At 63.4% G+C, this 56,354-nt stretch carries 55 protein-coding genes and 1 tRNA gene (2 of these 56 only partly in view); 29 read left to right on the plus strand and 27 right to left on the minus strand.

Translation table 11 applies throughout. The annotated features are described in order from the left end of the window. From CLV78_RS12375 to CLV78_RS12420, 10 genes are all read left to right on the plus strand, one after another. Positions 1 to 313, plus strand: partial view of a tellurite resistance TerB family protein gene (locus tag CLV78_RS12375; protein WP_106205128.1) — the 3' portion only. The gene continues 128 nt to the left of window position 1, outside the view; only the last 313 of its 441 coding nucleotides appear in the window; its start codon lies off the left edge, out of view; it ends in the stop codon at positions 311 to 313. Beyond that, entirely contained in the window at positions 313 to 1,077 is a 765-nt protein-coding gene (locus CLV78_RS12380) for a phosphate/phosphite/phosphonate ABC transporter substrate-binding protein (RefSeq protein ID WP_106205129.1), read from the plus strand. The genes CLV78_RS12375 and CLV78_RS12380 overlap by 1 nt, the downstream gene beginning before the upstream one ends. Positions 1,078 to 1,170: 93 nt before the next feature. Beyond that, positions 1,171 to 1,950: an ABC transporter ATP-binding protein gene (locus CLV78_RS12385; RefSeq protein ID WP_281261145.1), complete on the plus strand. Its 780-nt coding sequence runs from the start codon at positions 1,171 to 1,173 to the stop codon at positions 1,948 to 1,950. 42 nt (positions 1,951 to 1,992) lie between these two features. Beyond that, the gene (locus CLV78_RS12390; protein ID WP_106205131.1) at positions 1,993 to 2,718 is read left to right on the plus strand and encodes a transporter substrate-binding domain-containing protein; all 726 of its coding nucleotides are present in this window, start codon (positions 1,993 to 1,995) and stop codon (positions 2,716 to 2,718) included. Positions 2,719 to 2,760: 42 nt separating this feature from the next. Beyond that, positions 2,761 to 3,642 carry an ABC transporter permease gene (locus CLV78_RS12395; protein WP_106205132.1) on the plus strand — a complete coding sequence of 294 codons (882 nt, stop codon included), beginning with the start codon at positions 2,761 to 2,763 and terminating at the stop codon, positions 3,640 to 3,642. After that, entirely contained in the window at positions 3,639 to 4,478 is an 840-nt protein-coding gene (locus CLV78_RS12400) for an ABC transporter permease (protein WP_106205133.1), read from the plus strand. The genes CLV78_RS12395 and CLV78_RS12400 overlap by 4 nt, the downstream gene beginning before the upstream one ends. After that, a complete protein-coding gene (locus CLV78_RS12405; RefSeq protein WP_106205261.1) occupies positions 4,475 to 5,806 on the plus strand; it encodes a glutamine synthetase family protein in 1,332 nt (443 codons plus the stop codon). The genes CLV78_RS12400 and CLV78_RS12405 overlap by 4 nt, the downstream gene beginning before the upstream one ends. Positions 5,807 to 5,986: 180 nt before the next feature. Next, positions 5,987 to 6,667: a type 1 glutamine amidotransferase gene (locus CLV78_RS12410; protein ID WP_106205134.1), complete on the plus strand. Its 681-nt coding sequence runs from the start codon at positions 5,987 to 5,989 to the stop codon at positions 6,665 to 6,667. A 2-nt stretch (positions 6,668 to 6,669) separates the two neighbouring features. Next, positions 6,670 to 8,028, plus strand: a complete 1,359-nt coding sequence (locus CLV78_RS12415; RefSeq protein WP_106205135.1) for a glutamine synthetase family protein — start codon at positions 6,670 to 6,672, stop codon at positions 8,026 to 8,028. An 88-nt stretch (positions 8,029 to 8,116) separates the two neighbouring features. Beyond that, positions 8,117 to 9,319: a DegT/DnrJ/EryC1/StrS family aminotransferase gene (locus CLV78_RS12420; RefSeq protein ID WP_106205136.1), complete on the plus strand. Its 1,203-nt coding sequence runs from the start codon at positions 8,117 to 8,119 to the stop codon at positions 9,317 to 9,319. Positions 9,320 to 9,322: 3 nt separating this feature from the next. Here the strand turns inward: CLV78_RS12420 and CLV78_RS12425 are convergent, their stop codons facing one another. From CLV78_RS12425 to CLV78_RS12440, 4 genes are all read right to left on the minus strand, one after another. After that, positions 9,323 to 10,285, minus strand: coding sequence for a LysR family transcriptional regulator (locus CLV78_RS12425; protein WP_106205137.1), 963 nt, complete (start codon positions 10,283 to 10,285; stop codon positions 9,323 to 9,325). Between the two features lie 48 nt (positions 10,286 to 10,333). Further along, positions 10,334 to 10,885, minus strand: a complete 552-nt coding sequence (phaR, locus tag CLV78_RS12430; RefSeq protein ID WP_106205138.1) for a polyhydroxyalkanoate synthesis repressor PhaR — start codon at positions 10,883 to 10,885, stop codon at positions 10,334 to 10,336. Between the two features lie 134 nt (positions 10,886 to 11,019). Further along, positions 11,020 to 11,466, minus strand: a complete 447-nt coding sequence (locus CLV78_RS12435; RefSeq protein WP_106205139.1) for a Phasin — start codon at positions 11,464 to 11,466, stop codon at positions 11,020 to 11,022. Between the two features lie 133 nt (positions 11,467 to 11,599). After that, a complete protein-coding gene (locus tag CLV78_RS12440) occupies positions 11,600 to 13,396 on the minus strand; it encodes a PHA/PHB synthase family protein (protein ID WP_106205140.1) in 1,797 nt (598 codons plus the stop codon). A 118-nt stretch (positions 13,397 to 13,514) separates the two neighbouring features. Here CLV78_RS12440 and phaZ point away from each other — a divergent pair, with 118 nt between their 5' ends. After that, entirely contained in the window at positions 13,515 to 14,798 is a 1,284-nt protein-coding gene (gene phaZ, locus CLV78_RS12445) for a polyhydroxyalkanoate depolymerase (RefSeq protein ID WP_106205141.1), read from the plus strand. A gap of 442 nt (positions 14,799 to 15,240) precedes the next feature. On the opposite strand, the gene CLV78_RS12450 is transcribed toward phaZ, so the two are convergent. From CLV78_RS12450 to CLV78_RS12475, 6 genes are all read right to left on the minus strand, one after another. Further along, positions 15,241 to 15,696 (minus strand): Hsp20 family protein, encoded by a 456-nt coding sequence (locus CLV78_RS12450; RefSeq protein WP_106205142.1) that lies wholly within the window; start codon positions 15,694 to 15,696, stop codon positions 15,241 to 15,243. Positions 15,697 to 15,926: 230 nt separating this feature from the next. Further along, positions 15,927 to 16,778: a trypsin-like serine peptidase gene (locus CLV78_RS12455; RefSeq protein ID WP_106205143.1), complete on the minus strand. Its 852-nt coding sequence runs from the start codon at positions 16,776 to 16,778 to the stop codon at positions 15,927 to 15,929. Continuing rightward, positions 16,775 to 17,602 carry a trypsin-like serine peptidase gene (locus CLV78_RS12460; RefSeq protein WP_245925023.1) on the minus strand — a complete coding sequence of 276 codons (828 nt, stop codon included), beginning with the start codon at positions 17,600 to 17,602 and terminating at the stop codon, positions 16,775 to 16,777. The genes CLV78_RS12455 and CLV78_RS12460 overlap by 4 nt, the downstream gene beginning before the upstream one ends. Positions 17,603 to 17,781: 179 nt before the next feature. Beyond that, the gene (gene glcF / locus CLV78_RS12465; protein WP_106205144.1) at positions 17,782 to 19,065 is read right to left on the minus strand and encodes a glycolate oxidase subunit GlcF; all 1,284 of its coding nucleotides are present in this window, start codon (positions 19,063 to 19,065) and stop codon (positions 17,782 to 17,784) included. Between the two features lie 111 nt (positions 19,066 to 19,176). Next, positions 19,177 to 20,295, minus strand: coding sequence for an FAD-binding protein (locus CLV78_RS12470; RefSeq protein ID WP_106205263.1), 1,119 nt, complete (start codon positions 20,293 to 20,295; stop codon positions 19,177 to 19,179). 79 nt (positions 20,296 to 20,374) lie between these two features. Then, positions 20,375 to 21,811, minus strand: a complete 1,437-nt coding sequence (locus CLV78_RS12475) for an FAD-linked oxidase C-terminal domain-containing protein (protein ID WP_106205145.1) — start codon at positions 21,809 to 21,811, stop codon at positions 20,375 to 20,377. An 84-nt stretch (positions 21,812 to 21,895) separates the two neighbouring features. Here CLV78_RS12475 and CLV78_RS12480 point away from each other — a divergent pair, with 84 nt between their 5' ends. Then, positions 21,896 to 22,594: a DUF599 domain-containing protein gene (locus CLV78_RS12480; RefSeq protein WP_106205146.1), complete on the plus strand. Its 699-nt coding sequence runs from the start codon at positions 21,896 to 21,898 to the stop codon at positions 22,592 to 22,594. A 46-nt stretch (positions 22,595 to 22,640) separates the two neighbouring features. Then, positions 22,641 to 22,988: a hypothetical protein gene (locus CLV78_RS12485; RefSeq protein ID WP_106205147.1), complete on the plus strand. Its 348-nt coding sequence runs from the start codon at positions 22,641 to 22,643 to the stop codon at positions 22,986 to 22,988. Positions 22,989 to 23,026: 38 nt separating this feature from the next. On the opposite strand, the gene CLV78_RS12490 is transcribed toward CLV78_RS12485, so the two are convergent. From CLV78_RS12490 to CLV78_RS12505, 4 genes are read right to left on the minus strand one after another with little or no spacing between them, the layout of a single operon-like run. Next, on the minus strand, positions 23,027 to 25,108 hold the full coding sequence (locus CLV78_RS12490) for a hypothetical protein (RefSeq protein ID WP_106205148.1): 2,082 nt from the start codon (positions 25,106 to 25,108) through the stop codon (positions 23,027 to 23,029). Then, complete coding sequence (locus CLV78_RS12495; RefSeq protein ID WP_106205149.1) at positions 25,105 to 27,879, minus strand: DUF4159 domain-containing protein; 2,775 nt, start codon at positions 27,877 to 27,879, stop codon at positions 25,105 to 25,107. Before CLV78_RS12495 ends, CLV78_RS12490 begins: the two co-directional genes overlap by 4 nt. Further along, complete coding sequence (locus CLV78_RS12500) at positions 27,879 to 28,757, minus strand: DUF58 domain-containing protein (RefSeq protein ID WP_106205150.1); 879 nt, start codon at positions 28,755 to 28,757, stop codon at positions 27,879 to 27,881. Before CLV78_RS12500 ends, CLV78_RS12495 begins: the two co-directional genes overlap by 1 nt. After that, a complete protein-coding gene (locus tag CLV78_RS12505; RefSeq protein ID WP_106205151.1) occupies positions 28,754 to 29,761 on the minus strand; it encodes an AAA family ATPase in 1,008 nt (335 codons plus the stop codon). The genes CLV78_RS12500 and CLV78_RS12505 overlap by 4 nt, the downstream gene beginning before the upstream one ends. Before the next feature lie 85 nt (positions 29,762 to 29,846). Here CLV78_RS12505 and CLV78_RS12510 point away from each other — a divergent pair, with 85 nt between their 5' ends. After that, a complete protein-coding gene (locus tag CLV78_RS12510) occupies positions 29,847 to 30,425 on the plus strand; it encodes a DUF1285 domain-containing protein (RefSeq protein ID WP_245925025.1) in 579 nt (192 codons plus the stop codon). Between the two features lie 147 nt (positions 30,426 to 30,572). Here the strand turns inward: CLV78_RS12510 and CLV78_RS12515 are convergent, their stop codons facing one another. The 3 genes from CLV78_RS12515 to polA form a co-directional block, all read right to left on the minus strand. Next, positions 30,573 to 31,376 carry a crotonase/enoyl-CoA hydratase family protein gene (locus tag CLV78_RS12515; protein ID WP_106205153.1) on the minus strand — a complete coding sequence of 268 codons (804 nt, stop codon included), beginning with the start codon at positions 31,374 to 31,376 and terminating at the stop codon, positions 30,573 to 30,575. 40 nt (positions 31,377 to 31,416) lie between these two features. After that, positions 31,417 to 32,385 carry a cation diffusion facilitator family transporter gene (locus tag CLV78_RS12520; protein WP_106205154.1) on the minus strand — a complete coding sequence of 323 codons (969 nt, stop codon included), beginning with the start codon at positions 32,383 to 32,385 and terminating at the stop codon, positions 31,417 to 31,419. 96 nt (positions 32,386 to 32,481) lie between these two features. Next, positions 32,482 to 35,277, minus strand: coding sequence for a DNA polymerase I (gene polA, locus CLV78_RS12525; protein WP_106205155.1), 2,796 nt, complete (start codon positions 35,275 to 35,277; stop codon positions 32,482 to 32,484). Positions 35,278 to 35,500: 223 nt separating this feature from the next. On the opposite strand from polA, the gene CLV78_RS12530 reads away from it, so the two are divergent. After that, positions 35,501 to 36,016 carry a YHS domain-containing (seleno)protein gene (locus tag CLV78_RS12530; RefSeq protein WP_106205156.1) on the plus strand — a complete coding sequence of 172 codons (516 nt, stop codon included), beginning with the start codon at positions 35,501 to 35,503 and terminating at the stop codon, positions 36,014 to 36,016. A 59-nt stretch (positions 36,017 to 36,075) separates the two neighbouring features. Here CLV78_RS12530 and CLV78_RS12535 read toward each other — a convergent pair whose 3' ends face one another. After that, a complete protein-coding gene (locus CLV78_RS12535; RefSeq protein ID WP_106205264.1) occupies positions 36,076 to 36,249 on the minus strand; it encodes a zinc-finger domain-containing protein in 174 nt (57 codons plus the stop codon). Between the two features lie 121 nt (positions 36,250 to 36,370). Between CLV78_RS12535 and CLV78_RS12540 the strand changes: the two genes are divergently transcribed. Both CLV78_RS12540 and CLV78_RS12545 read left to right on the plus strand, forming a co-directional pair. After that, complete coding sequence (locus CLV78_RS12540) at positions 36,371 to 37,327, plus strand: ABC transporter ATP-binding protein (protein WP_106205157.1); 957 nt, start codon at positions 36,371 to 36,373, stop codon at positions 37,325 to 37,327. Further along, positions 37,328 to 38,377 carry a hypothetical protein gene (locus CLV78_RS12545; RefSeq protein WP_106205158.1) on the plus strand — a complete coding sequence of 350 codons (1,050 nt, stop codon included), beginning with the start codon at positions 37,328 to 37,330 and terminating at the stop codon, positions 38,375 to 38,377. It abuts the gene before it with no gap. A 9-nt stretch (positions 38,378 to 38,386) separates the two neighbouring features. Here the strand turns inward: CLV78_RS12545 and CLV78_RS12550 are convergent, their stop codons facing one another. Continuing rightward, a complete protein-coding gene (locus CLV78_RS12550; RefSeq protein WP_106205159.1) occupies positions 38,387 to 38,770 on the minus strand; it encodes an HIT domain-containing protein in 384 nt (127 codons plus the stop codon). Between the two features lie 4 nt (positions 38,771 to 38,774). Then, positions 38,775 to 40,367, minus strand: coding sequence for a DUF5928 domain-containing protein (locus tag CLV78_RS12555; protein ID WP_106205160.1), 1,593 nt, complete (start codon positions 40,365 to 40,367; stop codon positions 38,775 to 38,777). Between the two features lie 138 nt (positions 40,368 to 40,505). Between CLV78_RS12555 and CLV78_RS12560 the strand changes: the two genes are divergently transcribed. Next, complete coding sequence (locus CLV78_RS12560) at positions 40,506 to 41,324, plus strand: sulfotransferase family protein (RefSeq protein ID WP_106205265.1); 819 nt, start codon at positions 40,506 to 40,508, stop codon at positions 41,322 to 41,324. Between the two features lie 4 nt (positions 41,325 to 41,328). Continuing rightward, entirely contained in the window at positions 41,329 to 41,637 is a 309-nt protein-coding gene (locus CLV78_RS12565; RefSeq protein WP_106205161.1) for a hypothetical protein, read from the plus strand. A gap of 26 nt (positions 41,638 to 41,663) precedes the next feature. On the opposite strand, the gene CLV78_RS12570 is transcribed toward CLV78_RS12565, so the two are convergent. Continuing rightward, positions 41,664 to 41,897, minus strand: a complete 234-nt coding sequence (locus CLV78_RS12570) for a helix-turn-helix domain-containing protein (RefSeq protein WP_106205162.1) — start codon at positions 41,895 to 41,897, stop codon at positions 41,664 to 41,666. A 119-nt stretch (positions 41,898 to 42,016) separates the two neighbouring features. Between CLV78_RS12570 and CLV78_RS12575 the strand changes: the two genes are divergently transcribed. After that, a complete protein-coding gene (locus tag CLV78_RS12575; protein ID WP_106205163.1) occupies positions 42,017 to 42,406 on the plus strand; it encodes a thermonuclease family protein in 390 nt (129 codons plus the stop codon). A 9-nt stretch (positions 42,407 to 42,415) separates the two neighbouring features. On the opposite strand, the gene CLV78_RS12580 is transcribed toward CLV78_RS12575, so the two are convergent. After that, on the minus strand, positions 42,416 to 43,420 hold the full coding sequence (locus CLV78_RS12580; protein WP_106205164.1) for an adenosine kinase: 1,005 nt from the start codon (positions 43,418 to 43,420) through the stop codon (positions 42,416 to 42,418). Continuing rightward, complete coding sequence (gene nth / locus CLV78_RS12585) at positions 43,417 to 44,058, minus strand: endonuclease III (protein ID WP_106205165.1); 642 nt, start codon at positions 44,056 to 44,058, stop codon at positions 43,417 to 43,419. Before nth ends, CLV78_RS12580 begins: the two co-directional genes overlap by 4 nt. A gap of 139 nt (positions 44,059 to 44,197) precedes the next feature. On the opposite strand from nth, the gene CLV78_RS12590 reads away from it, so the two are divergent. From CLV78_RS12590 to CLV78_RS12620, 7 genes are all read left to right on the plus strand, one after another. After that, positions 44,198 to 45,040, plus strand: coding sequence for a bifunctional helix-turn-helix domain-containing protein/methylated-DNA--[protein]-cysteine S-methyltransferase (locus tag CLV78_RS12590; RefSeq protein ID WP_106205166.1), 843 nt, complete (start codon positions 44,198 to 44,200; stop codon positions 45,038 to 45,040). 110 nt (positions 45,041 to 45,150) lie between these two features. Continuing rightward, positions 45,151 to 45,804 carry a YiaD family glycine zipper/OmpA-like lipoprotein gene (locus CLV78_RS12595; RefSeq protein ID WP_106205167.1) on the plus strand — a complete coding sequence of 218 codons (654 nt, stop codon included), beginning with the start codon at positions 45,151 to 45,153 and terminating at the stop codon, positions 45,802 to 45,804. A 113-nt stretch (positions 45,805 to 45,917) separates the two neighbouring features. Then, the gene (locus CLV78_RS12600) at positions 45,918 to 46,688 is read left to right on the plus strand and encodes an FCD domain-containing protein (RefSeq protein WP_106205168.1); all 771 of its coding nucleotides are present in this window, start codon (positions 45,918 to 45,920) and stop codon (positions 46,686 to 46,688) included. 146 nt (positions 46,689 to 46,834) lie between these two features. Beyond that, positions 46,835 to 48,151, plus strand: a complete 1,317-nt coding sequence (locus CLV78_RS12605; RefSeq protein WP_106205169.1) for an arylsulfotransferase family protein — start codon at positions 46,835 to 46,837, stop codon at positions 48,149 to 48,151. 14 nt (positions 48,152 to 48,165) lie between these two features. Next, complete coding sequence (locus CLV78_RS12610) at positions 48,166 to 48,378, plus strand: hypothetical protein (RefSeq protein ID WP_106205170.1); 213 nt, start codon at positions 48,166 to 48,168, stop codon at positions 48,376 to 48,378. Continuing rightward, positions 48,378 to 49,820, plus strand: coding sequence for a sulfotransferase (locus tag CLV78_RS12615; RefSeq protein ID WP_106205171.1), 1,443 nt, complete (start codon positions 48,378 to 48,380; stop codon positions 49,818 to 49,820). The genes CLV78_RS12610 and CLV78_RS12615 overlap by 1 nt, the downstream gene beginning before the upstream one ends. Positions 49,821 to 50,590: 770 nt before the next feature. Next, positions 50,591 to 51,358, plus strand: a complete 768-nt coding sequence (locus tag CLV78_RS12620) for an SDR family oxidoreductase (RefSeq protein ID WP_106205172.1) — start codon at positions 50,591 to 50,593, stop codon at positions 51,356 to 51,358. A gap of 328 nt (positions 51,359 to 51,686) precedes the next feature. Here CLV78_RS12620 and fcl read toward each other — a convergent pair whose 3' ends face one another. Continuing rightward, entirely contained in the window at positions 51,687 to 52,664 is a 978-nt protein-coding gene (gene fcl / locus CLV78_RS12625) for a GDP-L-fucose synthase (protein WP_106205173.1), read from the minus strand. 204 nt (positions 52,665 to 52,868) lie between these two features. Further along, a complete protein-coding gene (gmd, locus tag CLV78_RS12630) occupies positions 52,869 to 53,933 on the minus strand; it encodes a GDP-mannose 4,6-dehydratase (RefSeq protein WP_106205174.1) in 1,065 nt (354 codons plus the stop codon). 331 nt (positions 53,934 to 54,264) lie between these two features. On the opposite strand from gmd, the gene CLV78_RS12635 reads away from it, so the two are divergent. Then, positions 54,265 to 55,248, plus strand: a complete 984-nt coding sequence (locus tag CLV78_RS12635; RefSeq protein ID WP_158263516.1) for a phosphatase PAP2 family protein — start codon at positions 54,265 to 54,267, stop codon at positions 55,246 to 55,248. Between the two features lie 12 nt (positions 55,249 to 55,260). Here CLV78_RS12635 and CLV78_RS12640 read toward each other — a convergent pair. Further along, positions 55,261 to 55,334: transfer RNA gene (locus CLV78_RS12640), tRNA-Cys, on the minus strand. A gap of 320 nt (positions 55,335 to 55,654) precedes the next feature. Here CLV78_RS12640 and CLV78_RS12645 point away from each other — a divergent pair. Then, on the plus strand, positions 55,655 to 56,299 hold the full coding sequence (locus tag CLV78_RS12645; RefSeq protein ID WP_106205176.1) for a TetR/AcrR family transcriptional regulator: 645 nt from the start codon (positions 55,655 to 55,657) through the stop codon (positions 56,297 to 56,299). A gap of 3 nt (positions 56,300 to 56,302) precedes the next feature. Here CLV78_RS12645 and CLV78_RS12650 read toward each other — a convergent pair whose 3' ends face one another. Continuing rightward, positions 56,303 to 56,354 carry the final stretch of an ETC complex I subunit gene (locus CLV78_RS12650; RefSeq protein ID WP_106205177.1) on the minus strand. It continues 260 nt past the right edge of the window, so only the last 52 of its 312 coding nucleotides appear in the window; the start codon falls outside the window, past its right edge; it ends in the stop codon at positions 56,303 to 56,305.

Consider the following 56,354-nt stretch of genomic DNA (forward strand, 5'->3'; position numbering starts at 1 on the left):
GGAAGTGGCGCGGATCGATCGCATCATCGCCCGCCGCTATGCCCTGTCACCCTTCGAGACCGCCCACCTGCGCACCCAGGCAGAGAAATTCGAAGCCGAAGCCCCCGACACGGTCCGCTTCACCCGTGCGATCAAGGACGCCGTGCCCTACGACGACCGGACCGGCGTGATCGAGGCGCTCTGGGGCGTGGTGCTTGCCGATGGTGTCCGTGACGAGGAGGAAGACGCGCTGGTACGGCTGGTCTCCAACCTGCTCGGGGTGAATGACCGCGACAGCGCACTCTGCCGTCAGCGCGTGGAGGCGGAAGGCTGATGATCGCCGCGTTGCCGATGTATGATCACCCGGGCGTCCGGGCGGAGCGGGATGTGGTCTGGGCCTGCATCCGCGACCAGCTACGCGCCCGTGGGGTCGATGCCCCCGAAACCCTGCATCGCGCTGACGACCTCTGGGAGCAATGGCGCAGCCCGGACCTGCTGCTGGGCCAGACCTGCGGCCTCCCGTTTCGATTGGAGTTCAACCGCACGCAAACACTTGTGGGGTCGATCGACTACGGGCTGCCGGATACCCCTCCGGGGCACTATCACTCGCTTTTTGTCGTGCGACGGAGCGATCCGCGCGATCGGCTGGAAGATTTCGACGGTGCGGTGCTGGCCTACAATGAGGCGGTGTCCCAATCCGGTTGGGGCAACGCGATCACGGCGCCGGTCCGGTTCACCGTGGGGCCAATGACCGGGAGCCATCGCGACAGCACCCTTGCCGTCGCCCGCGGTGACGCCGAGATCGCCGCCATCGACGCGATCAGCTATCGCCTGATCCGTGCCCACACCGACTTCGCCGACACCCTTAAAGTCGTCGGCCGCAGCCCAAGCACCCCCGGAATGGCCCTGATCACGGCGTTCCCGGATCTCGTGCAGACCTTGCGCAACGCGATCACAGAGGGAATCGCGGCCATGCCCCAAAACGCGCGCGAGGCTCTCGGTGTGCGCGGGCTGACCGTGATTTCGGCCGCTGACTACATGTCCGTTCCAATTCCGCCTAGCCCGGAGGCATATGCCGCGGAAATGGTGCCAGGATAGGACGTCACGTAGGGGCACCATGCCTTTCCGCGTTGCATTCGCCTCATTTTTGCGCCCTACTTCGCTACCGATACCGCAGCGGAAAGGCTGGCCGTGCCCCAGAACGACGTCCCCGTCATAGAGATCAGAAACCTCCACAAGGCCTACGGCGCGCTGGAGGTTCTCAAGGGCGTGGACATGGTTGCCCGAAAGGGCGAGGTGATCTCGCTCATCGGCTCCTCCGGCTCCGGGAAATCCACCTTGCTGCGTTGCGCCAACCTGCTTGAAGACAGCCAGGCCGGAGAGATCCTGTTCGAAGGCGAGGCCGTGCACTGGAAGGGCGAGGGCATGACCCGCCGCCCCGGTGACCACGACCAGTTGATCCGCATCCGGACCAACCTTTCGATGGTCTTCCAGCAATTCAACCTCTGGGCCCACATGTCGATCCTTGAGAACGTGATGGAAGCGCCCGTCACAGTGCTCAGGCGCGACAAGGCTGAGGTCGAGACGCTGGGGCGCGACTTGCTGGCCAAGGTCGGCATCGGCGACAAGTGCGACGTCTACCCCGCCCAGCTCTCCGGCGGTCAGCAGCAGCGCGCGGCGATCGCGCGGGCGCTGGCGATGGAGCCCAAGGCCCTGCTGTTCGACGAGCCCACGTCGGCCCTCGATCCGGAGCTGGAACAGGAGGTGGTCAAAGTGATCAAGGCGCTGGCCCAGGAGGGCCGGACGATGATCATCGTGACCCATGACATGCGGCTGGCCGCCGATGTCTCCGACCACGTCGTGTTCCTGCACAAGGGAAAGATAGAAGAAGAAGGTCCGCCGGAGAGCCTGTTCGGCAATCCGCAAACGGACCGGCTGCGACAGTTCCTGTCACACAGCCAGGGGCATTGAGGCCCGAGCAAAAAAGACCACGTTCAACCGGGAGACCACTACATGAACAAGCTGATCCTGAGCACCGCGGTGCTGGCGATGACCGCCGGCGCAGCCCTCGCCCAAGATGTCGTCCGCATGGGCACCGAGGGCGCCTACCCTCCGTACAACTTCATCAACGATGCCGGCAAACCGGACGGGTTCGAGATCGAGCTGGGCAATGAGCTCTGCAAGCGCGCCGAACTGACCTGCGAATGGGTGACCAACGACTGGGATTCAATCATCCCCAACCTCACCTCCGGGAACTACGACACCATCATGGCCGGCATGTCGATCACCGACGAACGTGACGAGGTCATCGATTTCACGCAGAACTACTACCCGCCGACCGCATCGGCCTATGCCGCTCTGGACGAGGGCGCGGATCTGATGGGTGGTGTGGTCGCTGCCCAGGTGAACACCATCCAGTCCGCCTATGTCGCCGAGTCCGGCGCCACGCTTCTGGAGTTTGCCACCGGGGACGAGACCGTGGCCGCGGTGATGTCCGGCGAGGCCGACGCCGTCTTCGCCGATCTCGATTTCCTCGCCCCGCGTGTCGAGGAAAACGCCGAACTGATGTGGGCCGGCGAGCAGGTCCCGCTTGGCGGAGGCATCGGCATGGGTGTGCGCGAGAGCGACACCGAGCTGAAAGCGAAGTTCGACGCCGCCATCACCGCGATGAAGGAAGATGGCACCTTGAATGCCATGCTCAAGAAGTGGTTTGGCGACGATACCCAGACCTACGAATAAGGTCATCGGGAGAGCGCTTTCCGGCGCTCTCCCTGTCCCCTGATGTTCTCATATTGCGCTGATCCCAAGACCCTCGAAGGCCTCGCCTGGTTGTCGTGCTACCTGACCAACGGCGTGCACATGAAGTTCTACTGGAGCTTCGTGACAGTGTTGGTGTTGCTTGCAATCACCGCCCCCGTGGCCCTGTCGTTCGGCTTTGCGGGCGCGATGGCCTCGCGGTCACATTTTCCGCCGCTGGCGTGGCTGGGCCGGATCTACACGGCGATGGTTCGCGGCGTGCCCGACATCGCCTTTTTCCTCTTCTTTGTCATCGCGCTCGATCAGGGCCTCGAATGGCTGCGCCACCACGCGATGTGCCCGGACTGGAAAGAGCCGATCCGGCAGGGAGCGAATTTCCTTGTCTGCCCGGAAGCCAAGCTGCCGCAAAGCTCCGCGCCGCAGATATGGCACGAAATCTACAACGCCTCGCTTGCGATCTTCACCTTTGCGATCGTCTTCGGCGCCTTTGCCGCAAACGTGATCTACGGCGCAATGAACGCGGTGCCCAAGGAACAGCTGGAAACCGCGCATGCATACGGCATGTCCAATCGCCAGACATTCTGGCGCATTCTCGTCCCGCAGATGTGGATCTATGCGCTGCCCGGGCTGTCGAATCTCTGGATGATCCTGATCAAGGCCACGCCGCTGCTGTTCCTGCTGGGTGTCCAGGACATCGTCTACTGGGCACGCGAGCTGGGGGGATCCAAGACCTCGGTCTTTGCCTATCCGCATCCGGACTGGCGACTCTACTACTTCCTGTTCCTGCTGGTCTTCTACCTCGCCTTCACTCGGGTCAGCGAGATTGCACTGACCCGGTTGACCCGCAAGCTGTCGCGCGGGCAGGCCACCATGGCCGGTGAAGCCCAGAGAAAGGCCGCCGCATGAGCTGTTGGGAAACTGTCCAGGCCTATGCGTTCCGGTCCTTCGGTCTGGGGGAGCGGCTGCTGCCCAAGGCTGATATCACGCTCTGCGAGCAGGTCACGCTGATCGGCTCGGGGATGCTGTGGAACCTTTATTTCGGCGTGCTGGCGCTGGCGGCCGGTTTCTTCCTCGCGACCGGGTTGGCGTTGGCCAAGAACGCGCAGAACCCATGGCTGCGCAAGCCGGCGGAGTGGTTCATCTTCGTCTTCCGCGGTTCACCACTCTTCATCCAGTTTTTCCTCGCCTACGAGGCCTTCGTGCTGCTGCCGAAGGTTGGGGTCGAGTTCATGCTCTTCGGGATCGAGTTCAATGCCACCACGAAGTGGCTGACACGGGCCTGGCTTGGCGCCCTGATCGTGCTCTTCCTCAATACCTCCGCATATTCGGCCGAGATCTTCTATGGCGCGCTCCGGTCCGTTCCCAAGGGTGATCAGGAAGCCGCTGACGCCTACGGCCTGTCCGGCTGGCACAAGTTCCGCCGGATCACCTGGCCGACTATGCTGCGCCTTGCCTGGCCAGCCTACACGAACGAGGCGATCTTCCTCTTTCATGCCACCACACTGGTCTATTTCTCCGGTTTCCCGGCGTGGAAGCAGATGGGCGACGCGCTCTACTATGCCAGCTACTTCGCCGACAAGACCTTCAACCCCTTCGTCCCCTACCCGCTCGTGGCCGGGTATTTCATCGTGCTGACACTGATTGTCATCACGCTGTTCGGGATGGTGAACAGACGACTTAACCGCCACCTTCCACAGGCACAGAAAAAGCGGTTCCGGTTTCGCCCGCAATGGATCAGATGAGCTGGCTCGACGAAAATCCCGACATTCACAATATCCGCGTCGCCACGCCTGACCTGAATGGGCAGGCGCGCGGCAAACGGATCCCGGCGCGATTTGCATCCAAGGCAGAGAGCGGTGGCGTCCGGCTGCCGTTGTCGGCACTGAACCTCGACATGTGGGGTGAGGATATCGAGGCCTCCCCTCTGTTGTTCGAGAGCGGCGACCCGGACGGGGTTATGAAGCCCACGGAGCGGGGGTTCGTTGCCATGCCCTGGCTTGAGGTTTCGACAGCGATGCTACCGATCTCCGCCTACCACGAGGACGGCACGCCATTTGCCGGAGATCCCCGCCATGCGCTCGCCAACGTTGTGGGCCGGTTGAAGGCACGCGGACTGACCGCTGTCGTCGCCACGGAGCTTGAGTTCTACCTGGTCGACGATTCCGACGACGAGTTGCACGTTCCACGCTCACCGGGGTCGCGAAAGCGGCGCATCGGCTCCGAGATTCTGTCGCTTCAGGCTCTCGATGTCTGGGACGCCTTTTTCACCGAGCTCTACGATGGCTGCGAGGCCATGGACATTCCCGCCGACACGGCGATTTCCGAAGCGGGGCCGGGGCAGTTCGAGATTAACCTGATGCACCAGGACGATCCGTTGAAAGCCGCCGATGATGCCTGGTTCTTCAAGCTGCTGGTCACAGGACTTGCGCGCAAGCACGGGTTCGCGGCCTCCTTCATGGCCAAACCCTATCCGCAGGCCTCCGGCAACGGGATGCACACCCACTTTTCGCTGCTGGATGCAGAGGGAAAGAACATCTTCGACGACGGAACGGCAGCCGGAAGCGACGCGTTGCGCCATGCCGTTGCCGGCTGCCTGAAGGCCCTGCCCGGCTGCGGGCTGGTATTCGCGCCGCACGGCAACAGCTACGAACGCATGGTGCCCGGCGCGCACGCACCGACTGGTATCTGCTGGGCCTACGAGAACCGCACCGCGGCAGTGCGCGTGCCCGGCGGAAGCCCGAAGGCACGCCGGATCGAGCATCGTGTGGCCGGCGGCGACGTGAACCCGTACCTGTCGCTGGCCGCTATCCTTGGGGCGGCTTTGAACGGACTTGAGGATGCGGTTGACCCGGTGCCGCCGATCTCGGGCAATGCCTATGATCTCGACCTGCCGCAAATCCCCGCGAACTGGGGCGATGCGATTACCTGCTTCCAGAACGATCCTTGCGTGTCGCGCATCTTTCCGAAGGACCTCGTGCGCAATATGGTGCTCACGAAGCTTCAGGAAATGCGCAAACTGGAGGAACTGAGCCGGCGCGAGCAACTCGCGCTCTATCTCGACTCGGTTTGACGGAACTCTGAAAACCCCAAAGCCTGAACACGCTATCGGCTGCGATGACGCCAGAATGGGGCGGCATCTGCTGGTGCAATGCGCAAGACACCGCGCCACCTCTGAAATTTGATCAAATGAAACTTGCTCCCCGCTGGCGGCACGCGTAGCTTCGCGCGGAAAACAACCAACGGACCCCTCATGCGTATCGGCATTCTGCAATCCGGGCACTTCCCCGAAGAGCTTGTCCCCGAAACCGGCACCTACCCGGACATGTACGCCACCCTTCTGGATGGCCATGGTTTCACCTTCCAGACGTGGTCTGTCGTCGACGGCGTGTTCCCTGACGGGATCGACGCGGCCGATGGCTGGCTGGTGAGCGGCTCTCGACACGGGGCCTACGAAGATCACGACTGGATTCCACCGCTGGAGGAATTCATCCGCACCGCCCACGCGGCGCGTAAACCGATGGTGGGGATCTGCTTTGGCCACCAGATCATCGCGCAAGCGCTCGGCGGCAAGGTCATCAAGTTCCCCAGCGGCTGGTCCGTCGGCCCGACCCAGTACGATTTCGGCGGCGAAACGGTGGCACTCAATGCCTGGCATCAGGATCAGGTCGTAGAGGTACCCGAGGGCGCGAGGGTACTCGCCTCGACCGAGTTTTGCGCCAATGCTGCGCTGGCCTACGGCGATACGATCCTGACGATCCAGCCGCATCCGGAGTTCGGCAAGGCTGCGCTGGACGGGCTGTTGCGAACCCGCGGTCATCTCCTGACTGATGAGCTCCTGGACCGCGCGCGCAACGCGCTGGACACGCCCACCGCAAACCGGGAGACCGGACGGAAGATCGGAGAGTTCTTCCTGCGGGCACGCGAGGTATAGTCATGCTCCGCGACCTGATCGACCAATTGCCCGAGGCGGCGCAGACCTACCTTGAAGGCGCCCGGCTGGACGAGGTGGAATGCATCATCGGCGATCTTGCCGGGGTGGCCCGGGGCAAGGCCATGCCCGCCACGAAGTTCGCGAAACAATCGCATTTCTACATGCCGAACTCTGTGTTCTTGCAGACGATCACCGGTGACTGGACCGAGATTCCGGGCATGGCTTACACCGAGCCAGACATGATCCTGACCCCGGACCTGAGCACGGCAACGGCCGCACCCTGGACCGCCGACTGGACGCTGCAGGTGATCCACGACATCAACGACCAGCAGGGAAACCCGGTGCCGACCGCCCCGCGCAACGTGCTCAAGCGCGTGGTCGCGATGTTCGAGGCGGAAGGCCTGACACCGATCGTGGCCCCGGAGATGGAGTTCTACCTCGTCGCGCCCAACACCGACCCGGCCAAGGAAGTTGAACCACCGATGGGCCGGTCAGGACGTCGCGCGGCGGCCCGGCAGGCCTATTCCATGTCCGCCGTCGATGAATACGGTCCGGTTATCGACGACATCTACGATTTTGCCGAGGCGCAGGGCTTCGAGATTGACGGCATCATGCAGGAAGGCGGCGCCGGTCAGGTAGAGCTGAACATGCGCCATGGCGATCCGGTGCGGCTGGCCGACGAGATCTTCTTTTTCAAACGTCTGATCCGGGAAGCCGCGCTTCGGCACAATTGCCACGCCACTTTCATGGCCAAGCCGATCCAGAACGAACCCGGCAGCGCCATGCATATCCATCATTCCGTGGTGGAGACAGCGTCGGGTCGGAACATCTTCACGGACGCAGAGGGCAAAGACACGGAGGCCTTCCTTCATTTTATCGGCGGGCTTCAGCGGTATGTGCCGTCGATCATCGCCCTGATCGCACCTTACGTGAACTCCTACCGGCGGTACGTCCCCGACTTCGCGGCCCCGATCAACCTGGAATGGGGGCGCGACAACCGCACGACGGGCTTGAGGGTGCCGATATCCCGCCCCGAAGCGCGGCGGGTGGAGAACCGGCTCGCGGGTATGGACTGCAACCCCTATCTCGCGATCGCGGGCTCGCTGGCCTGCGGCTGGCTCGGAATGCAGGAAAAACACCCCCCCGCCGCGCCTTTCGAAGGCGATGCCTACAGCAGCGACGCGGGCATCCCGAGGACCTTCGGCGAAGCACTGCCGCTTTTTGCGCAAGCGCATGCCGTGCACGAGGTTCTGGGCGAGGAGTTTTGCAAGACGTACCAGGCTGTAAAGGAAACCGAATACAACGAGTTCCTTCAAGTCATCAGTCCGTGGGAAAGGGAACACCTCCTGCTCAATGTCTGAGTTGGTGCCAGGGTGGCAAAACTTTCACTTTCCGAATTCCCGAAAGTCGCATACTGATTTTCGGAACGTGAGGAGAGGATGACCCACCATGAGCACCGCACCGGCACCCAATGTCTATGATGCCGAAGCCATCCCGGAAGCCGCCCGTGCCGAAATCGATCGGCTGCTGAGTTCCGGCGATCTGTTTCGCTACACAGCCGCCAGCGATGCGCCTGTGACATTGCTGGAGCGTGAGTTCGCGGAGCTAATGGGCAGCCGCTTCGCGCTTGCCGTGTCTTCCTGCTCCGCTGCCCTGTTCCTGTCGCTGAAGGCGCTGAACCTGCCGCGCGGGGCCCGGGTTCTGATCCCGGCCTTCACCTTTGCCGCCGTACCGTCGGCCGTGGTCCATGCCGATTGCCATCCGGTGCTTGTCGAGGTCGGCGAGAACTACCGGATCGACCTTGCAGATTTCGAAGCGAAACTGACCGACGACATCAGCGCCATCCTCATCAGTCACATGCGGGGCCACACCTCCGATATGGATGCGATCATGGCGCTTGCCGACGCGCACAACATCCCGGTGATCGAGGATGCGGCGCATTCGCTGGGCACCGTCTGGTCCGGGCGCAAGATCGGCACCATCGGCAAGATCGGCTGTTTCTCGTTCCAGTCCTACAAGCTGGTGAATGCCGGCGAGGGCGGGATCATGATTACCGACGATCCGGACCTCGTGGCCCGGGCAGTCATCATGTCCGGCGCCTACGAGCACAACTGGAAGAAGCACGACGTGCTCGCAGAGTCCTTCGCGACGTGGCAGAACAAGCTGCCGCTCTACAATCTGCGGATGCAGAACCTCTCCGCCGCTGTCATCCGCCCGCAACTGGGCGAGATCGCGCGGCGTGTGGCAGACGGACGCTCCAACCACGACTACGTGGCCGAAAGACTGAATGCCTCGCCTTGGCTGCACGTCCCGCCGCCGTTGGCGCAGGAACTTCGCGCACCCGATTCGATCCAGTTCAACCTGCTGGACATGTCGGACGACGAGGTTTCGGCCTTTGCCGCAGCCGCCGCAGCGGCCGGCGTGACGGTGCAGGTCTTTGGCATGAGCACAGACAATGCCCGCGCGTTCTGGAACTGGCAGTTCATCGAGGGCGGCGTGCCGGAGCTTCCCAGGACCCGTAAAATGCTGATGCGGGCCTGCGATGCCCGGCTACCCGCGCGACTGACGAGACCCGATCTGGATTTCATCGTCGCGGCACTCACCAGTGCAGCCGAACAAGTCATGGGCGACGACCGCGCTTTCGGGACCTGAGTCTCAGAGCACGCGCAAATCACCCGCGAGCCACGGCATGGTCGTCGTGGCCTCCTCCACGATCATCTCTTGCAGGAGAGGCTTCAACCGCTCGACGAGCGTGCCGGCCATACCCTGCAAGTCCTCCTTGCGCGCAGAAAGCTGGATGCGACGGCTGAGCGGTGCCATCGGCAGCGGGGCCACCTTCGCCCGGTGCCGGAATCGCAACGCGCGCAGGTAGCCAAGCGGCGTGAGGATCGTCCAGCCTGCGCCAGAGGCCACCATCGCCATGATCGCGTGATAGCTGTCGAGTTCGAAGCGACGCTCGAACCGAACCCCCTGTCGTTCCAGGTGGCCGGAGATCTGACGCCCCATCAGGTGCCGCTGAGTGTACTGCACGAAAGGAACCGATCGCAGAGTGGCAAGCGGGTCGTCGCCCAGGTCGAGGCCGACCGGCACCGCGGCAATGAAAGGTTCCTCCAGAAGTGGATGAACCTCCATCCAGGATGCGGTCTCTCCCAGATCGGCGCAGACAACGACATCAAGGGCGCGGGTTTCAAGCAGGTCCATCAACCTGTGGCTGGCGCCGGTTTCCAGCAGGAAGCGACAGGTTCGGAGCTCCTCGGCCATCCCCGAGAGCAGACGCGGCGTGACGTCCGCATCGAAATCCTCGATCATTCCGAGACGTAGTTCGGTGAGGTTCTTCAGGTCGCCGGCCGAGAGCTCCGCACGCGCCTGCATGGCCTCGCTCCAGATCCTTTGTGCACGCGTCCGGAATATGCCACCGGCAGGGGTCAACTGCGCTGGCCGCCTGCTGCGATCGATCAGCGTGACGCCAAGGGCGGCTTCCAGATTGCTGAGTTGGGTGCTGACAGCGGAGGGGCTGGCTTCCAGTCGCCGCGCGGCAGCAGAGACGCTGCCGTCCTCGGCAACCGCGAGAAAAACCTCGATGCCCCAGAGCGTCACGCGGCCGGCATTCTCCGTCATCCCATCCCCGATGCGAAACAGCCACCGCCACGCATGTGCGGCTGGACCTTACTTGCCCATCCGCGCCAGCTTGGCCTGAAGATCGGCCAACTGGTTCTTGATCTCATCCAGATCCTCGCCACCGCCGCCTGCACTGCCTTCCTCGCCCGGGCTCGGCGGCCAGGTGCCCATTCCGCCGGTCATGGCGTTCAGGAAGGCCTTTTGCTGCGCCTGCATGGCGTCAAACCCGGGCATTGTCGACATCGGGTTCATCTTGCCCATGTTCTCCATCATCTTCGACTGCCCGTCACGGAGCATCTCGAAAGACATGGCCAGGAACTGCGGCACGACAGAATTGGCGGATGTGGTGTAGCTGCGAACCAGATCGGTCAGCACGTTGATCGGCAAGACACTCTCGCCCTTGCTCTCGTGCTCGGCAATGATCTGAAGAAGATACTGGCGGGTCAGGTCGTCACCGGACTTCAGGTCCACGATCTGGACCTCGCGTCCCTCGCGGATGAAACCCGCGATGTCCTCCAGCGTGACATAGTCGCTGGTCTCGGTGTTGTAGAGCCGCCGGCTGGCGTAGCGCTTGATCAGAAGCGGTGTATCGTCGGCCACGCAATTCCCTCCCTTTTGCGGTGCAGCAAACCCTAGACGAGGTGCAGAAAAAAGGAAAGGGCGGGCTTTTCAGCCCACCCTTAGGTCCACACGGGTCAGGGAGGAGGACACCCGTGCCGAACCTCTCACCGCGATTACTTGGCAGCGGTGGCTTTCTTGGCAGCGGCGGTCGCGTCGGCGGTGGCCTTCTTGACGACGGCGGAAGCGTCTTCGGAGAAGTCCTTGCCGGCGGCCAGCATCAGCTCGACGGTTTCCATCTGGACCTTCTTGGCGACCTCGGCGAAGGCAGCCATGGTTTCGGCAACCATTTCGGCCTGGGAGGAAGCATAGTCGGTCATGGCTTTCTGGTAGTCAGCCGGCTCTTCCTTCAGCTTGGTGACTTCACCCAGCTTGGTGAGCGTTTCCTTGGTCCACTTGGAGGAGATCTCGGTGGACTTCTCGGCGGCCTCGAGGGCAACTTTGGACATCTTCTCGCCAAGAGCGGCGGAGTTCTTGAAAGCGTCCTGAACGGAGGTTGCGTCCACGGGGAAAGCAGCCATCATTTCCTGCATCATCTTGGTCATGTCGTCGGTCTTGGTCATGGTATTGCTCCTTGAGAGTGCTACCCGGCCAACCGGGCGCCGTGTCATTCGATGACCAAGATATACGTGCTGCACCGCAGCATTTCAACTATTTTTCGCTGCAGTGCAGAAACTCTCTCTCAAGCTGCGGGAATCAGACCGATTTTTCCGCCTTTACGTAGGTGCCAGGCGCGGGCGCCAATGGCGGGTGATCCGAATCGCCGGGCTGGCGGGCAGGAACCTGCGCGCCTGAACGACGCTTGAGCCAGGCCTCCCAACGCGGCCACCACGAGCCTTGGTGGAACTCGCCTGTCTCCTGCCACTCTTCCGGTGACAGGCTCATGCCATCGTTGGTGTAGTGACCGTACTTCTTCTTGGAGGGCGGGTTGACGATACCCGCGATATGCCCGGATTCCGACAGGATGAAGGTCTTCTGCTTCGACCCCATTTTCTGCACGCCGCGATAGGAGCTCTTCCAGGCGGCGATGTGGTCGGTCTCGCAGGCGATGGCGCAGAGCGGAACGTCCACATCCTTGATCGACAGCGTCTCGCCACACAAGGTGAAACCCTCGCCCCCGGCAAACTGGTCATTCTGGCAGAGCCCACGCAGATACTCGACGGACATCCGCGCCGGAAGGTTGGTACCGTCGCCATTCCAGTACAACAGGTCGAAGGCCGGTGGCGCCTCGCCCAGCATGTAGCTGCGGATCGCGGGGGCATAGATCAGGTCGTTTGCCCGCAGGAAGGAGAAGGTCCGGGACATGTAGAAGCTGTCCAGCACGCCGGATTTCGTGACCTCTTCCTCGATCCCGTCAACGAAATCGTCCTGCAGGAACACCCCGACTTCACCCTGGTCGGAGAAGTCCGTCAGCGTGGTGAAGAACGTCGCCGAGCGAATCGACTTGTCGCCGCGCTTCTTCATCAGGGAGAGGGTCAGGGAAAGCGTGGTGCCAGCGATGCAGTAGCCGATGGCGTTGATCTTTTCCTCTCCACTGATGGCCTTCACCTCCTTGATCGCGGAGAGATATCCTTCCTCGATATACGTATCCATGCCGACATCGGCATAGGAGGGGTCCGGGTTTACCCAGGAAACGACGAAGACAGTGTAGCCCTGATCGACGATCCACTTGATCAGGGAGTTCTTCGGCTTCAGGTCGAGAATGTAGAACTTGTTGATCCAGGGCGGGAAGATCAGCAGCGGGGTACGATGCACCGTTTCGGTCGTTGGCGTGTACTGGATCAACTCGTACATGCGATTGCGGTATACGACCTGCCCTTCGGAGGCACCGATGTTCTCACCGACGTTGAAAGCGTCCTTGTCTGCAAGGGTCACGACGAGGTCGCCGTCATTGGCCTCAAGGTCACGCACGAGGTTCTCCAACCCGTCCACCAGCGACTGCCCCTCGGTTTCCACGGCCTTTTGCAGGGCATCGGGATTTGTGCCGAGGTAGTTTGCCGGGCTCATCATGTCGACGATCTGGGACGTGAAGTACTCCAGCCGCTGCTTGTCCTTCGGCTCAAGGTAGTCGAGCTCGGCCACTGCGGTGTGGATCGCCTCGCTTGTCAGCATGTACTGCTGCTTGATGTAGTTGAAATAGGGATGCGACTGCCAAAGCTCGCCCGCGAAACGGCGATCCTGCGGCGTTGTGTCCTCCGGGGCCTGAAGCTTGCCCGTGGTGATCTGCTGTTGGGCCTCGATGTAGTGTTTGAGGGTCTTTCCCCAGTAGTCCACCTGGTGCTCGAACACCTTGGCAGGGTTCTTCATCATCTCGGTCATGTAGGCCGAGGCGGCCTTCATGTAGAGGTCCTGACCGGGGCCCTGAAGCGATGGATCGATCTGGCGTTGCTGCGTCAGAGCTGCCACAAGTCGCTGCGAAAGCGACTCGATCTTGGCCAGATTCGCAGTGAGCGTGTCCTGATCCGGCGTGCCGGTCTCATGATCGGTTGTCATGGAAGGCCCTTTTACACTAGTTTCGTCGCGATCAATATCTTCGCAGGATTGTTCCGGCAAAGCGACCTTTTGTTCCGGTCCGCATCGGGGCGCGCCACCACAGGAAAGAGAGTGACGCATGAAATACATGGCAACCTATGACATGATGGAGTCGATCAGGGTCACCAATGAGTGGCTCGGCTCCACGGCCAAGGCCGCCTATTCGTACCCGGTATTCGGCTTGTCGATGAACCCGATGGTTGCGATGGCAGCCGCCTGGGGCGAAGTCACGGAGCGCAGTTTCCAGAGAATGGTCACGAAACCGGACTGGAATATCAACTCGGTGGTGGCGGAAGATGGCCGCGATCACCTCGTCGATGTGATCGTCGAAATCGAGAAGCCCTTTGGCGACCTGATTCACTTCGAGGTGCAGGGGCGCCCCGAACGGCCCCGCAAGGTGCTTCTGGTTGCGCCGATGTCGGGTCACTACGCAACGCTGCTGCGCAGCACGGTCATCTCCCTTCTGCCCGATTGCGAGGTCTACACGACCGACTGGCACAATGCGCGCGACATCCCGGTCTCGGCCGGCAAGTTCGATGTCGAGGATTATGTGCTCTACCTCGTGGAGTTCATGAAGCACCTCGGGCCGGACACCCATGTCATCGCGGTCTGTCAACCGGCACCGCTGACGCTGGCCGCGACGGCATATCTCGCGGAGGAGGACCCTCAGGCACAGCCAAACTCCCTGACGCTGATCGGCGGACCCATCGATCCGGGTGCCGCCCCGACGGAGGTGACGGATTTCGGACGCACCGTGACCATGGGCCAGTTGGAACAGCACGTTCTGCAACGTGTGGGATTCAAATATGCGGGCGCCGGCCGGATGGTCTATCCCGGCTTGCAGCAGCTTGCCTCCTTCATGGCGATGAACTCGGAGACCCACGCCACCGCGTTCTATGACCAGATCGTTCGATCCGCACGTGGCGAGGCTCACGAGCACGATCGCCACAACCGTTTCTACGACGAGTATCTCGCCGTTATGGACATGACGGCCGAGTTCTACATGTCCACCGTCGAGCGTGTTTTCAAAAACCGCGAAATCGCCAGAGACGTCTTCGAGGTGAACGGGAAACGGGTGCATATCGGTGCGATCACGGACGTGGCCGTCAAGACGGTCGAAGGGGCAAAGGACGACATTTCCGCGCCCGGTCAATGCGTTGCGGCGCTCGACTTGCTGACGGGACTCGATCCGTCCAGGAAGGCCAGCCATGTCGAACCTGGTGCCGGGCACTACGGCATCTTCGCGGGCAAGTCCTGGCGGAACAACATCCGGCCGCTGGTTCTGGAGTTCATCGACGCGAACATGACCCATGAGCGCCGCAAGCTGGAGTTCGCAAACATCAAGTCGTTGCACGCTCGGTAGAGACGCGATTCTTAACGAGATGCCCCGCGACCGGGGCTTCTCGACCATCTGTATGAAGCGGTCGAGATACTGGCCTTGCCGGCGCACGACCCCGTATCACACGCGGTCTCTGGGCCGGTGTCGAGTGGCTCACCAAACCGCATGATCGTCGCCGTTTCGGAGCGATTGCATACCCACCACGGCGCGATCGCGGAGAGCGCTCCCTTTCGGATTCTCCGCGTTCCCTACCCAAACCGCGGACGTGGCAGCCTCGGACCGCCACTGAGAACAGGTCCTTTGTCCTACCACTGAAGACGCACTCGTGCGATTCACCTACAAGCTGGGCAAGCGAATGGCCTCGCGGTGAACGGCTTTTCGCACTGGCCAGAGCCCTTCGGGGAATGCATCAAAAAAAGGGCGCGCCACCCCTGCGGTGGCGCGCCCCAGATCGGATAAGACGCGATCAGGCTTCGACAGTCTTGCCCTCGATGGCCTTGCTGCCGCCGATCTCGATCCGGCGCGGCTTCAGTGCTTCGGGCACCTCACGCACGAGGTCGATATGGAGCATCCCGTCGATGTGGCTGGCACCGGAGACACGAACGTGGTCGGCAAGCTGGAACCGGCGCTCGAAGGCCCGGGTGGCGATGCCGCGATGCAGGTAGGTGCGCTCCTTGTCGTCCTCGGCCTTCTTGGCAGACACAATCAACGCGCCTTCCTTGACCTCGACGCTCAGCTCGGACTCTGTGAACCCGGCAACGGCAATCGAGATGCGGTAGGCATCTTCATCGGTTTTTTCAATGTTGTAGGGGGGATAGGTCGGCTGCGGCGCATCGGCGGCCATGACCCGGTCCATCAGGTCAGCAACGCGGTCGAAGCCAACAGTGGCACGATACAGGGGTGCAAAATCAAGCGTACGCATGGAGTCATCCTCTCTTGAGCGATGTCAGTTATGCGCCCTCCATCCGGACGGGCGCCGTTTCGGTTTGTCCCGACCCGCTCGGCGGCGTCGGCACATTGATGAATTGGGAATAGCGCCGGGCGGTTTCAAGGGGTCACCCCGAGAATCCGGAAACCCGATTATAGTCAACACCCTGAGCAGATATCGAGCCTGCGCTGGCTGTGCGGTCTGTCCGTCACGCGAGGTCCCCGCTATGGCCGGACGAAGCGGGCACCAATGTCTTTTCGCTCTTTCGCGGCACCGCCGGTGTCAGGCACGCCCGGTTGCAGCCGCTTGGCCGTGAAGGCTTGTTTTGGCCAGACGCCCTCGCCACTGCGCAGCGCATCGCGGACCTCTGCCATGGGGCGCTCGATCTCCGCTCCGAACACCTGAATCTCCCCACCGTCGCGCGTTCCGCGAGATACGAGGGAGACAATGCGTGGCCGACCACCGGAAAGGTCGAAAACTGGCGCTCCAGAGGATCCATGGTCGGCATCGCAGGAAAACCGCATCACACGCTGCCCCATCGCAGTGACCGTGCAGGCCCTTTGCCAGCTCAACGCCCGGTCGCGACCCCGGGCGTAGGACACCAGGCTCACCTGCCCGCCCGGACGCACCCCGCCGCTGGCCCTGAAGGGCGCTGCAGTCGCTGCCGGGATCGGCGCGTCGAGCACGATCAGCGCGACGTCCGAACGCAGTTGCCGCAGCCAGTTCGCATCTTGCGGGGCATAGGTGGGATGCAGGACCGCCCGCACGCCATTCCGTTCTGCAATGGCCTTGCCGTCACGCAGGCCGGCCCGGAAGACGACCTGTCGCGGATCAATGCGCTTGTCTTCCCGGTCCAGAAGGCAGTGCGCTGCGGTCAGAACGAGGTCGGTCGCAATCAATACGCCGGTGCAGAACCCGCGATCAGCGAGATCCAGACGCCCCACGGCCTCCCACCCCAGCGCTTGATGGCGCAACGTCAGGCGCTTGAGATCGGTGTCCGCGACGGCGGGGCCAATGCCAAACCCCATGACCACCAAGGCCAGCGCGGCCGCCACGATATGTCGGGGCAAGGTCATGGACGCAGGAACTTGGCACCGGTTCGTGCTGGCTCCTGGCCATTGCTCAGGGCGGAACCGCCGTTCAGCACGCCCCTTGGGCGGGTCACCAGTTCTGCGCGCAGGGTCTCGATGGATTCGCGAAGCTCCCCGGCCAGCGCGACAGGCTCACCGCGTGCCTCGGCCTTCGAGGATACGACCGAAACAATGCGGGGCGCATCGCCCTCAAGCGAGAAGATCGGCGAGCCCGACGACCCGAAATCGACGGAACAGGAGAGCATGGCAACGCCACCGAACCGTTCCAGCACGTGACAGGTCCGTTGCAGCGACGGAGCCTCGGCCCGGTCCTCCGCATAGGAAACGATTCCCACCTCTTCGCCCTTGCGAAGCCCACGCCCGGTTTCGAAGGGGCGGATCCGGGCGCTTCGGATCGGCCGGTCAAGTTCCACCAGGGCGACATCCACCGCGACCCGGGCGATCTGCCGGTCCTCGCTAACCGAAAACTCGGGATGATGTACGGCGCGGCGCACCCCGCGATAGGCTTCCGCCCGGCCATTTCGCCACCCGGCAAGAAACTCGATCCTGTCGATCGGGACCGGTTCGCCGGTATGCGAATCGAACAGGCAATGCGCAGCCGTCAGGACCAGCGTCGGCTCGATCAGGGCGCCGGTGCAGAAACTGCCGCGGCCCATGTCGAGCCGTCCGACGCCTTCCCACCCGCGGGTTTCGTCGCCGGTCTCCAGCTCCTGTAATCGCGTGGATGCGAGGCCCTCTGCACGCAAGCGCTCACTCGTGAGGCCCATGGCCCCGAGGGCCAGCACAACCAACAATCCGAACCGAAACATCCGACCTCCAAAACGTTGGCAAAGTCTTAACGGCCGGATCGGGCGAGAATGTGGCGGCAGGGCCGTCCCTGTTACCCTATCGCGCGGCCCGAACAGGCGCCAGGCAGGCAGCCGTTCGCGGGATTTCGCCGCCGGTGCCAGGTGCGGCCTGGCGCACCGGCCGTGCGCAACGCCCAACCTCACCCCAAAGCGCGCGGCCTCGGCCCGCCTGTCGCCCAATCGAGCAATTCAACCGTGTGCACCACCGGCACCCCGGTTCCCGAGCCGATCTGCATCATGCATCCGATATTGCCCGCTGCGATCACATCGGGTGCCCTGGCTTCCAGCGTCCGGACCTTCCGCTCCTTCAGCTCCTGGCTGATCTCCGGCTGCATCAGGTTGTAGGTTCCCGCGGAACCGCAGCACAGATGCGAGTCCGCGGGTTCGACAACCTTGAAACCGGCACCTTTCAGAAGGGTCTTGGGGTATGTCTTGATCTGTTGACCATGCTGCAACGAACAGGCCGCATGGTAGGCCACGGTGAGGTCCGCCGGTGGCGACGCTTCAACGCCAAGATCCACGAGCACCTCGGAGATGTCTTTCGCGATGGCACTGACCGCCGCGGCCTCTTTGGCCAGAGGTTCGTTTCGGAACATGAAACCGTAGTCCTTCACGGTCGTGCCGCAGCCCGAGGTGTTGATGACGATTGCATCAAGTCCCTCGCCCTGCATCTCTGCCCACCAGGCCTTGATGTTGCGGGCGGCGGTTGCATGCGCTTCGGAGGACTTGCCCATATGGTGGGTGACTGCACCGCAACACCCTTGCCCGTCGGCGATGACCACTTCGCAGCCGAGGCGCCGCAGCAGGCGGATCGTCGCGTCATTGATGTCTGTGTTGAGCGCCCGCTGTGCACAACCGGTCATGAGTGCCACCCGCTTGCGCCGTTCGGCCCGGGGCGCAAAGACCTGCGGATCATCGTTGCGACTCACGGGCGGGATCTCCTTCGGCGCCATCTCCAGCATCGCGCGCAACCGGGCATCCGGCACCAGTCGCCGGAACGGTCGCCCTAGCTTTGCACCGATCAGCGCCCACCGGAACCGCATCGGATAGGGCAGGATCCGGGCCAGAACCCATCGCAGCATGCGGTCCATAATCGGCCGCTTGTAGGTCTCCTCGACATGCACCCGTGCGTGATCGATCAGGTGCATGTAGTGGACGCCCGACGGGCATGTGGACATGCAGGCGAGGCAACTGAGGCACTGATCGATGTGCCGGACGGTTTTCTCGTCGGCGGGGCGGTTGTTCTCCAGCATGTCCTTGATCAGGTAGATGCGGCCGCGCGGGCTGTCGAGTTCATCGCCCAGAACCTGGTAGGACGGGCAGGTCGCCGTGCAGAACCCGCAATGCACACAGGCGCGCAGGATCTCGTTGGCCCGCTGGATGCCCGGATCCTCAAGCTGCTCCTCGGTGAAGTTCGTCTGCATGCTAGCTTCCCACCTTGCGCCCGCGGCGCGGCCGTGTGTTCTCATCCGGTGTGCAGCCTTGACCGCACGCGAAACCACGCGCCAGCCGGCCACATCCTTGCAAAATCGATATCATCCCATCAGCCCCCGGTTCAGGATTCCGCGCGGATCGAACCTGTCGCGCAGACCGGCAGAGATCGCGGCGAGAGGTCCGGGCTCAGGGTGAAAGACGGGAGTGTCACCGTACGTGCCCACCGCGGGACGGACAAGTGTTGCATGACCCGGTATCCCGGCCATCGCCCCCCTGACATCGGTTCCCGGCGACACGCAAACCCACACGAGGCCGCCGCCCCAATCCAGAACAGCCTGGGCCCCCGTCATCCGTTCAACAACACGCGGACCGTCCGACGGCGCCACCGAGATACGCCAGAGATCGCCGGGTTTGCCGACCAACGGCTCGACGTCCCGAACGCTGCGCCACAAGGCCCGGGAGGCATCGACATCCGCAAGGTGCTCGACTTCGCCGAACCGGCCCAGAAGTGTCGTCAACTGCCCCGTCCGATAGCGCACCGAGGCGTCGAACCCTTCGACGCGCAGCAACGTGCGCGCGGGCGGGCCGGGCAGATGGGCGGCTCCGCTCACCTCGAAAGGTGAGCCGAGACCCGCCGACATCGCCTCGACTGCGGCGGGAACCGAAAGCCCGTGCAGGACGAGCGTTGCTTCGGTTTCCGATGCCGGCAGAACCTTGAAGCTGACTTCGCTCAGGATGCCAAGCGTACCGAACGAACCCGCCATCAACTTGACCAGATCATATCCGGTGACGTTCTTCATCACCCGGCCACCGTTTTTCAACACGGTCCCCGTCCCATCGACGAAACGCACACCGATCAGGCTGTCCCGGCAGGCACCGGCCTGAATGCGCCGCGGGCCGGAGACATTGGCAGCGACAACGCCACCAATCGTCGGCTCGCCCTCTGTGCCCATCAGTTGCCGATGATCCATCGGTTCAAAGGGCAATCGCTGCCCCTCGCCCGCCAACGCGGCTTCGACCTCCGCGAGCGGTGTGCCCGCCTGCGCGACGATCGTCAGCGCGCCGGGTTCATAGAGCGTCACGCCGGTCATTGCGGACACCGACAGGGCTTCGCCTGTCTCCGGACGACCGATCGGGCGGGTTCCGCCGCCGCGCACAACAAGGGGGCCGCTCGCAGCCGCCACCAGATCCGCCAGTTCCGCTTCGCTCGCCGGTGCCATCATCTGTTCTGGCCCTTCTTTCTGGAATAATCCTCGTGGGTGGCCCGAAAGTCAGCGGGCCCGGCAGGCATCAGGCCAGTCATTCCGCCGCGCGCCGCACCCGCGACGCCTCCAGCGGGAACACCTTTGCCGGATTCAGCAACCAGGACGGATCGAAGACATCCTTCACGGCCATCTGCGCCTCCAGATCCTCCGGCGCGTACTGCACATTCATCAGATCACGTTTCTCGATGCCGACACCATGTTCTCCGGTCAGGCAACCGCCGACCTCGACGCAGAGTTTGAGGATCTCGGCCCCCATCGCTTCGCATTTCTCCAGATCCCCCGGCTTGTTGGCATCAAAGAGGATCAGCGGGTGCATGTTCCCGTCGCCGGCATGAAAGACATTGCCGACCTCAAGCCCAAACTCCGCGCTCAGCTCGCCGATCCGCCGCAGGACATACGGCAGCTCGGAGACGGGAATTGTGCCATCGAGGCACATGTAGTCGTTGATCTGGCCCATGGCCCCGAATGCCGACTTCCGCCCCAGCCAGATCCGCGCCGATTCTTCCTCCGAGCCACTCTCGCGCAACTCGACCGGATTGTGGCGACGGGCGATCTCGAGGATCTTGGAAAGCTGCTCCTCGATTTCCGCCGCCGAGCCCTCGACCTCCACGATCAGCAGCGCCTCGCTGTCGGGATAGCCGGCCTTGGCAAACGCCTCCGTCGCGCGGATGCATGGGCGATCCATGAACTCGATGGCAACCGGCAGCACGCCAGCCTTGATGATGTCGGACACGCATTGCCCGGCAACCTCGTTGCTGTCAAACGCCATCAGGACGGGGCGTGCGCCTTCCGGTTTGCGCAGGATGCGCAGCGTGGCTTCGGTGACCACCCCCAGTTGACCCTCCGAACCGCAGACCAGCCCAAGCAGATCCAGACCCGGCGCGTCGAGATGCGCGCCGCCGATCTCCACGACGGTGCCATCCATCAGAACCATCCTGACACCAAGCAGGTTGTTCGTGGTCACCCCGTATTTCAGGCAATGCGCCCCGCCCGAGTTCATCGCCACGTTGCCGGCAATGGCACAGGCGAGCTGGCTGGAGGGATCCGGTGCGTAGAAGAAGTCCTCCTCCTCCACCGCGCCCGACACGCTCAGGTTCGTCCGGCCGGACTGAACGCGGATGTACCGGTCGGCATAGTTCGTCTCCAGCACGTCGTTCATGCGGGCCACACCCAGGATCACGCTGTCGGCTGTGGGCAAGGCGCCGCCGGCGAGCGAGGTGCCCGAACCGCGCGGCACAACCGGCACGCCCTCTTCATGGCAGATCCTGAGAACCGCCGAGACTTCTTCGGTGTTGCGGGGCAATACGGCGGCAAGCGGCGGGCACCGGTAGGCCGTCAGCGCATCACATTCGTAGGCCCGCGTTTCGGCCTCGTCATCGATGACCGCATCCGCAGGCAGCGCCTGCTTCAGACGTGCGACCACCTGCGACTTTCGCGACAGGATCGACGAATTCGGGACTGGCATTTCCATGGCGTGTCCTCCCCAGCAATTGGTAAGTTTTTAGAACCAATTTTTGCGGCTGTCTACCGGCGCGTTGCGCGATAGGGTCTCGCCATGACGCTCATAGACGGACTCGCCCTGCTCTCCACGCTCGACATGATCGCGCTGATCCTCCTTGTCGCCTGCTGGTATGGCATCGGCTGGCGGATCGAGCATGCCGGTTTCAAGCGCCGCTCCGTGTCCAACCTGATGCGTGCCTATCGCGAGGACTGGATGCGGGAATTCGTGACCCGCCAACCCCGCATCTTCGATGCCTCGATCCTGTCGACGCTCCGCCAGGGCACGACATTCTTTGCCTCCTCCTCGATGCTTGCCATCGGTGCCGGGCTGGCACTGATCGCCAACCCGCAGCCGCTCAGCGACGTCGCAGGCGATCTTGTCAGGGGACAGACCCCGGAAATCCTGTGGGAAATCAAACTCCTTCCGGTACTGCTTTTCCTTGTGTCCGCATTTCTGGCCTTTGTGTGGTCACACCGGCAATTCGGTTATTGCGCGGTGTTGATGGCCGCGGTCCCGAACGATGCCGATGATCCGCTGACCTATCCGCGTGCAGCGAAGGCAGCCGAGCTCAATTCGCTAGCCGCACGCAGCTTCAACCGTGGCATGCGGTCGGTCTACTTCGCGCTCGGTGCTACCGCCTGGCTGGCAGGCGCCGTTCCGCTGATACTCGGCACACTTGCCGTTCTGGCGATGATCGTCCGGCGAGAGTTCGGGTCAAAAAGCCGCAACCTTCTTCTGCACCACGACAGCTGACACAATCGTGACCGCGCGCATATCCCGGCTGTGGCAAGGTCGCGGGATGAAACACCTGATGCTCCTGCCTGTCCTTGTGCTTCCCGCCGCTGCCGATCCGGCGGTCATCGAGGATGTCACCGCCCGCCCATCGGGGAGCGGTTGGACCTTTTCGGTGACACTCCGTCACGGCGACACCGGATGGGACGACTATGCCGACGGGTGGCGCGTGCTGTCGCCAGACGGAACCGTACTGGGCACCCGTGTCCTGGCGCATCCGCATGAAAACGAGCAACCGTTCACCCGGTCACTGGGTGGTGTCGCAATCCCTGAGGGGCTCGGCGAGGTCGTGATCGAGGCAAGCACCAGCCCGGAAGGCTGGGGCGGCGAGAGGCGGGTCTTCCCCCTCCCCTGAACCGGCACTGCCCACCGGTGAGGGCCAGATCCGTCGCGTCAGCGCCGTCCCTCGCGCAGCCATGCACCAATCGAAAGGGCCATCGCCAACAGCAGGAACAGAAGTGGTGCGACGAGCGGGATCACGGTCAGGTCGGCCGTCCGATAGGCCTCGCGCGGGGTGATACCGATCCAGTTGCGACCGGCTGCCGCCCGCCCCTCGCGCACTTGTCGAACTGCCGACACGCCTTCTTCGATCCGGAGGACCCCGCCACGACGTTCTGCGACCGATGGCGCCAAAAGGGTGCCGGAGGCGATGGTCTGCTCGAATTCCTTCGGCGCCGCGGGCCCAAGCGCGATCACACGCTCAAGGTCGCTTTCCGTGAGCCGATAGAGCCCCGGGGCCTCGCCAGTGAAGCGGCCCGTGAACCGCCCCGGAGCTACCTCGGTCAACGGAACCAACAGGACGCTGCCGTCGGGGGCCGTAACCTCCACATCGCCGGGGGCTTCGCCGAGGCTGCGCCGCGTTACCACGACATCGAGCCCTTCGGCCACGGCGGTCAATGCCTCCTCTTCAAGCTCGGGCTCCTTCATCATCCAATGCGCAAGGCGGCGAAGCAATTCCATCTGCGGACCGCCGCCTTCGAAACCACGCGACCAGAGCCAGGCATGGTCCGACGCAAGGAGCGCCACCCGCCCCTCTCCGGCGCGGTCAAGCACCAGGAGCGGTCTATTGTCCGGGCCGTCCATGACCACGTGACCCGCCTCGGGCAACAGATCCACGATCCGGAACCAGCGCCCCCAGCCCGGTCCCTCGGACCCGTCTGCCGGTGGCGGCGCCAGCTGGTCCAGCCCTTCGGTGACTGGATGCTTGCGACCCGTTTCGGTGATTTGCGGCCGGTACCCTTGCTCCAGAACGCGGGCCGTCGGGGCGGCTGGAAGAACATCCGCCAGTGGCGAACGATAGAGACTGTCGGCACCGGCAAAGTCCGGCCCCGCGGCGACCAGTACCGCGCCACCGCTCTCCACGTAGTTCCGCACGTTCTCCAGGTAGATCATCGGCAGGATGCCCCGCCGTTTGTAGCGGTCGAAAATGATCAAATCAAATTCGTCGATCTTGTCGAGAAACAGCTCCCGCGTGGGGAAGGCGATCAGCGAAAGCTCCGTAACAGGCACGCCGTCCTGTTTCTCCGGCGGGCGCAAGATCGTGAAATGCACGAGGTCGACGGAACTGTCGGACTTCAGCAGATTGCGCCAGGTGCGCTCGCCCGCATGGGGTTCGCCAGAGACCAACAGGACCCGCAGTCGATCCCGGACGCCGTTGATCTGCACCACCGCGGCGTTGTTTCGGTCGGTCAACTCGCCCTCGGCCGCCGCGACTTCAAAGCGGACCACGTTCATCCCGCCATGCGGGAGCGTGAGTGGCAATTGCAGATCCTCGCCGACCGGCACATCGACAATCACGGGCGCGTCGCCGTCGATCCCGATGGACAGCGACACCGTGCCTTCCATGGTCGCCGGGACCGCGCCGCTCTCCTCGATCCGCAGGGTCAGGGTGACTTCTTCGCCCATAATGGCGAAAGTAGGCGCATTGCGTATCAGCAAACGCCGATCCCAATCGGTATCGTGGCCTGTCTGGAGCAGATGCAGCGGTGCGGGAAGCGCCGGCATGCGTTCGATATCGTGCAGTTGGCCATCGCTTACGAGGATTGCTCCCGCGATCCGGGCGCGGGGTTCCTCGGCGACAAGTTCCGCAAGCGCAGTGGCGGCGAGGGTGCCGGCATTGTCGTTGCCGTCGTAAACGGTCGCAATCCGCACCTCGGTGTTCGGGAGACGCTCGACCTCGTCCACGATCCGTTGGACGGCGGCGTCGGTCTGCGCCGCACGGTCGCTGATCTGCTGGCTGGCAGAACGGTCCACGACGAGCAGGACAATATCCGACAGCGCCGTGCGCTCCTCGATCTGGTAGGAGGGATTGGCGATCGCCACCAGCAACGCCGCAGCGGCCAGCCCGCGCAACCACCATCCGCGCAGCCCGCGCCATGCAGCCAGCGCCACCAGAGCCACGGCAAGCGCCGTGCCGATCCAGATGACGGCCCAGGACAGCAACGGATCGAAGAGGATATCCGTCGCCCGCGTCATTGGCCCAGCCTGTCGAGCAGCGCAGGCACGTGGACCTGGTCGGATTTGTAGTTTCCGGTCAGCACATGCATCACGAGGTTCACTCCGAAGCGCAGCGCCAACTCACGCTGCCGTTCCCCGGCGTAGCCACGGCCAACCGGGAACATGGTGTTTCCCAACTCGTCGATCGCCCAGGCCGCAGCCCAGTCATTGCCACCGATGACAATCGGCGTCACGCCATCGTTGAGGTTGCGAAAAGGCATGCCCTCGACCTGCTCGGCATCGGCGGGCGCGGCCTCGACCCAGACATCCCGACTGGCGAAGCGGCCCGGGAAGTCCTGCAACAGGTAAAACGTGCGGGTCAGCACGTGGTCCTGCGGCAGCGGTTCGAGTGGCGGGATGTCCAGCGGCTGCGCCAGTTGCTGCAGCTTGCGGCCGGTTGGCGTGCCGGAGCCGAAACCGCCGATATCCGCGTCGCGCGTGTCGAAGAGGATCATACCGCCGTTGCGAAGGTACTGATTGAGGCGCGCATAGGCTTCCGCAGAGGGGATCGGCTGTGTCTCGCTGACCGGCCAGTAGAGCAGCGGATAGAAGGCAAGCTCGTCTGTCTCCAGGTTCACACCCATCGGCGCGGCCGGTTCAACGGAGGTTCGGCGGTAAAGCGCATCGCCGACACCGGCCAGACCGGCGGCCGCGACCCGGTCCAAGCTGTCGTCCCCGGTGAGCACGTGGGCCAGAACGACCTCGGACGTCGCGAGGATCGCGAGCTCTTCTGCAACGTCCTCCTGAGCCTCGACGGGCGTGGCAGGCAGAAGGACCGCCAGTGCAATTGCCGCTGCCACACCGCCGCCCGCCCCGCGCAGGCGCCCAGACAGCCACAGCGAAGCGAAAATGTCGAGGGCAAGCATCAGCAGGGCCGCAGCCAGGACATGGCCCTTCAGCGGGGTCTCCCGCAGCAGGCCCATCCCCTCCACCGCGATACGCGCTGGCCATGCCGCGCGCTGCAACCGGTCCGCCGACGACAGGACATTGAGTGCGATGCTCCGCTCATCCGAACCGGTATAGAGGCCGGGCGGCATGTCGGCATCCATCTTCCGTGCCGCGAGGCGCTCGCCGGGCACACCGGGCAGCGTCCCGGCATCACTGACCGCACCAAAGCCGTCAAGCACGCGGGCCGCGGTCCAGGTTGTCCCCGCGAGATCTTCTGCCGATGGCACCGTCGGGCGGGAATACAGCGCCAGCCGTTCCAGCATCTGCACAAAGAGACCGGAGAGCGGCAGGTTGGACCACTCGGCATTGGCCGTGACGTGGAACAACACGACCTGCCCCTCGCCCAACCGCTTGCGGGTCACCAGCGGCGTACCGTCGGTCAGGGCCGCGATCACTCGTTCGCTCAGGTCCGGATCGGGTTGCGCCATGACTTGCGAGCGAACGACCACCTCCTCGGGCACGTCCAGCCCGAAGAACGGCGAGTTTTCCGAAAAGGTGCGAATGGTCTTGGGTTCGCCCCAACTCATCGCCCCACCAACACTGCGCCCCCCCACGCGCAGGCGGACCGGCATCAGCGAGTCTTCCTCCGCGCGGCTCAGGTCGGAAGCCGCAACCTGCGGTCCGGCAAATCGCACCAGAAGACCACCCTTTTCGACCCATTCGATCAGCCCGTCCTGCTCCGCCGGGGCGAGGCGGGCGACGTCGGCCAGAACGACTGCGTCCGGGTTGGCGACCAGCAGATCAACAAGTGCGCCGTCAAGAAGATCTGCAGTCGGTTCCAATGCCTGACGGAGGAAATGCAACGGCGATAGCAACTCCAGCCCTTCGCGGTCATCCCGGCTCGCAATGAGCGCCACCTCGCGCCGCTTGAGGCTGTCGTCGGTGAGCGTCACGGCACCAGCTGATCGATTGCCGACGATCTCGAACCGGGTAATCCGGTTGCGCAATTCCGGCGGTAGCGAAAGCTCTGCCTGAGCCTGCGCCTCGCCTGCATCAAAGCGCAGGGGCACTGAGGCCAGGCTGCGCTCCACGCCGGCCGGATCCAACCCGATGGCCGCGATCTCGATCTCGCTTTCCACGGAACTCGCCGATCGCACGGCGCCGACCTGGACGATCCCGTCGGCATATCCGGCGGGAAGCAGCCCGAGGGCGGCCCGGCCGCCCTCCAGCACGCGAACGGTCCCGCGTGCCTCCAACGCCTCCAGCATCTGCTCCCGGATGGGGCGATCCAGACCATCGGAGAACCAGACACTGTCGAAACGTGCATTTCCAAGCGCCGCAATCCAGAGATCCTGCGCCTCCTTCGCCGGCGCCCAAGGTTTCGGTTCCAGCCCGGAAATACGGTTTGCCCAGCGGTCTGCGGAGAGGAACTCCGGCGCGCCGGCCGGGAAATCCGTGCGCTGAACAAGCGCCACGGGACGGCCTGCACGGGAGGCGTCCTCGACCACGGCTGCGATCCTGTCCAGACGACGTCCCCAGTCGGGCGCCTCGGCCCAGGACCCGTCGATCACGATCAGGAGCGGGCCGCTGCCGGTCTCCTCCACCTGCGGGTTCAGGACCGGCCCCGCGAAGCCAATGATCACCGCGGCGGCCGCAAGCGTCCGCAGCAACAGCAACCACCAGGGGGTGCGATCCGTCTGTGTCTCGTCATCAGTCAACCCCAGAAGCAGCGCCACCCCCGGGAATCGCCGCCGGATCGGCGCAGGCGGCACGGCGCGCAGCACGATCCACAGGATCGGCAAGGCGACCAGCGCAAGCAGGATCAGCGGCGCCGTGAAGCCTATGGGGCCCAGCATCCACATCAGCGAGACCGCTCCAGCGCGGCATAAAGCCAGAGCAACGCCGATTGGGCGCTGTCGCCGGTGTGGTGGCATTCATAGAGCCACCCCGACACCCGGGACAGCTGCTCAAGCCTGTCCTTGCGCTCTGCCAACCGCTCCAGGTAGCGATCACGCAGATCGCCGGCTTTCATCGTTTCGTGGCTGAGGGTCCCGCCCATGCTCTCGAAGATCGTTCGGCCATCGAAGGGAAAGGTCTCTTCGGACGGGTCCAGGATCTGGAATAGGGTGCCATGCACACCGCGATCGGCGGCCTTTGCCAAGGCGGCTTCCACGCCATCCATGTCGCCCATGAAATCGGAAAGGAACACGGCGCGCGAATGCGCCGGAAGTCCCGGCGCCTCCGGCGTGCCATAGTCATCTTCCGACAGATCGCCGGTCAGGGCCTCCGCAAGCCGAACAAGCTGCAACGGTCCGCTGCGGGGTGGCGTGCCGAGGTTGGCCAGCCCGACACGCTCCCCTGCCCGCACCAGCAGCACCGAAATCGCCAGAGCCAGGAGCCGTGCACGATCCGATTTCGCAGGGCGGTTCCGGTCGCCGGAAAACCCCATGCTGCGCGAACCATCGACCCAGATCACGACGGATTGCGCCGCCTGCCATTCCTTCTGCCGGATAAAATGAACGTCGGACTTCGCCGACCGGCGCCAGTCAATCTCCCGTGCTTCGTCACCCTGCGAAATCGGACGATACTGCCAGAACTCGTCGCCCATGCCGGAACGCCGCCGCCCGTGGGATCCCAGCAGCACAGTGGACGCCAGATGCTCCGCCTGCGCCAACAAGGGCGGCAGGGCCGCCGCGAGCCCCTCGGCCCGGGTGCGAAGTTGTGGCCCGGCCTGGCTCACGCGGCTGCCTCGACCTGACTGACCTGCGCTGCCACGGAATGGATGATCTCACCGAGGTTTTCGCCCCGGGCCCGCGCCGCGAAGGTAAGCGCCATGCGGTGCAGCAATACCGGCTCGGCCATCTCCACCACGTCCTGCGGGGAAGGTGCGAGGCGACCATCCAGGAGCGCTCTGGCCCGCACCGTCAGCATCAGTGCCTGCGCCGCGCGAGGACCCGGCCCCCAGCTCACGTTGCGGGTCACAGCCTCGGGCGCGTCGGGTTCGCCGGGACGGAACGCGCGCACCAGATCAAGGATCAGTTCGACGACTTTCTCGCCTACCGGCATGCGCCGCAGCAGGGTCTGCGCGGCGATCAACTCGTCAGGCGTGAAAACTGCATGCGCTTCTGCCTCCTCGACGCCCGTGGTGGCGATCAGGATATCGTGTTCGGTCGCGCGATCCGGGTAGGGCACGTCAATCTGCACGAGAAAGCGATCGAGCTGGGCCTCGGGGAGCGGATAGGTCCCCTCCTGCTCGATCGGGTTCTGGGTGGCCAGAACGTGGAATGGCGCCCCGAGTGCCCGGTGCTCACCAGCGATGGTCACTTCCTTTTCCTGCATGGCCTGCAGGAGCGCCGACTGGGTCCGCGGCGAGGCGCGGTTGATCTCGTCGGCCATCAGCAACTCACAGAAGATCGGCCCCTCGATGAAGCGAAAGTCCCGCCGCCCGGCCTCGCCCGTCTCCAGCACCTCCGAGCCGAGGATATCCGCTGGCATGAGGTCGGGCGTGAACTGGATCCGGTTGGTGTTGAGCCCCATCACCGTCCCGAGAGTGTCAACGAGCCGCGTCTTGCCAAGCCCCGGAAGGCCGATCAGCAGCCCGTGGCCACCGCACAGCAAGGCTGACAGGACAAGGTCCACAACCCGCTCCTGGCCGATGAAACGTCGGGTGATGGACCCCTTCGCCTCGCCCAGCTTTTCACCCAGCGCTTCGATTTCTGAGACAAGATCTTCGGGCTCGGACATGACAGGATTTCCTCGGGCGTTATGATCGGGACCAGTAAGGCAGATATTCCGCCGGGAACAAATGACAAAAAAGGGATCGCGCGAAATGGACAGCACAGTCACCGCCGAGAGCCTGGCAAAGGCCGCGACAAAGGCCGGAAAATCGGGCGGCCTACCGCCGGTTCACCTCTGGGATCCGCCCTTTTGCGGCGATCTGGACATTGAGATCCGCCGCGACGGCACCTGGTTTTACAATGGAACACCGATCGGGCGGGCGCCGCTGGTGCGGTTATTTTCCACCATCCTGCGAAAGGATGGCGACGATTTCTTCCTTGTCACACCTGTCGAGAAGGTGGGGATTCGCGTCCAGGATGCGCCTTTCGTGGCCACGGACGCGAATGCTGCCGGCGACGGAAACACACAGGTGATCACATTCACCACAAACGTCGGCGACACTGTCACGGCGGGACCTGACAACCCGATCCGCGTGGTCCGCGATCCGGAAACGGGCGAACCCTCGCCCTACGTGCTGGTGCGGGTGAACCTAGAGGCGTTGATCGACCGCAAGACGTTCTACAGGCTGGTGGACCTCGGCGTGCACCATAATCACCTTGGCGAGGTCTGGTTCGGCCTCTGGTCGGGCGGGGTGTTCTTTCCGATTGTCCCCTCGGCAGACCTTCCTTGACAGCGCCGGGATCTGCCATTCCGGATCCGGCGACCATTCCGTCAACGCGGCGCGCAACCTGCCGCGGCGGCAGGGAGGCTGCCAGTCAATGTGCACCGGACTTGCACTGAAGGGCGCGGAGGAGAACTCTGCCAACCGCTCCGTTCGTCAGCTGTAGTTCGGGTCCCGCTTCTGGACGTTCGCCATGACCGTCTCGATCATGTTGGGCGAGCCGATGAGCGCTGCCTGCAACTCCGCTTCCAACCGCAGGTTGGCAGCCGAATCCGAGCCGTAGATGGCGTCGACAAGGGCCTTTCCGGCCCGGATCGCCTCCGGGGAGCGCCCCGCCAGCGCGTGGGCGAATGCACGCGCCTCGCTCACGGGATCATCGGACAGCCGGGTTACAAGCCCGAGTCGAAATGCCTCGGTGCCCTGAAGGATCCGCGCGGTCATGATCAGCGCCTTGGCCTGATCCGCAGGGAGGAGCCGCGGAAGGCTCTGGGAGATCCCCATGTCCGGGATCAGCCCCCATTTTCCCTCCATGATGGAGAACCGGGAGTCTGGCCGCGCGATCCGGAAGTCGGCCCCCAGCGCCAATTGCGCACCGCCGCCAAAGCAAACGCCCTCCAGTGCCGCCACGACCGGAACCGGCACCTGGCTCCAGACGACGGCCGGAAGCTGGAAACGATTGGCGATCTCGCCATCTTCCGGGCTCAGCATCTCTGCCTTGATGTCTTCGAGCTTCCCGGCCATCGCCATCAGTGCGGTGGTGTCGAGCCCGGCACTGAAATCCCCGCCCTCCCCGGCAAGAACCACGGCCCGCAACCCCGGCTTGTCCCTCAGCATCCGGCCCGCAGCCACCAACTCGTCCAGCAGTTCCAGCGTCAGGGCGTTTTTCTTGGTCGGGCGGTTCAGCCACACCTCGGCCACCGGGCCATCTGAATTGTCGATGCGTACCAACGGCTCGGACATGATTTCCTCCTCCAAATTGGCAGGGAGAAAACGCCAGCCCTTACCCGGGCGTCAAGCGTGACCCAGGGTCGCCTTCGGCACCGGGGCTCGCACTGTGACTTGAACCATGTCCAATCCGGCGCGCATCGCGGCAGCGGTCCTGAGCGGTCTCGATCTCCAGAACCGACCGTCGAACACCGAACCTGTCTGCGAGCACACGCTTGAGCGCGACCTTGACCGAAGCCGCAGGTGCACCGTCCTGCAGAACCACATGCGCCTCCAGCGAGGTTTCGTGCTCCCCCACCTGCCAGAGGTGAACCTGATGAACCTCTCCCACGCCGTCCACGGATTCCATGCCCTCCAATACCGCTTCAAGGCGCGGTGCGCCGGGGCTGCCGAGCATCAGGATCCGGATCACGGGCCGGACCTCCCGAACCGTATGCCACAGGATGTACCCGGCAATCCCGAGCGTCACCAGCGGGTCCACCAATCGCCAGTCGTAGAGAAGGATCAGTGTGCCGCCGACAATCACCGCAACCGAGCCCAGCGCATCCATGACATTGTGCAGGAAGGCAGCGCGCATGTTCACGCTGCCCTTGGACATCCGAAAGATCAGCATGGCCGTCACCAGGTCGACCACCAGCGCAACAGCCGCGACGACGACCACGATCCAGCCGCGCACGTCGGGCGGGTCCAACAGCCGGGTCACGCCTTCGGCCGCGAGGTAGACGGCAATCACGATCAGCGTTGTGTAGTTTATCAGGGCTGCCACGACCTCTGCCCGGCCATAGCCGAAGGTCATGTCTGCATCCGCAGGGCGACGCGCGATCCGACGCGCCGCAAGCGCAATGACGAGCGACAGCGCATCGCTGAGGTTGTGGATTGCGTCGGCGACCAGCGCGAGGGAACCGGAAATCACCCCTGCCACAACCTGCACGACCGTCAGGCCGAGGTTCACAGCGACGGCGGCAAGGACCCGACGGTCCCCGGATGCTATGTCCACATGGTGATGATGGTGGTCGTGCGGCATGGGCCTGCCCTACCCGTTTTGGCCAGCGATGCCCCCGGCAGGGCCAGCGCGCAATGCGCCAAATTGGCGAGCGACGGGGAGGCCCACCGTGGGGCCTTAGTGCGCCTCAGCCCAGTTGTCGCCGACCCCGGCATCCACAACCAGCGGAACATCGATCTTCACCGCCGGTTCCGCCGCACTTTCCATGACCTCGCGAACCCGGGCGATGGTGTCGTCCACGGCGCCTTCATCCACTTCGAAAATAAGCTCGTCGTGGACTTGCAGTAGCATCCTGGCCGGCAACCCTTCGATGGCGGCCTCCATCCGGATCATCGCACGCCGGATCACGTCAGCCGCAGTACCCTGAATCGGTGCGTTGATCGCAGCGCGCTTGGCAAACCCGGCACCGGGACCTTTCGCGTTGATCTCCGGCGTGTGAATCTTCCTGCCAAACAGCGTCTGTACGTGGCCATGTTCCTTCGCGAAGGCAATCGTTTCGTCCATGTAGCCGCGGATGCCGGGAAACCGCTCGAAGTAGCGGTCGATGAAGCCTTGCGCCTCACCGCGGGGAATGCGCAGGTTGCGGGCCAGGCCGAAACCCGAAATCCCGTAGATGACCCCGAAGTTGATCGCCTTTGCCTGACGGCGAATGTCGGGTGTCATCTCCTCCAGCGGCACGTCGAACATCTCCGAGGCGGTCATGGCGTGAATGTCGTGGCCATCGCGGAAAGCCTGTTTCAGCGCGTCGATTCCGGCCACATGGGCGAGGATTCGCAACTCGATCTGCGAGTAGTCGAGGCTCACCAGTTTTTTGCCCTTGTCGGCCACGAACGCCTCCCGGATGCGGCGCCCTTCCTCGCTGCGCACCGGAATGTTCTGCAGGTTCGGGTCGGTCGACGCGAGCCGCCCGGTGTTTGCCCCCGACTGGACATATGAAGTGTGCACCCGCCCAGTATCAGCGTTGATGTGGTCCTGAAGGGCATCTGTATAGGTCGATTTCAACTTGCTGAGTTGCCGCCAGTCGAGCACCCGCGCTGGCAGTTCGTGCTCGGTGGCGAGGTCCTCGAGCACCTGGGCGGGCGTCGACCATGCGCCGGTCTTGCCCTTCTTGCCGCCTTCCAGCGCCATCTTGTCGAAGAGGATTTCGCCCAGCTGTTTTGGCGAACCGACATTGAACGTCTCACCCGCCAGCTCGTGGATCTCCGCCTCCAGCCCGGCCATTTTCTGCGCGAAGGCGTTGGACATGCGCGAGAGCGTGTCGCGATCGACCTTGACCCCGGCCATCTCCATCCGCGCAAGGACCGGTGCAAGCGGGCGTTCCAGGGTTTCGTAGACCGTCGTCACCCTGGCCAGATGCAACTGAGGTTTGAAAAGCTCCCATAGGCGGAGCGTGATATCGGCATCCTCGGCGGCGTATTTTGCGGCCGTTTCGACCTCCACACGGTCGAACGTGATCGCGCTTTTCCCGCTTCCGATCAGGTCCTTGATCGGGATCGGCACATGACCAAGGTAACGCTCCGAGAGCGCATCCATCCCGTGCCCATGCAGACCTGCATGCATCGCGTATGACAACAGCATCGTGTCATCGTAGGGCGCCACATCGACGCCGTACCGGGCGAGGATCTTGGCGTCGTATTTCATGTTCTGGCCGATCTTCAGCACGGCCGCGTCCTCAAGGACCGGCTTCATCATCGCGACCGCCTCGTCGAGCGGCATCTGCCCTTCCGCAAGTGCTTCCTCCGCGAACAACCCGTCGCCGGAACCGGCCTTGTGTGCCAATGGCACATAGCAAGCACGCCCGGGGTCGACACACAGACAGATGCCGACAAGCTCGGCGACCATCTCGTCGAGCCCGGTCGTCTCCGTGTCGATGGCCACGCGGCCCATGGCGTTGATACGGTCGATCCAGACCTGCAAGGCGGCAGCATCGCGGACGATCTCGTAGCCGTCGTGATCGAAAGGTATCGCCTCCGGCCCCTCCGCCTCACCGGCCTCCGGCGCGGAGTCGGCAATCGCCGGCGCCTCGACGCCGAGCTGGTCGGCGATCCGCTTCGACAACGTGCGGAACTCCATCTCTCCCAGGAACCCGAGCAGGATCTCCGGGTCGGGTTCCCTGACCTCCAGATCGTCAAGCGTGAAGTCGAGCGGGGTGTCGCAATCGAGCGTGACAAGCCGCTTGGACAACTCGATCTGCTCGCGTTTCTCAAGCAGGGTCTGGCGCCGCTTGGGCTGTTTGATCTCCTCGGCACGGTCGAGCAGCGTTTCCAGGTCGCCGAAGTCGTTGATCAGCTGCGCGGCGGTCTTGATCCCGATCCCCGGAGCGCCCGGCACGTTGTCCACCGAGTCACCGGCCAGCGCCTGCACGTCGATCACTCGCTCCGGCTTCACACCGAACTTCTCCTCCACCTGCTCCACGCCGACACGCTTGTTCTTCATCGCGTCGAGCATCTCCACCCCGCTGCCGACAAGCTGCATCAGGTCCTTGTCGGAGGAGATGATGGTTACGCGTCCCCCGGCATCGCGGGCCTGGCAGGAAAGCGTGGCAATGATGTCGTCGGCCTCGTAGCCCTCGATCTCCTCGCAGGCTATGTTGAAGGCACGGGTGGCCTCCCGCGTGAGCGGAAATTGCGGCACGAGATCTTCCGGCGCCGGCGGCCGGTTCGCCTTGTAGAGGTCGTAGATCTCGTTGCGGAAGGACTTGCCGGAATAGTCGAAGATCACCGCCGCGTGGGTCGGCGCATCGGGACCGGTGTTTCCCTCGATATAGCGATGCAGCATGTTGCAGAAACCGGCCACTGCGCCGATGGGCAGTCCGTCCGACTTGCGCGTCAACGGCGGCAGGGCATGGTAGGCCCGGAAAATGAAGGCCGAGCCGTCGATCAGATGCAGGTGATGTCCCTTGCCGAATGCCATGCCGCGCTCCCTGTGTCCGGTTCGGCTCCTTGGTGCCACGTTCTCCGGGCAAGGGCCAGTGGGCCAAAGGCTGTTCTGCGGACGCGAGTCGGCGACGGAGCGGACGCTGCCTCCACCCGCAGCGTGCAGCCAAGAACACGGCTGTGTGATCCACGTCAACGTGAGTTCCCTGTGATGGCCCCCATGAACAGGGTCCGCCCATCGACAACCTGAAGGAAACGACATGCGCTTCATTCCCGCCATGGCCATTGGCCTCTCGTTCGCCACCTCTGCCGCCTTCGCCGGAGAGGAATACACAGCCGCCAATGGATTTGCCGTGTCGGGCTACGACGTGGTGGCCTACTTCGGCCTCGACCAGTCCGACGTAGGGACCCCGCAACCCGCAGCGGTGCCCGGCAACGCGGACATCACTGCCGAGTACGACGGCGCAACCTTTGCCTTCTCGAACGAGGCAAACCGCGACGCGTTCCTTGCGGATCCGGAAAAGTACTCACCCCAGTTCGACGGCCACTGCGCTTTCGGCGCGGCGAAGGGCGGCAAGGTGCCGGGCAATCCGAACCTATGGCGCATCGTCGACGGAAAGCTCTACCTAAATATCACCAAGAATGTCGTCGGATTCTGGGAAGAGGACATTCCGGGCAACATCGAGCTGGCGAACAGCAACTGGACAGATCTGGAAGCACAGCCTGCTTCAGGAAAGCCGATCCCGGACTTCTCCCCCATGGCGCCGGCCAAGTGACCGGACCGGCACAGAGTTGACAGGCGGGCCGGTCACCGGCCCGTCGCCTTACCTTGCGATCATCCGCTGACCTTCTCGGCCAGGACGAACTTCTTATCGCAATAGGGGCACTCGACCTCGCCGTCCTCCCCGAGGCTCAACCAGACTCGCGGATGTCCGAGGGCGCCTTCGCCACCGTCGCAGGCCACGCGCGACGCGGTCACGGCTTCGGTCTCGGGAGGTTCAGGGATCACGGACATGCACTCGGCTCCTGATGGTCATCGCGCGGGCATGCTTGTAGCGCCCCGCGGCTCGGCTTAGGTTCGCGGCATCATAGGGAACGCCCTGAAACGGGCAAGTGCCGGAGCGCCGCATATGTCAGGCAATGCCATCGAAATCGAAGGTCTGTCCAAGACCTATGCCGCCCACTCCGGAGAGCCGGCCAAGACCGCGCTCCAGGATGTGAACCTGGAGGTGCCCGCAGGCTCGATCTTCGGCCTACTGGGGCCGAACGGCGCCGGCAAGTCGACCCTGATCAACATCCTCGCGGGACTGGTGCGCAAAAGTGCCGGGAACGTCCGGATCTGGGGATTCGACCATGATGTGAACCCGCGCCAGAGCCGGGCCGCGATCGGCGTGATGCCGCAGGAGTTGAACCTCGACCCGTTCTTCACCGCACGCGCGGCGCTCGACGTTCAGGCAGGGCTTTACGGAGTGCCGAAACGCGAGCGGCGGACAGAAGAGATCCTCGACCTGATCGGGCTGACGGACAAGGCCGATGCCTATTCCCGCACCCTGTCGGGAGGCATGCGACGGCGATTGCTACTGGGCAAGGCTCTTGTCCACCGGCCCCGCGTTCTGGTGCTCGACGAGCCGACGGCAGGCGTGGATATCGAACTGCGCCAGATGCTCTGGAGTAACGTCCGCAAGTTCAACAGAGAAGGCATGACGATCATCCTGACCACGCACTACCTCGAAGAGGCGGAAGAGATGTGTGACGAGATCGCCATCATCCATCAGGGGCGCAAGATCGCCCATGAAAGCACGGACACGCTCATCGGGCAGCTTGACGCCAAGTCCCTGCTGATCCACCCGACGCAACCCTTTGACGGAGACATCCGCCTCCCCGAAGGCGTTGAGCTTGAGCATCGGCCGGACGGCGCCCTGGCCCTGTCCTACAGGCGGGGACAGACGGCAGCGGAAGACATTCTGGACGCTGTTCGCGCCGCCGGCATTCGTATCGCCGATGTCGCGACCGAGGAGCCCCACCTGGAGGATGTGTTCCTCGCTCTGACGTCCTCCCGCGGGACCGGTGGCGAAGAGGTGGCCTGAGTGCCGCTGCACCTGTCCAAGCCGGATACGGAGGCATTGGCACGGGGCACCCCGTTCCTGCGGCTGCTGGCGGAAGCGGCACAGGAGCTTGGTGGGCGGATCGAAATGGACCGCAATTTCGGATTCGTAGGCCGCTACACGCCGCCGGGCGGCGCGCCAGGACCGGTCTTTGGCAAGGCCCTTGGGCTGAACAGCGATGCAAGCGCCGCGCTGGCAGCGGACAAGGAGTACACGGCAACCTGGCTGGCGGCCGAAGGCCTGCCGACCCCACGCGGTGGCATCTTTTTCAGCCAAGCCTACCGGGATCGGATGGCGCTGCGCAACCGCAGTATCGCCAGCCGCCTTCCCGGCGCCGAGGCAGCACGTTCCATGGCCGCCATGCTGGGTTTCCCGGTCATTGCAAAGCCGAACGCCGGGTCGGAGGGAGAGGATGTGCACCGGTGCGAATCCCCCGAGGATCTGGACAGAGATCTGGCTGCCTTGCTCACCCGGCACGACCGGATCCGGATGGAGCAATGCGTGGCCGGCCGCGACTACCGTCTGCTGGTCCTGGAGGGAGATGTCGTGCTGGCCTATGAACGGCGTCCGCTTTCCGTGACGGGCGATGGCGCGCGCCCGCTTTCGTCCCTGATCGAGGCCGCGCTGGCCCGGCTGGCGGATCGGCACCGGGGGTGCAAGATCGCGGGCGATGATCCACGCATCGCCCGAACCCTTGCAACGGCCGGGCTCGCGCTCGATACCGTGATTGCACAGGGTGAACGGGTCGCACTTCTTGGCAACGCCAACCTCTCCACGGGCGGGGATCTTGTCGACCTGACAGACGTCGTTCCGAATGCCGCACGAAGGCTTGCCGTCCGCGCGGCCCGGTCGCTCGGGCTGCGGCTGGCCGGTGTCGATCTCATGGCGCCTGACCTGCTGGCACAGCCGGAGGCGGCGGTGATCCTGGAAGTGAATTCGGCGCCCGGCCTCGATTACTATGCCTCGGAAAGCCAGGAGCATTTTGACCGCGCGCGTGCCATTGTCCGGCGTATGCTGACAGGGCTCGGCTGAGCCGCGCAATCAGCCCGCAGGTTGCAGCATCCGGCCAAGCCCGCGCCCACCGAGTATGTGGACATGAAGATGCGGCACTTCCTGCACGCCATCGGCACCGGCATTGGCAATCAGACGGAACCCGTTGCCCCCATTCCCGGGTTGAACGCCAGCCATCTTGCACACTTCACCAACGGCACGGGTATAGTCGACGATCTCCGCCTCGCTCGCCTCAAGGGCGAAGTGGTCGTAGCAGACATACGGGCCCTTCGGGATCACGAGGACATGGACTGGGGCCTGCGGCTGGATATCCCGGAAGGCCAGTGAATGCTCCGTTTCCAGCACCGTGTCGTTGGGGATCTCTCCGCGGAGGATCTTCGCGAAGATGTTCTGATCGTCGTACTCGTAGGCCATGGGACTATCCCTCGTGCTTGTCCTCGCCGAACAGGTCGGCACTTTGCGCCACCTGTCGCGCTGTCTCCTCCGGTATACTCAGAAACCGCGACAGCGACAGCGCGATTTCAGCCGGGAGGCCGCCCTCCCGAATGTGCTCGTGATGTTCGAATCCGACAAGTCGCACCCTCTCGGCCTCGAAGGCGAGGTCATTGCGAAGCGCGGGCAGAACCCTGTCGCGCGTCGCGGTGCCCGGCGCCTCCCCAAGCAGCCCGATCTGCTGCGCGTGCCGTTGCAGCTCCTCATCGTTGAAGCGGCATTCGATCTCCAGCAGCCGGGTCGTCATCCGGTCGGATCGGAAATCCTCCATCAATTCCCTCATCGACGGATCGAGGCAGATGACAAGCGATCGGCTGCCGTGGAATCCGTAGAGCATGCGGATCAACACCCGGCGATGGCGCGCGCGTTTCTGAAGGCCCTTCTCAATTCCCCCCAGGTCAGGGAGCGGCGCGTGTTCGTCATTGAAGAGGAAGCCCGCCGTGGGGATGTCGGTACAGGCCTCGATCGCCGCCAACAGGCTCCGAGCCACATCCCATTTCTTGCAGACCACCAGCAGCAGGTCGTGGTCCTTGCCCACGTTGCCGTCGCTCTCCCAGAAACGCTTCCCGAACCGCTCCCCCACGCGACCCTGCCCGGTCAGGAACCGGTGAAGGCTGCGCCCCTCGCCGGAAATCGGAAACTCCTGTCCTGTTGCGGAGTAGAGCGTGCCAAGCCGCCACTTCAACTCCTGTGCCTCGGCGCTGATCTTGCGCGCAAACAGGGCATCCTGCCCAAGAAGCAGGTCGTAGTGATCGTTGTAAAAGGTCACCGGCACCCCGTAGTCGGTGAACATCAGGAACGTAAGCGTGCGCGACCGGATTTCCTCTCGCGGGATGACATGGCGAACGATGGTCTGAAAGAAGGTCTCGTCCGGGATCCAGGTGGTGGAGAAAAAACGCAGCACCTCTGGCCGGGCATGACAGAAGTCCAGGACTTTCGTCAGGGTCGACCGGCGCAGGCACCACCATTGGCTGCCGATCATCATCTTCAGGTCGTCGGGAATCCGCCGTTTCCAGCCCAGACGCTTTTGCAGCTCGTAGCTGCCATAGAACAGGCGCTTGTGTTTGCGTTCGTTGAAGTAGTGCCTGTAGATCAACCGCTCCTCCCGGAAGCCGGTCTTGATCCACCCACTCTCGAAGTAGTCGACGGACTCGATATGGTCCACGTCGTCCCCCCCAAGCAGCGCATGGGCAAACTCCGCCGACTTCACCGGCCAGCAATCGCCCGACAGCATGTAGAAATGCGTGGCCTCCGGAAACGCGTCCATCGCGGCCTCGATCGCCTGAAGCGTCGCCTCGACAAGGCTCCACTCCCCCCAGCCACACCGGACCCGGCGACGGGCGAAGGTCACGTTGGGGTCATCGCACAGAGCCTCCCTGAGCCGCGCGTCCTCTGACGCCGGGGCGCGGCCATCGAAATGGATCGAGACGCAATCGCCTGCGGCCGTCAGTCGACGCGCCTGCGCGATGATCGCGTCGGGGTCCTTGTGGCAAAGCAGCAGGTAGGCGATCTGCACCATTTCAGGAACAATCTTCGCAACTTAGGGGTGACTGTTATCGGTCATAGCTTGAACCGCGCCACAATTGACAGGGTTTGTTTGCTTTTTTGTTTCGATTGAGGAAAGCATGTTTGGATCACCTTAGGATGAGGCATGGCCATGGGATTTCCCGGCACCTGGATGACGGAAAGCGAGAGCATGGTCTACCGTGTGGTGCCGAAATGTGCCTGCTCCACCATTGGCCAGATCATGTACTATTCCGACCACGGGCAGTTTTTTGACGGTGACATTCACGATGCCGAGGGCGGGTTGCACAAGTGGAACCAGGACCACAGCCGTGCACCGATCACCGCGAACGTGGCGGCGCAGCGTTCCCTGACCTTCACTTGTGTACGCAATCCCTATGCCCGGATCCTGTCGTCGTTCTTCGACAAGATCTGCGGGATCCAGCGCAACGGGCGGCGGTATCGCGGCAACCTCGTGCCGCTCCTGATCCAGCGGTACGGCATCGAGGTCGGGGATCCGGAGACCGGGTTCGAGTTCGACCAGATCCGGAGCTTTCGCCGATTCCTTCTGTTTGCGCGCGACACCATCCGCTGGCGCCGGCCAATGGACCCGGACATTCACTGGTCCGACATGTCGGGACATGTGTCGACGCTCATCACCAATGGCGGCCGGTACAACCAGATCTTCTGGACCGAATCCTTCAATGACGGCATGCAGACGGTGCTCGATGCTGTCGAGACACCGAAACCGGTCGATCTCTCTGCCATCCCCCGTTTCAACGAAAGCGAAGGACATGGGCCAAAGCGCGCCCACCCGGTAGAGGCTTATTTCGACGACCTGTCGATGCATCTTGTCTACGAGATGTACCACCGTGACTTCCACCTCTTCCGCTACGATTTCGAGAACCCGGCGAACAAGATGCCGACCGGGGAAATCGACCTCGACGAAATCCATGCGAAACTGGGCGACTAGGACCATGGATTCCCGACGCTCCCCCCGGCGCCCCGCCGCCTATGACACCAGCCGCACCGAAGGCAGTGTGCACCTCTTCGTGACACGGCGTGCCGGGCTGGAGGCGGCGCTTCCCGAGGTGCTGAAAACCGTTGAGAAGAATGGCGTTATCCACGTTTTGTGGCCGGAGCGTTCCTCCGGGATCAAGACCGACCTGCGGGAACAGACAATCCGCGATGTCGCGCTCTTGCTGGGGCTGGAGGACATCAGGTCCGGCGACGCGAACGGAACGTGGTCCCGGCTGAGGTTGGTCAACCACCGGCAATTGCAATAACGTTCCCGAAATTCGGCTTGGCGTGTTCAGCCGTCTGACTTCAGCGTGACCCTGAGTTCGTAGCCGCCATCGACCTCGGTCCAGCTTGCACCCGCCTTGCCCAATGCCTTTTCCAAGGCGCGCACGGTCGAATATCCCGCTCCGGCACCGCCCTCCAACCGTTTCAAGGTCTGCACATGAACCCCGGCTGCGGCCGCGAGTTCCTTCTGCTTCATCCCGGCGGCGCGCCTTGCGCGCGCGATGACGTACCCGATCTTCATGTATGCCGCATGGCACCTGGGGGTCTCAAAATCAACCTCCTAGTCCGTAATTGATACGTCAGGTATAATTCTCTAGTCTCATCCCACCACTCCAAAGACAGGCATCGAGGAGAGCGGAGATGTTGGTGACCCTGGCGACGGGCTTCGCGTTGCTACTGACCGCGGTTCAGGGCGAGGTCTACGTGGCCCGCGCTGATACGCTGGTGATCTCCGGAACGGCCGTCCGGCTGCGTGGGATCGTCCTGCCCGACCAATCGCGCGACGAGGAAGAGGCCGCGCGTCAGGTGGTGCAGGCAATCGTCAAGGGGCATTTTGTGAGCTGCCGCCTGAATGGTGAGCGGGACGGACACATGATGCTCGGCAAATGCCTTGCCGATGGCGAGGACATTGCCGACATGTTGGTCAGCCAGGGTGTCGCGCTCGAATGCTCAGGTCGGTCAGATCGTCAGGATCCCGCGCCGGATCCCGATGGGCCGCGCGACGATCCTGCACCGGACACGACCTGCTAGGCGCGCCGCTCAGCCGAGCTCCCGAACAAGGCCCGCCTGCCGGAAGAGATCCAGCGTATCGGTTTCGGGACGCGGTCCCATGTGGCCGATCACTTCACCAGCACAAATGACCCCCATCCGCCCACAGGTCTCAAGGTCCCGGCCAGTGCTCAGCCCGAAGAGGAACCCGGCGGCGAACTGGTCCCCTGCCCCGGTCGCATCCACGGGTGTCACGCGGTGAACCGGCACCTCGATGCGCTCACCACCCCGGATCAGAACGACATCGTCGCCCGAGCGCGTGCAGACCACGAGGTCGCAATCCACGGCCGCATGGGCCAGCGCATTCTCGAGGTCGTCCGTCTCGTAGAGCGAGCACCATTCGTGAACATTGCCGATGACGTAGTCCATCTCGTTGGCCACAAGGGACCGGAAATCGGCACGATGGCGGTCAACGCAGAAAGGATCGGACAATGCGATGCCAGCCTCGCCGCCCGCCGCCTTGCACAAGCGCGTGGCAGCAAGGAAGGCTTCCTTGCCCTTGTCCTTGTCGAACAGGTAGCCCTCCAGGAACAGGATCTCGGCCCCCTCGGCAACCTCAGGCGGCACGTCACCCGGCCCCACTTCGGCAGAGATCCCGAGATAGGTGTTCATGGACCGCTCACCGTCCGGAGAAACGAAGATCATCGAGCGGGAGGTGGGCAATTCGCCCTCCGGAACCGGGACGTTGACATAGTCGGTACCGTCCTTCGCCAGCGCATCGACATAGTACCGACCCAACGCATCGTCGCGCACCCGCCCCATGAAGGCGGTCTTCAACCCAAGATGGCCAAGTCCGGCCAGCGTATTTGCCACCGACCCGCCGGGGGCCTGCTGACGGTCGTCCATGGCAGCATAGAGAACCTCGGCGCGCTCCTTTTCGATCAGTTGCATGATGCCCTTCTCGATCCCCATGATGTCGAGAAAGCTGTCATCGGAATGGGACAGCACGTCCACGATCGCATTGCCGATGCCGACAACCTTGTACTTCGGGCTCATTCCACGCCGTCCTTCTGGCAGAATTCCTCGATCACGCAGACCGAGCAGTTGGGTTTGCGCGCCTTGCAAACATAGCGGCCGTGCAGGATCAACCAATGATGGGCGTGCCGGGCGAAATCGGCCGGAACATTGTCCTCGATGGCACGTTCGACCGCGACGACATCCTTGCCGGGCGCGATCCCCGTCCGGTTTCCGACCCGGAAAATGTGCGTGTCGACGGCCTGCGTGGGCATGCCCCACCACATGTTCAGCACCACGTTGGCCGTCTTTCGACCGACGCCGGGCAAGCTCTCCAACGCGGCACGGGAATTGGGCACCTCGCCGTCGAAATCCTCGACGAGGATCTTAGAGAGCTTCATCACGTTCTTTGCCTTGTTGCGATAGAGCCCGATGGTCCTGATATGCTCGATCAACGCCTCCTCGCCGAGGTCCAGCATCTCCTGCGGCGTGGAAACCCTGGCGAAAAGATCCCGGGTGGCCCGGTTCACCCCCTTGTCGGTGGCCTGCGCCGAAAGCGCCACGGCAACGACAAGCGTGTAGGCGTTTGTGTGCTCCAGTTCGCCCCTGGGCTCGGGCTCGCTCTCCCGGAAACGCTCGAAGATCTGCCGCAGGGTGCCGTAGGGAAGTTGCCTGGCCATGGGTGCCTCGCTGGTGTTGATGCTTCGGTGTAACGCCAATCCGGCGGGATGCAACGCGAGAGCGGGAAAGGCGCAGGAAACGGGTCGCTCTGGCGCTGCGCGGTCTCTAGGTTGAAGGCCAACAGGAGGAGCGTCCGAGATGAGCACCGAGACCAGCTACCATTTTCAGGTCATGCGCCGCGCGCTGGACGAGATCGACGCCGCGCAAGAGGCTGGAGAACTGCTGTCGCTGGAGGGGCTGTCGTCGCGGATGAACATGAGCCCTGCACATTTCCAACGCCTGTTCAGCCAATGGGTGGGTGTCTCGCCCAAGCGATACCAGCAGTACCTTGCGCTGGGACAGGCCAAGGCGTTGCTGAGGGAGAGTTTCACCACACTGGAAGCCGCCGATGCGATCGGGCTTTCCGGCTCCAGCCGCCTGCACGACATGTTCCTGCGCTGGGAAGCGATGACACCCGGCACATACGCCAAGGGCGGAGAGGGGCTGGAGATCTACTACGGCTGGTTCGACACGCCGTTCGGAGAGAGCCTCGCCATGGGCACACGCAAGGGGCTTTGCGGGCTCGCTTTCACCTCGGAGACCGGGCGGGACGCCGCTATGGAAGATATGCGCAGCCGCTGGCCCGCCGCCACCTACCGGGAGGATCCGGAGACGCTTTCGCCGTGGATGGAGGCCGCCCTCGGCAATGGCGGTGAGGCACAGCTCCACTTGATCGGCGCCCCGTTCCAGATCAAGGTCTGGGAAGCGTTGCTGTCCATCCCCACCGGCCAGGTCACCACCTACTCGGAGATCGCCGGCGCCATCGGCAACCCGCGTGCCGTTCGTGCCGTGGGCACGGCCGTCGGACGCAACCCGGTGTCCTGGCTGATCCCCTGCCACCGCGCCATCCGCAAGGACGGCGACCTGGGCGGGTATCATTGGGGGCTGCCGGTCAAACGCGCGCTGCTGGCCTGGGAATCCGCCCGCGCAGAGGCCGGTTGACCACTGAAAGCTGCGCAAATCTTTGCCATCGGGCCTTCAAGGGGCTGGCAACCGGCGGCGCGTGTCGTATCAACGTTTTCAGAAACAAGAAAGCAGACGAGGCACAAAGCATGACCTTCCGCCTTCCCATGGCCGTGGCCGCCTGTGGCGTCCTGGGCCTCTCGGCCTGTACGGACCCTGCGCAGCTGAACCCGGACACCAACTACACGCGCGACAATGCCATTGTCGGAGGCGCGCTCGGCACCGTCGCCGGCCTCGCCGCCACAGGCGGCAGGGCCAAGGGCGCCCTTGCCGGGGCCGCGATCGGCGCCGGCGCCGGTGCGCTGATCGGCAACCAAATGGACAAGCAGGCCGCCGCCCTGCGCCAGTCCATCGGTGACAACCGGATCATCATCAACCAGCAGGGCGACGTTCTGGTCGTGACACTGCCGCAGGACATTCTGTTCGATGTCGACAGCACGGCGGTGCGCGCGGATCTGCAGGACGAACTGCGCGCCCTCGCATTGAACCTGAACGAGTTCCCGGACACCACCGCGCAGGTCGTCGGCCACACCGACAACACCGGTGACGCCACCTACAACCAGGACCTGTCGGTGCGCCGTGCGCAAACCGTGTCCAACATCATTGCCGCAAACGGCGTTGCGCCCACGCGCCTGACCGCGCTTGGCCGCGGCGAGGATGCGCCGGTTGCATCGAACCTGTCGGAGGAAGGCCGCGCGCAGAACCGGCGTGTGGATATACTGATCCGTCCAGCCAGCACCTGACCGACACACCCATGCCGGGGGCGCCTCTGTGGTGCCTCCAGCTCCATTTGCCCATGGCCTTGCCGCCCTCCCTCGAAAATGGTCAAATCGCTTGACCAATTGCGAGCGTTGCCATGCCATTCACCCCGATCGATTCCGAGAAACTCAGCCACGCGGTGGTCCGTCAGATCGAATTGCTGATCCTGCGCGGCGTCCTTCGCCCCGGCGAACGGTTGCCGGCGGAGCGGGACCTTGCGGAGCGGTTGGGCGTCTCCCGCCCTTCGTTGCGCGAAGCCATCAGCGAGCTGGAAGACCGCGGTCTGCTACAGCGACGTGCCGGGGCGGGCATCTTCGTAGCCGCGCTTCTGGGGCCGGCATTCTCCGATCCGATGATCCGCCTCTTCTCCGCCTATGACGAAGCCGTCTTCGACTACATCGCCTTCCGCCGCGATATGGAGGCGCTGGCCGCCGAACGTGCCGCGCGCCTGGGGTCGGACACCGACCTCGCGGTGATATCCGAGATCTTCCACAAGATGGAGGCCGCGCATTCCAGCCGCTCCGGCACCGAGGAGGCGCGGCTCGACGCCGATTTTCACATGGCCATCATCGAGGCCGGCCACAACCTCGTAATGCTTCACATGATGCGCGCCATGTATCACCTCCTGCGCGAAGGTGTCTTCTACAACCGCAAGGCCATGTTCCGCCAACGCACGACACGCAGCGCCTTGCTGGCGCAGCACAAGGCGATCCACGACACCATCATTGCCCGCGATCCCGACGCTTCACGCGCGGCCGTTGAAGCTCATCTGGACTATGTGGAGCAATCCATGCTGGACATGCGACGGGCCGAACGCAACGAGGCCGTGGCCCGGCAAAGGCTTCAGCACGCGACCGGCACGTCCTGACATTCCGGATTGCGGCAGTCAGGGCGCACCCACCGGCCAAGCCCATCGCCTCCGGACAAGGGCATTGCCAGCCCCTCGCGATCATGCCAAGCCATTCCAAAGTGCCGCCGCAAAAGGCGCATCAATCCGAGGCCCGGTAGTCCACAATGCGATCGCTGTTCAAAGCCCTTCCGCAGATCCTGTTTGTGGTTTCGATCCTCGCGACAACCTATCTCATCGGCGCGTTGTCGATGAACAACAACATCTTTCCGATCCCGCAACTCAAGCAGGCGCGGCAGATGGTCAAATCCACGCTGGACTCCGTGTTCAAGCGCGATACCCAGTTCGAGATAGCGGGCGAACAGATCATGGTCCCGCATCCTGAACGGATCGACGACCGGCTGATATTGCTGTCGGGGGTCGGGGGCGATCGTCTGAACTTCCTGCGGGTCATTGACCGCACTGGTGCCGTCGTACACGAGATCAAACCCGACTGGTTCGAGATCTGGCCCGACGATTCCGCTTTCCCGCGCAGCAAGCGCCCGAAACAGCAGCCCGGCGCGACCCTGCACGGGTTCGACATCCTCCCGGACGGTGACATCGTGGTCAACTTCGAACACCTCTCCACGTTCCGGATCGACCTCTGCGGCGAGGTTCAGTGGAAGCTAGCCAATCTCGGTCACCATTCCGTGCACCTGGCGGAGGACGATGTGCTGTGGGTCTCTGCCGAAGAAAGCACGGACCAGAACCCGTCGGGCTTCCGGAACCATCACGCCCCGGTGGCGTCCTGGACCATTCAGCAGGTGTCGCTCGACGGGGACATCCTGTCCTCCGTGCCGGTCATCAGGATCCTGGAAGACAACGACCTGCTCGGCCTGCTCTTCGCCTCCTCCCTTGAGAACACGTCCGTGAGCGCCTCCGGCGACACGCTGCACCTCAACGACATCGAGGTCTTTCCGTCCACATTGCAATCCGACGTCTTCGAGCCGGGCGACATCCTGTTTTCTCTGCGGAACATCAATAGCGTTCTGGTCATCGACCCCGATACCCACAGGCTCAAATACCACCACACCGGTCACCTGCTGCGGCAACATGATCCCGACTTCATTGGCGGAAACCTGATCTCGGTCTTCGACAACAGGAACCTGAAGCCCTCAACCGGGCCCGGTTCCCTTGCCAGCCGGGTCGTCGTTCTGGACGCTGCGACGGGTGCGCACCAGGTGGTACTGGATGGCGCCGGAGAGAACGGGTTTTTCACTGATATCATGGGCGATCATCAGCACACGCGCGATGGCAACATCCTCGTCACCTCCTCGCGCGAGGGCCGGATTGCCGAGTACGGCGCCGACGGTACGTTGCTCTGGCGCTACCAGAACAACATCGGAGACGGGCGCGTCGGCCTGATCTCTGGCAGCATGTTGCTGCCACCCGAAATGGACACGGCCTTCTTCGCTGAACGCGCCCGCTCCTGCCAACAGAACTGACCAGAGAGGACATCATGCGCACCCTCGCCCTCGCTCTCCTTCCGGCACTCGCCCTCGCATCGCCCGCGCAGGCCTATATCGGCCCCGGTGCGGGGATAGGTGCAATCGCGACCATGTTCGCGCTTGTAGCGGTCGTCATCCTGCTTGTCGTGGGCTTCGTCTGGTACCCGGTCAAGCGGCTCCTGAACCGGAACAGGAAACCCACCGGCAACGACAGCACGGAATAATGCCGTTCGCCGCCCTCGCCGCCGCGCTCCTGTCCGTGGTCGTCGTCGTGATTGCCTTCCGGCGGCTCGACGTGGCCCGACACATCGCGACCGGCATGGAGCAGGCCAACACCGGGATCGGCGCCATGTTCGATTCCACATTGGACGATGCCGAGAAGGAGGTCCGGATCCGAAAGGCCGGGCTTGGGTTGCTGGGCAAGCTCGTCCTCACCCTGTGGTGGACCGCCGTCTGCGTCCTGATCGCGGCAATACCCCTGACACTCGCACATCTCACCGGGGTGGCAACGGCGGCCGAAGTGCTCGCCGTCATGTTCGACTGGCGTTTCATCGTTGGCGTCACACTCGCCGCCATCCCGGCGGTTGCCATCATGAAACGCAGGGGCGACAGGGCAAACGCCACCTATTCCCGCGCGGACCAGGCCCTGCATCGCTTCGCTTTCTCCGGCACGGGCTTCCAGCAACGACTGGCGGATTGGGATCGACGGGCCTTCCCGGGCCGGATCGAAGCCGTCGAAGACCGGGCCCCGATCTTCATCGCCGGCCTCCCCAGGGCCGGAACAACCGTTTTGCTCAATGCGCTGCACGACCTGCCGCAGGTCGCAACGCATCGCTATCGGGACATGCCCTTCGTCACCGCGCCATTGCTTTGGGACCACGTCTCACGCCCCTTCCGCCTATCGTCGGAGACGCGACAGCGCGCCCATGGCGACGGGATATACGTGGGGTTCGACAGCCCCGAAGCCTTCGAGGAAGTGCTCTGGAAGATGTTCTGGCCAGAGAAATACAACCCCGAGCGGATTGCGCTCTGGCAATCCGAGGACGGAAACGAAGACGCCGAGGCGTTCTTTCGCGAACACTTTCGCAAGATCGTCGCTCTGCGCACCGAGGGGGCCGGCCGATACGTCTCCAAGAACAACGGCAACATCGGGCGCCTCGCCCTGCTGCCGGACATGTTCCCCGACTCGCGGATCGTGGTCCCGGTGCGCGACCCGCTCGAACACGCCGCCTCTCTTCAGCGCCAGCACGAGAACTTCCTGCGCCAGCAGGACGACGACCCGTTCGTGGAGCGCTACATGTCCGATATCGGGCACTACGAGTTCGGCCACCTTCACCGTCCGTTTGCATTCGATGGGTTTGCGCCAGACTCGCTCGACCCTTCGCAGCCGGACTACTGGTTGCACTACTGGATCGCCGCCTATTCCGACGTTCTGCAAAAGGTAGACCGGCTGGATATCGTCGACAGCGATCACCTCAGTCGACATGCCGCCCGAGATATCGTGGCAATCTGCCTTCGGATTGGGCTGGAACCCGGTGAAGCGAACCTCGCGCACCATTTCCGCCCCATCGCTCCGCGTGCCGACCGCGACTCCTATTCGCCTGGGCTGCGCGCCCGTGCCTCCGAAGTTCACGAGCAGCTTCAGGCGCAGGCCATTCGCGGCTGAGGCGGGTCACCGGTGCAAGCGGTCTGCTGCAAGCCCACGCTCGGGAGCGTTGCGGACGAGGTCTCGGGACGGGCCGGGTGGGCCCGATTGCCCTGTGTGTTTTTCCACATGGATAGCAATCGGCGCCAACCGATGCCTCGTCGTTTCTGGTGGCCAGAGGCATGCCAAGGCACCTGATGCGCATACCGAATGCTGTAGTGGACCGCTGTGGATCGGGCGAGCATGGACCGGCAGAACCATAGCCCCCTGCAAAGGGACGAACACCTGCACCAGCGGCACCATGGGTCGCTGCGCGGGTGCTTCCCGCTCGTCGATCTCTCCGGTTTCCCGGACAGGCTTTGAGGTACCGATCAGACCTACGGTCGCCTTCGGTGTTCCATCTTTCAAATGATTGTCCTATCTCGAGTTTATGCCGACACAAATCAGATCCGACCCTCCGCGCGTGGACCGGGAGCCATTTGGTCCACGGGGCCGGTAGTGCAGGCAGGGAGGGTGACGCCATGCCAAATTCGAGAACCGCTGGTTTCAGCCCACGTGGCGCCAGCACAAGATGCCGACCACGACAGACGCCCGAAACCCCGGCCCTGCAAGACACTGGCCGATCTCTTGCATTGTTCCCGGTCCCGAGCGTGTATTCGAACAGATCAGCACCCGGGTCGGGCACCGGGTGCCGCGATCACGACGGCGGGCGGTGGTGGAACACGGCACCTGTCCTGCGACATCGATCAATCTGACACCAACAACCAGTTTCCCAGAACCGAGGTAGCACCATGAGCCCGAAACTGTTCGATCTCAGCGGCAAGACCGCATTGATAACCGGATCCTCTCGCGGCCTTGGTCGCGCGATGGCAGAAGGCATGGCAGCCTGCGGTGCGCGTATCGTCCTGAACGGCGCGAACGAGGGGCGGCTCGCCACTGCGGTGCAAGAGATGAAATCTGCGGGGCACGACGTGATCGGCATTCCCTTCGACGTCGCCGATGAAGCCGCCGTCATAGCGGCGTTCGAGGCTCTCGATGCGCAGGGCGTGGCGGTCGACATCCTGGTCAACAACGCCGGAATCCAGTTCCGTAAACCAATGCTGGAGCTGGATACCGCCGATTGGCAGCGCGTGATCGACGTGAACCTGACAGCCGCCTTTGTGACAGCGCGGGAGGCCGCCCGGCGCATGGCACCACGCGGCACTGGCAAGGTCATCAACATCGGTTCGCTGCTTTCCAAACTCGGCCGCGCCACGGTGACGCCCTATGCGGCGGCCAAGGGCGGGATCCTGATGCTGACCCGGAACATGGCCGCCGAATGGGGCGCGCTCGGGATCCAGGCCAATGCGATCGGTCCGGGTTACATGGCCACGGAAATGAACACCCCGCTGATCGAGGACGAGGATTTCGATGCCTGGGTGAAGGGCCGCACGCCCATGGGGCGCTGGGGACAGCCGGACGAGTTGGTCGGAACAGCGATCTATCTCGCCTCGGACGCCTCCAACTACGTCACCGGGCAGATCATCTATGTCGATGGCGGTATGAGCGTGGTGCTGTGAAACGAATGCGGTTTCCACCAGCGTTGAACGGGTTGCAAGGATCACCGGTGGCGAGCGGATCGGGCGCCCCCCGTCACGCGCTACATTCCCACTGATCGTCCCTGGCAAAACGACACTCACCGATTGCGACGGTCGCGCTGACGGGCGGTTTCATGGGCGCACACGGATAGAGACGCGCTCTGTACAAGTGCCCGGAGGGACAAAATCGCTCGTCACTTGGCCGCCCATTGCTGCTATCCCCGCCGAACCCAATGGCAAAGCGACCAGTATCATCAAGAGTTCCAGCGTCGACTGAAGCGCCAACGCTGAAAGGCGCAGGCAGTTCCTGTTACTTCGCCCGCAACCGGCTTCGATCCTGCGCCAGAAACCACGCATAGGTCTGTGCGATACCGTCTTCCAGCGCGACCGACGCGGTCCAGCCAAGACGGGCCAGACGGCTTACATCCATGAGCTTGCGCGGGGTGCCGTCCGGCTTCGTCTCGTCGAACACCAGATCCCCCTTGAATCCGGTGACCTTTGCCACGGTCTCCGCCAGCTCACGGATCGTCACATCGGTACCGGAGCCCACGTTGATGTGGCTCAGCATCGGTTCGGTCTCGCGCCCGTAGGTCGCCTTATCAAGATCCAGCACGAAGAGCGAAGCCGCGGCCATATCGTCCACGTGAAGGAACTCCCGCATCGGCTTGCCAGAACCCCAGATCACGACCTCGCTGGCGTTGCGCGCGGCCGCTTCGTGGAACCGCAGGATCAGTGCCGGCAGAACATGTGAGTTCTCCGGGTGGTAGTTGTCACCCGGGCCGTAGAGGTTCGTCGGCATCACCGAGCGATAGTCGGTGCCGTACTGGCGGTTGTAGCTCTCGCAGAGCTTGATCCCGGCGATCTTCGCTATTGCATAGGGCTCGTTGGTCGGCTCAAGCGGGCCGGTCAGCAGTGCATCCTCGCGCATCGGCTGCTCTGCCTCCCTGGGGTAGATGCAGGACGAGCCCAATTGCAAAAGCCGCATGACCCCGGCCTCGTAGGCCTGGTGAATCACGTTGCATTCCATCATCGTGTTTTCATAGATGAACTGCGCAGGATAGCTGTTGTTGGCGACAATGCCGCCGACCCGAGCGGCTGCGAGGATCACCACATCGGGGCGCGCGCATTGCATGAACTCCCGAACGGCGCCTTGCTCGGTCAGATCCAGTTCGGCGCTCGTGCGGGTCAAGATCTCCAACGGCTCACCAGCCGCCTGCCGGGCTTCAAGCTTGCGCATGATCCCGCCTCCGACCATGCCACGATGGCCTGCAACGTAAATCCTGGTCATCTTGCCTCCGCTGGGGTTGCCCGAATGCGCATGTCGCCGAATGCGTGACATGTCTTACCGAGTGCAGCGACATTGGCCAAGCGGACACGTTCGGACAGTGGCAGCGCGCGTCAATCCGCGACCGCGCGGCCAACCGCGCTTGCGAGGGGCATCGCCGCACACCGACGCGGTGCGCTCGCAACCGGCCACCCAGGCGAGCCCGCGTCAGCCATGCCGGTCCTTTCGCTCCTGTTCCTTTTGAACGACAGCAAGGTCGCTCTCCACCATCTCGGCGACCATCTGCTCCAGCGATGTCGTGGCGCTCCAGCCAAGCTTTTCCCTCGCTTTCGTCGGATCGCCGATCAGGAGGTCCACTTCCGTCGGGCGGAAGTACCGCGGATCGACCTCGACGAGCACCTCGTTGCTGCCAGCCCGGAGCCCCTTTTCATCGATCCCGCTGCCGGTCCACTCGATCGTTATACCCACCGCCTGCATGGCGGCCTCTACGAAGCTACGCACGGTCTGGGTCTGACCGGTGGCGAGAACAAAATCATCCGCCGTGTCTTGTTGAACAATCCGCCACATGCCTTCGACGTAGTCGCGCGCATGACCCCAATCCCGCTTGGCGTCGAGGTTGCCGAGGTAGAGACGCTCTTGCAGCCCAAGCGAAATCGCAGCCGCCGCCCTTGTGATCTTGCGCGTGACGAAGGTCTCCCCACGGAGCGGGCTCTCGTGATTGAACAGGATCCCGTTGGAAGCATGCATGCCATAGGCTTCGCGATAGTTCACCGTGATCCAGTAGGCGTAGAGCTTGGCCGCCGCGTAGGGAGACCTCGGGTAGAACGGCGTGTCCTCCCGCTGCGGTACAGCCTGCACGAGACCATAGAGTTCAGACGTGGAGGCCTGGTAGAAACGGCACGTTTTTTCCAACCCCAGGATCCGAATGGCTTCGAGCATCCGCAGCGTGCCGATACCATCGGCATTGGCCGTGTACTCCGGTGTCTCGAACGAGACCTGGACATGCGATTGTGCGGCCAGGTTGTAGATCTCGTCGGGCTGCACTTCCTGGACCAACCGGATCAGGTTCGTGGAGTCCGTCATATCACCGTAGTGCAGGTGGAATTTCACATCCTGTTCGTGTGGATCCTGATACAGGTGGTCGATCCGTGCCGAGTTAAAGGACGATGCCCGTCGTTTCACGCCGTGCACATTGTAGCCCTTGCCCAGCAGCAACTCCGAAAGATACGCGCCATCCTGTCCGGTCACGCCGGTAATGAGTGCAGTTTTCATCAGGTTCCAAATTCTCCGAACAATGGACTGAGAATGGGTCTACCTGTTGGACCTTGGCAGTCAACCACTCGATCCCGGTCCAGCGAGTGTTCGCGGCGGATGCCCATTCACCGATAGTCGGAGCAACCCGGCCCCCCGCCCCGCGCACGCGACATACATGATACATATGCCCGATATCCAATGTATCCGCCGATGGGCGCTGTGGCCATCGGCAGACAGGTCCCATATCCTCGGAAAGGCCGCGCCGGCTCCAGATTTGGCCCTATTTTCGTCGTCATTCTCCAATCTGATGGTTTCAGCAACAGACAGATCACCAGCAATCACCAAGCCTATGCGTGCATTTTTCCGTTTGTCCCTACTCTACCTCGTGTTCGCCATGGTCATGGTCGAACTGGTTCGGGGCGACGCGGTGGTCTCCATCGCTGTGGGTGGAATCGACACCGCAAGCGATTTCGCAAGTTCCTGGAAGGTGATCCTGATTCTGCTCGGCGTCACGGTAGCCGCCAGTGTGTTTGGGGGCCGGTCGCGGCGGCTGCACGCCCGGTTCGCGCGGCTGGGTCTTGCCCTTGTCGGAACCGTCATGTTCATGACGGCGTTTGGCTTGTTGAAGGTCCTGATGCCGGACATCGTGCCGTTCTACGCAGACCCCGCCCTGGCCGACTTCGATTCCTGGCTGCATGGCGGCGTCGATCCGTGGCGACTGACGCATGACTGGGCGGCCAGCTTGCCGATGCGTTGGATCGAGCCGCTGTACTTCCCTGTTTGGACCTCCCTGACGCTCTTCATGCCGGCAATTCTGGCATTGCTGGACCGCGACGAAGCCCGAGTGCGGAGGTTCCTGCTGCTTTGGGCCTTCGCCTGGATCGTTGTTGGCAATGTCTTTGCCCTTGGAGGGCTTTCCGTAGGGCCGGTGTTCTATGACCGACTTCTCGGCGGCGACCGGTTCGCCGACCTGACCACCGCCATCGACAACGGCATCTTCACCAGCCCCTTGTTCGAGATCGTGCAGGACAGCCTGTGGCGCTTCTACGTGGATGGAGAACAGATTCTTGGCTCAGGGATCTCCGCCTTCCCAAGCGTTCACGTGGCCACAGCATGCGTAACCATGCTCTACCTGTGCGAGCGTTTTCCGTGGTTGGCGCCGGTCGGAATCGTCTACCTCGCCGCGATCCAGTTCCTGTCTGTCTTTTCGGGCTACCACTACGCCGTGGATGGATACTTCTCCATCCTCGCGATGTTCGCCGCCTCCGAAGCGCTCCATCGGCTGGACAAGCCACGAAATGCATCGACGAGCGCTCGACCGTTGTCGCCATGAACCGGAATGGAGTGGAGGCGAGTACCGGAATCGAACCGGTGTACACGGATTTGCAATCCGCTGCGTCACCACTCCGCCAACTCGCCTCATCTGGCTCCGACACCACCGTTTGAAGCCGGAGTCCATGGCTCGCGAGGCCCATGCTCGGGGCATCCGGCTGGATGCACAGGGGCCCACGCAAGCGTGGTGTGGAGATCCACTTACTCGGAAGTCCTGACGGGTGCAACCGGGATTGTCGTGCCGAGGCGGTGCTTCGGGCCCCTGCCCACTTGCGGCCAACGCCGCTGGCGGCGGCGCGCGAAACACTCCAATGGCTCCTGATTCGTCCCTCGCGGACCCCAAAGAGATCGCAATTGCCTTCAAAGCGGACACAGCCTAGGGTTGAACGAAGTTCACGAGGTATTCTATGAACAGTTCCACCGACGCCCGCCGCGACGCGCTCCGCACTGCTCTGACCGATATTGCCGAGGAGCAGATTTCCAGGGCCGGATTGTCATCGCTCAAGGCGCGAAAGCTGGCAACGGATGCCGGATGCTCCGTCGGGGCGATCTACAACGTCTTTGACGATCTGACAGGCGTGGTCTTCGCCGTAAACAGTCGCACCTTCGCGTGCCTCGGCGAAACCATCAACGCGGCGCTGGCGTCCGAGAAAAACGCCACCGCGCAGGAAATGCTCGTCATCATGTCCCGCGCCTACCTGTCCTTCGCCACCGAGCACGAGACCTCATGGCGCTGTCTCTTCGAGCTGCCGGTCGGGTCCGAGGACAACGTTCCGGACTGGTACCTGAAGGAGATGAACGACCTCTTTGCGTTGGTCAGCGCGCCATTGCGAGAGATCTATTCCGACCTTCCGGAAGAGGACATCCAGTTGCTCGCCCGCGCCCTTTTCTCGTCGGTTCACGGCATTGTTCAACTGGGACTGGACCGGCGGCTGTCGGGCGTCCCGGTGCCTCAGATCGAGCGCATGATCGAACTCGTTCTTTTGAACCTGTCCTCGCCGGGCGGTACCACCTCCAACCAGAACGCACCAGGGGATGCCGATCTTGCCTAGCGGTCAGTGTGTCCAGGTGCCGCGCCGGTTCGTGGCGAAGTTCTCGCCATAGCCA

The organism is Aliiruegeria haliotis, from assembly GCF_003003255.1.
Lineage (GTDB): Bacteria > Pseudomonadota > Alphaproteobacteria > Rhodobacterales > Rhodobacteraceae > Tropicimonas > Tropicimonas haliotis.

Bases quoted from the DNA above. Each gene is read 5' to 3' on its own strand.
- CLV78_RS12380 (WP_106205129.1), top strand. From the start codon at position 313: ATGATCGCCGCGTTGCCGATGTATGATCACCCGGGCGTCCGGGCGGAG.
- CLV78_RS12390 (WP_106205131.1), top strand. From the start codon at position 1,993: ATGAACAAGCTGATCCTGAGCACCGCGGTGCTGGCGATGACCGCCGGC.
- CLV78_RS12395 (WP_106205132.1), top strand. From the start codon at position 2,761: ATGTTCTCATATTGCGCTGATCCCAAGACCCTCGAAGGCCTCGCCTGG.
- CLV78_RS12400 (WP_106205133.1), top strand. From the start codon at position 3,639: ATGAGCTGTTGGGAAACTGTCCAGGCCTATGCGTTCCGGTCCTTCGGT.
- CLV78_RS12405 (WP_106205261.1), top strand. From the start codon at position 4,475: ATGAGCTGGCTCGACGAAAATCCCGACATTCACAATATCCGCGTCGCC.
- CLV78_RS12410 (WP_106205134.1), top strand. From the start codon at position 5,987: ATGCGTATCGGCATTCTGCAATCCGGGCACTTCCCCGAAGAGCTTGTC.
- CLV78_RS12415 (WP_106205135.1), top strand. From the start codon at position 6,670: ATGCTCCGCGACCTGATCGACCAATTGCCCGAGGCGGCGCAGACCTAC.
- CLV78_RS12420 (WP_106205136.1), top strand. From the start codon at position 8,117: ATGAGCACCGCACCGGCACCCAATGTCTATGATGCCGAAGCCATCCCG.
- CLV78_RS12425 (WP_106205137.1), bottom strand. From the start codon at position 10,285: ATGACGGAGAATGCCGGCCGCGTGACGCTCTGGGGCATCGAGGTTTTT.
- CLV78_RS12435 (WP_106205139.1), bottom strand. From the start codon at position 11,466: ATGACCAAGACCGACGACATGACCAAGATGATGCAGGAAATGATGGCT.
- CLV78_RS12440 (WP_106205140.1), bottom strand. From the start codon at position 13,396: ATGACAACCGATCATGAGACCGGCACGCCGGATCAGGACACGCTCACT.
- phaZ (WP_106205141.1), top strand. From the start codon at position 13,515: ATGAAATACATGGCAACCTATGACATGATGGAGTCGATCAGGGTCACC.
- CLV78_RS12450 (WP_106205142.1), bottom strand. From the start codon at position 15,696: ATGCGTACGCTTGATTTTGCACCCCTGTATCGTGCCACTGTTGGCTTC.
- CLV78_RS12455 (WP_106205143.1), bottom strand. From the start codon at position 16,778: ATGACCTTGCCCCGACATATCGTGGCGGCCGCGCTGGCCTTGGTGGTC.
- CLV78_RS12460 (WP_245925023.1), bottom strand. From the start codon at position 17,602: ATGTTTCGGTTCGGATTGTTGGTTGTGCTGGCCCTCGGGGCCATGGGC.
- glcF (WP_106205144.1), bottom strand. From the start codon at position 19,065: ATGCAGACGAACTTCACCGAGGAGCAGCTTGAGGATCCGGGCATCCAG.
- CLV78_RS12470 (WP_106205263.1), bottom strand. From the start codon at position 20,295: ATGGCACCGGCGAGCGAAGCGGAACTGGCGGATCTGGTGGCGGCTGCG.
- CLV78_RS12475 (WP_106205145.1), bottom strand. From the start codon at position 21,811: ATGGAAATGCCAGTCCCGAATTCGTCGATCCTGTCGCGAAAGTCGCAG.
- CLV78_RS12480 (WP_106205146.1), top strand. From the start codon at position 21,896: ATGACGCTCATAGACGGACTCGCCCTGCTCTCCACGCTCGACATGATC.
- CLV78_RS12485 (WP_106205147.1), top strand. From the start codon at position 22,641: ATGAAACACCTGATGCTCCTGCCTGTCCTTGTGCTTCCCGCCGCTGCC.
- CLV78_RS12490 (WP_106205148.1), bottom strand. From the start codon at position 25,108: ATGACGCGGGCGACGGATATCCTCTTCGATCCGTTGCTGTCCTGGGCC.
- CLV78_RS12495 (WP_106205149.1), bottom strand. From the start codon at position 27,879: ATGTGGATGCTGGGCCCCATAGGCTTCACGGCGCCGCTGATCCTGCTT.
- CLV78_RS12505 (WP_106205151.1), bottom strand. From the start codon at position 29,761: ATGTCCGAGCCCGAAGATCTTGTCTCAGAAATCGAAGCGCTGGGTGAA.
- CLV78_RS12510 (WP_245925025.1), top strand. From the start codon at position 29,847: ATGGACAGCACAGTCACCGCCGAGAGCCTGGCAAAGGCCGCGACAAAG.
- CLV78_RS12515 (WP_106205153.1), bottom strand. From the start codon at position 31,376: ATGTCCGAGCCGTTGGTACGCATCGACAATTCAGATGGCCCGGTGGCC.
- CLV78_RS12520 (WP_106205154.1), bottom strand. From the start codon at position 32,385: ATGCCGCACGACCACCATCATCACCATGTGGACATAGCATCCGGGGAC.
- polA (WP_106205155.1), bottom strand. From the start codon at position 35,277: ATGGCATTCGGCAAGGGACATCACCTGCATCTGATCGACGGCTCGGCC.
- CLV78_RS12530 (WP_106205156.1), top strand. From the start codon at position 35,501: ATGCGCTTCATTCCCGCCATGGCCATTGGCCTCTCGTTCGCCACCTCT.
- CLV78_RS12540 (WP_106205157.1), top strand. From the start codon at position 36,371: ATGTCAGGCAATGCCATCGAAATCGAAGGTCTGTCCAAGACCTATGCC.
- CLV78_RS12550 (WP_106205159.1), bottom strand. From the start codon at position 38,770: ATGGCCTACGAGTACGACGATCAGAACATCTTCGCGAAGATCCTCCGC.
- CLV78_RS12555 (WP_106205160.1), bottom strand. From the start codon at position 40,367: ATGGTGCAGATCGCCTACCTGCTGCTTTGCCACAAGGACCCCGACGCG.
- CLV78_RS12560 (WP_106205265.1), top strand. From the start codon at position 40,506: ATGGGATTTCCCGGCACCTGGATGACGGAAAGCGAGAGCATGGTCTAC.
- CLV78_RS12565 (WP_106205161.1), top strand. From the start codon at position 41,329: ATGGATTCCCGACGCTCCCCCCGGCGCCCCGCCGCCTATGACACCAGC.
- CLV78_RS12570 (WP_106205162.1), bottom strand. From the start codon at position 41,897: ATGAAGATCGGGTACGTCATCGCGCGCGCAAGGCGCGCCGCCGGGATG.
- CLV78_RS12575 (WP_106205163.1), top strand. From the start codon at position 42,017: ATGTTGGTGACCCTGGCGACGGGCTTCGCGTTGCTACTGACCGCGGTT.
- CLV78_RS12580 (WP_106205164.1), bottom strand. From the start codon at position 43,420: ATGAGCCCGAAGTACAAGGTTGTCGGCATCGGCAATGCGATCGTGGAC.
- nth (WP_106205165.1), bottom strand. From the start codon at position 44,058: ATGGCCAGGCAACTTCCCTACGGCACCCTGCGGCAGATCTTCGAGCGT.
- CLV78_RS12590 (WP_106205166.1), top strand. From the start codon at position 44,198: ATGAGCACCGAGACCAGCTACCATTTTCAGGTCATGCGCCGCGCGCTG.
- CLV78_RS12595 (WP_106205167.1), top strand. From the start codon at position 45,151: ATGACCTTCCGCCTTCCCATGGCCGTGGCCGCCTGTGGCGTCCTGGGC.
- CLV78_RS12600 (WP_106205168.1), top strand. From the start codon at position 45,918: ATGCCATTCACCCCGATCGATTCCGAGAAACTCAGCCACGCGGTGGTC.
- CLV78_RS12605 (WP_106205169.1), top strand. From the start codon at position 46,835: ATGCGATCGCTGTTCAAAGCCCTTCCGCAGATCCTGTTTGTGGTTTCG.
- CLV78_RS12610 (WP_106205170.1), top strand. From the start codon at position 48,166: ATGCGCACCCTCGCCCTCGCTCTCCTTCCGGCACTCGCCCTCGCATCG.
- CLV78_RS12615 (WP_106205171.1), top strand. From the start codon at position 48,378: ATGCCGTTCGCCGCCCTCGCCGCCGCGCTCCTGTCCGTGGTCGTCGTC.
- CLV78_RS12620 (WP_106205172.1), top strand. From the start codon at position 50,591: ATGAGCCCGAAACTGTTCGATCTCAGCGGCAAGACCGCATTGATAACC.
- fcl (WP_106205173.1), bottom strand. From the start codon at position 52,664: ATGACCAGGATTTACGTTGCAGGCCATCGTGGCATGGTCGGAGGCGGG.
- gmd (WP_106205174.1), bottom strand. From the start codon at position 53,933: ATGAAAACTGCACTCATTACCGGCGTGACCGGACAGGATGGCGCGTAT.
- CLV78_RS12635 (WP_158263516.1), top strand. From the start codon at position 54,265: ATGCGTGCATTTTTCCGTTTGTCCCTACTCTACCTCGTGTTCGCCATG.
- CLV78_RS12645 (WP_106205176.1), top strand. From the start codon at position 55,655: ATGAACAGTTCCACCGACGCCCGCCGCGACGCGCTCCGCACTGCTCTG.